The organism is Streptomyces sp. NPDC059850 (assembly GCF_042731515.1).
Classification (GTDB): Bacteria; Actinomycetota; Actinomycetes; order Streptomycetales; family Streptomycetaceae; genus Streptomyces.
This window is the reverse complement of sequence record NZ_JBHWJI010000005.1, coordinates 1-57671: the sequence shown is the minus strand read 5'-3', so window position 1 is coordinate 57671 and position 57671 is coordinate 1. Positions and strand designations below refer to the sequence as shown.

General features: G+C 71.6%; 34 protein-coding genes and 1 rRNA gene. 14 read left to right on the top strand and 21 right to left on the bottom strand.

The features are described from left to right. The first annotated feature begins 282 nt into the window (after nucleotides 1-282). The gene (locus ACFV9T_RS05640) at nucleotides 283-483 is read left to right on the top strand and encodes a hypothetical protein (protein WP_055555454.1); all 201 of its coding nucleotides are present in this window, start codon (nucleotides 283-285) and stop codon (nucleotides 481-483) included. A 119-nt stretch (nucleotides 484-602) separates the two neighbouring features. Here the strand turns inward: ACFV9T_RS05640 and ACFV9T_RS05635 are convergent, their stop codons facing one another. The 4 genes from ACFV9T_RS05635 to ACFV9T_RS05620 form a co-directional block, all read right to left on the bottom strand. Further along, nucleotides 603-1295 carry a PT domain-containing protein gene (locus ACFV9T_RS05635; protein WP_385436875.1) on the bottom strand — a complete coding sequence of 231 codons (693 nt, stop codon included), beginning with the start codon at nucleotides 1293-1295 and terminating at the stop codon, nucleotides 603-605. Between the two features lie 324 nt (nucleotides 1296-1619). Continuing rightward, nucleotides 1620-2732 carry a peptide chain release factor 2 gene (prfB, locus tag ACFV9T_RS05630; RefSeq protein WP_385436874.1) on the bottom strand — a complete coding sequence of 371 codons (1113 nt, stop codon included), beginning with the start codon at nucleotides 2730-2732 and terminating at the stop codon, nucleotides 1620-1622. A gap of 65 nt (nucleotides 2733-2797) precedes the next feature. Then, nucleotides 2798-4225: a serine/threonine-protein kinase gene (locus ACFV9T_RS05625; protein WP_385436873.1), complete on the bottom strand. Its 1428-nt coding sequence runs from the start codon at nucleotides 4223-4225 to the stop codon at nucleotides 2798-2800. Between the two features lie 175 nt (nucleotides 4226-4400). Next, a complete protein-coding gene (locus tag ACFV9T_RS05620) occupies nucleotides 4401-6116 on the bottom strand; it encodes a serine/threonine-protein kinase (protein ID WP_385436872.1) in 1716 nt (571 codons plus the stop codon). Nucleotides 6117-6613: 497 nt separating this feature from the next. Here ACFV9T_RS05620 and ACFV9T_RS05615 point away from each other — a divergent pair, with 497 nt between their 5' ends. The 6 genes from ACFV9T_RS05615 to ACFV9T_RS05590 all read left to right on the top strand — a co-directional run bounded on the left by ACFV9T_RS05615 (nucleotide 6614) and on the right by ACFV9T_RS05590 (nucleotide 18008). Further along, nucleotides 6614-11116 carry an FHA domain-containing protein gene (locus tag ACFV9T_RS05615; RefSeq protein ID WP_385436871.1) on the top strand — a complete coding sequence of 1501 codons (4503 nt, stop codon included), beginning with the start codon at nucleotides 6614-6616 and terminating at the stop codon, nucleotides 11114-11116. A 165-nt stretch (nucleotides 11117-11281) separates the two neighbouring features. Next, nucleotides 11282-12661: an ABC transporter substrate-binding protein gene (locus ACFV9T_RS05610; protein ID WP_385436869.1), complete on the top strand. Its 1380-nt coding sequence runs from the start codon at nucleotides 11282-11284 to the stop codon at nucleotides 12659-12661. Between the two features lie 23 nt (nucleotides 12662-12684). Continuing rightward, nucleotides 12685-14055 carry a carbohydrate ABC transporter permease gene (locus ACFV9T_RS05605; RefSeq protein ID WP_385436867.1) on the top strand — a complete coding sequence of 457 codons (1371 nt, stop codon included), beginning with the start codon at nucleotides 12685-12687 and terminating at the stop codon, nucleotides 14053-14055. Next, the gene (locus ACFV9T_RS05600) at nucleotides 14052-14933 is read left to right on the top strand and encodes a carbohydrate ABC transporter permease (RefSeq protein ID WP_385436865.1); all 882 of its coding nucleotides are present in this window, start codon (nucleotides 14052-14054) and stop codon (nucleotides 14931-14933) included. Before ACFV9T_RS05605 ends, ACFV9T_RS05600 begins: the two co-directional genes overlap by 4 nt. A 148-nt stretch (nucleotides 14934-15081) precedes the next feature. Beyond that, the gene (locus tag ACFV9T_RS05595) at nucleotides 15082-16971 is read left to right on the top strand and encodes a stealth family protein (protein WP_385436864.1); all 1890 of its coding nucleotides are present in this window, start codon (nucleotides 15082-15084) and stop codon (nucleotides 16969-16971) included. Continuing rightward, nucleotides 16944-18008, top strand: a complete 1065-nt coding sequence (locus tag ACFV9T_RS05590; protein WP_385436862.1) for an FkbM family methyltransferase — start codon at nucleotides 16944-16946, stop codon at nucleotides 18006-18008. Before ACFV9T_RS05595 ends, ACFV9T_RS05590 begins: the two co-directional genes overlap by 28 nt. On the opposite strand, the gene ACFV9T_RS05585 is transcribed toward ACFV9T_RS05590, so the two are convergent. The 3 genes from ACFV9T_RS05585 to ACFV9T_RS05575 form a co-directional block, all read right to left on the bottom strand. Further along, nucleotides 17992-18957 carry a serine hydrolase domain-containing protein gene (locus tag ACFV9T_RS05585; RefSeq protein ID WP_385436861.1) on the bottom strand — a complete coding sequence of 322 codons (966 nt, stop codon included), beginning with the start codon at nucleotides 18955-18957 and terminating at the stop codon, nucleotides 17992-17994. The genes ACFV9T_RS05590 and ACFV9T_RS05585 overlap by 17 nt on opposite strands. 119 nt (nucleotides 18958-19076) lie before the next feature. Further along, nucleotides 19077-20087, bottom strand: coding sequence for a hypothetical protein (locus ACFV9T_RS05580; protein WP_385436859.1), 1011 nt, complete (start codon nucleotides 20085-20087; stop codon nucleotides 19077-19079). Between the two features lie 32 nt (nucleotides 20088-20119). Beyond that, a complete protein-coding gene (locus ACFV9T_RS05575; protein ID WP_385436858.1) occupies nucleotides 20120-24883 on the bottom strand; it encodes a DUF6531 domain-containing protein in 4764 nt (1587 codons plus the stop codon). 511 nt (nucleotides 24884-25394) lie between these two features. Here ACFV9T_RS05575 and ACFV9T_RS05570 point away from each other — a divergent pair. Then, nucleotides 25395-27401 (top strand): glycosyltransferase, encoded by a 2007-nt coding sequence (locus ACFV9T_RS05570; RefSeq protein ID WP_385436857.1) that lies wholly within the window; start codon nucleotides 25395-25397, stop codon nucleotides 27399-27401. Between the two features lie 41 nt (nucleotides 27402-27442). On the opposite strand, the gene ACFV9T_RS05565 is transcribed toward ACFV9T_RS05570, so the two are convergent. Both ACFV9T_RS05565 and ACFV9T_RS05560 read right to left on the bottom strand, forming a co-directional pair. After that, nucleotides 27443-29437 (bottom strand): glycosyltransferase family 2 protein, encoded by a 1995-nt coding sequence (locus ACFV9T_RS05565; RefSeq protein ID WP_385436855.1) that lies wholly within the window; start codon nucleotides 29435-29437, stop codon nucleotides 27443-27445. Nucleotides 29438-29557: 120 nt separating this feature from the next. Further along, on the bottom strand, nucleotides 29558-31849 hold the full coding sequence (locus tag ACFV9T_RS05560) for a CDP-glycerol glycerophosphotransferase family protein (protein ID WP_385436854.1): 2292 nt from the start codon (nucleotides 31847-31849) through the stop codon (nucleotides 29558-29560). A gap of 208 nt (nucleotides 31850-32057) precedes the next feature. Between ACFV9T_RS05560 and ACFV9T_RS05555 the strand changes: the two genes are divergently transcribed. Next, nucleotides 32058-33839, top strand: coding sequence for a serine/threonine-protein kinase (locus ACFV9T_RS05555; RefSeq protein WP_385436852.1), 1782 nt, complete (start codon nucleotides 32058-32060; stop codon nucleotides 33837-33839). A 77-nt stretch (nucleotides 33840-33916) separates the two neighbouring features. Here ACFV9T_RS05555 and ACFV9T_RS05550 read toward each other — a convergent pair whose 3' ends face one another. Further along, the gene (locus tag ACFV9T_RS05550; protein ID WP_385436851.1) at nucleotides 33917-38887 is read right to left on the bottom strand and encodes an NAD-glutamate dehydrogenase; all 4971 of its coding nucleotides are present in this window, start codon (nucleotides 38885-38887) and stop codon (nucleotides 33917-33919) included. A gap of 428 nt (nucleotides 38888-39315) precedes the next feature. Here ACFV9T_RS05550 and ACFV9T_RS05545 point away from each other — a divergent pair, with 428 nt between their 5' ends. Next, nucleotides 39316-39915, top strand: coding sequence for a DJ-1/PfpI family protein (locus ACFV9T_RS05545; RefSeq protein WP_385436849.1), 600 nt, complete (start codon nucleotides 39316-39318; stop codon nucleotides 39913-39915). Nucleotides 39916-40015: 100 nt separating this feature from the next. Here ACFV9T_RS05545 and ACFV9T_RS05540 read toward each other — a convergent pair whose 3' ends face one another. Both ACFV9T_RS05540 and ACFV9T_RS05535 read right to left on the bottom strand, forming a co-directional pair. After that, a complete protein-coding gene (locus tag ACFV9T_RS05540; RefSeq protein WP_385436847.1) occupies nucleotides 40016-40684 on the bottom strand; it encodes an HAD family hydrolase in 669 nt (222 codons plus the stop codon). Nucleotides 40685-40703: 19 nt separating this feature from the next. Continuing rightward, nucleotides 40704-41210, bottom strand: coding sequence for a DUF6912 family protein (locus ACFV9T_RS05535; protein WP_385436846.1), 507 nt, complete (start codon nucleotides 41208-41210; stop codon nucleotides 40704-40706). A gap of 361 nt (nucleotides 41211-41571) precedes the next feature. Here ACFV9T_RS05535 and ACFV9T_RS05530 point away from each other — a divergent pair, with 361 nt between their 5' ends. Then, on the top strand, nucleotides 41572-42159 hold the full coding sequence (locus ACFV9T_RS05530) for an Rv3235 family protein (RefSeq protein WP_385436844.1): 588 nt from the start codon (nucleotides 41572-41574) through the stop codon (nucleotides 42157-42159). A 37-nt stretch (nucleotides 42160-42196) separates the two neighbouring features. On the opposite strand, the gene secA is transcribed toward ACFV9T_RS05530, so the two are convergent. Further along, entirely contained in the window at nucleotides 42197-45040 is a 2844-nt protein-coding gene (secA, locus tag ACFV9T_RS05525; RefSeq protein ID WP_385436842.1) for a preprotein translocase subunit SecA, read from the bottom strand. A gap of 242 nt (nucleotides 45041-45282) precedes the next feature. On the opposite strand from secA, the gene ACFV9T_RS05520 reads away from it, so the two are divergent. Further along, complete coding sequence (locus tag ACFV9T_RS05520) at nucleotides 45283-45897, top strand: GNAT family N-acetyltransferase (RefSeq protein ID WP_385436841.1); 615 nt, start codon at nucleotides 45283-45285, stop codon at nucleotides 45895-45897. Between the two features lie 51 nt (nucleotides 45898-45948). Beyond that, complete coding sequence (locus ACFV9T_RS05515) at nucleotides 45949-47133, top strand: winged helix-turn-helix domain-containing protein (RefSeq protein ID WP_385436839.1); 1185 nt, start codon at nucleotides 45949-45951, stop codon at nucleotides 47131-47133. Nucleotides 47134-47155: 22 nt separating this feature from the next. Here ACFV9T_RS05515 and ACFV9T_RS05510 read toward each other — a convergent pair whose 3' ends face one another. The 7 genes from ACFV9T_RS05510 to mtnA form a co-directional block, all read right to left on the bottom strand. After that, nucleotides 47156-47893: a response regulator gene (locus tag ACFV9T_RS05510; RefSeq protein WP_385436837.1), complete on the bottom strand. Its 738-nt coding sequence runs from the start codon at nucleotides 47891-47893 to the stop codon at nucleotides 47156-47158. A gap of 209 nt (nucleotides 47894-48102) precedes the next feature. Beyond that, nucleotides 48103-48795: a ribosome hibernation-promoting factor, HPF/YfiA family gene (hpf, locus tag ACFV9T_RS05505; RefSeq protein WP_385436836.1), complete on the bottom strand. Its 693-nt coding sequence runs from the start codon at nucleotides 48793-48795 to the stop codon at nucleotides 48103-48105. 317 nt (nucleotides 48796-49112) lie between these two features. Continuing rightward, complete coding sequence (locus ACFV9T_RS05500; protein WP_385436835.1) at nucleotides 49113-49895, bottom strand: ComF family protein; 783 nt, start codon at nucleotides 49893-49895, stop codon at nucleotides 49113-49115. Between the two features lie 129 nt (nucleotides 49896-50024). Further along, complete coding sequence (locus ACFV9T_RS05495) at nucleotides 50025-51893, bottom strand: LpqB family beta-propeller domain-containing protein (RefSeq protein WP_385436834.1); 1869 nt, start codon at nucleotides 51891-51893, stop codon at nucleotides 50025-50027. Beyond that, the gene (gene mtrB / locus ACFV9T_RS05490) at nucleotides 51883-53931 is read right to left on the bottom strand and encodes an MtrAB system histidine kinase MtrB (protein ID WP_385436832.1); all 2049 of its coding nucleotides are present in this window, start codon (nucleotides 53929-53931) and stop codon (nucleotides 51883-51885) included. Before mtrB ends, ACFV9T_RS05495 begins: the two co-directional genes overlap by 11 nt. A 1-nt stretch (nucleotide 53932) precedes the next feature. Next, nucleotides 53933-54610 (bottom strand): two-component system response regulator MtrA, encoded by a 678-nt coding sequence (gene mtrA / locus ACFV9T_RS05485; protein WP_385436830.1) that lies wholly within the window; start codon nucleotides 54608-54610, stop codon nucleotides 53933-53935. After that, nucleotides 54607-55764 (bottom strand): S-methyl-5-thioribose-1-phosphate isomerase, encoded by a 1158-nt coding sequence (mtnA, locus tag ACFV9T_RS05480; protein WP_385436829.1) that lies wholly within the window; start codon nucleotides 55762-55764, stop codon nucleotides 54607-54609. Before mtnA ends, mtrA begins: the two co-directional genes overlap by 4 nt. 149 nt (nucleotides 55765-55913) lie before the next feature. Between mtnA and ACFV9T_RS05475 the strand changes: the two genes are divergently transcribed. After that, entirely contained in the window at nucleotides 55914-57128 is a 1215-nt protein-coding gene (locus ACFV9T_RS05475; protein WP_385436827.1) for a hypothetical protein, read from the top strand. 278 nt (nucleotides 57129-57406) lie between these two features. On the opposite strand, the gene rrf is transcribed toward ACFV9T_RS05475, so the two are convergent. Continuing rightward, nucleotides 57407-57523, bottom strand: a 5S ribosomal RNA gene (gene rrf, locus ACFV9T_RS05470). Nucleotides 57524-57671 lie beyond the last annotated feature (148 nt).

Sequence of the window (57671 nt, the reverse complement as noted above, 5' to 3'; positions counted from 1 at the left end):
GCGGCTCCCGTCGGTGAGCGTGACCATACGCGAACCGCGCGCGGGTGCGCAGCGCCCATCCGGCTTGGTGCGTTTATTCACGGCACTATTGGGGGCAAACGGTTGACAAACTGGCCGTCGGACCGTCCGAAACGGCCACAGAACCGGTACGGATGCGGCACGGAATCATGCGGGGCGCGCCGAACCGGGCGGAAGCTGGCACAGTGGAAGGGGAACCAACCCATTTCCCTGAGCGTTGGCCCCATATCTACTGCGGCACCGCCGCGCGGGAGGAGAAAGCGCATGACGTACGACAGGCTCGTCTGCGCCAACTGCGCGAGCCCCGTCAGCGAGGGCCGCTGCCCGGTCTGCCGGGCCAGCAGGGAGCGCCTGCAGCAGCAGGAGGGCCCCTTCGCCGGGCTGACCCCCGCCGCGCTGATAGCGCTCCTGGTGGCGCTGATCGCGGTGGCCGTGCTCGCCCACGAGATGGCAGCCGCGGCGTAACGCAGCGTAACCGCTCTCCCGGCCGCACGTTCGGTCCAGCCGCACTTTCGATACCGACGCCCGAGGGGCCCGGAGCTCTGCAGCGCTCCGGGCCCCTCGACGTGCGTGCGGCGTATGAATCAGGCCACGTTGTTGTTGCGGTTCGCGAGCCGCGGCATGAAGCGGAAGCCGATGCCACCCGCGATCATCGTCGCGGCACCGATCAGCAGGAAGGTGGTCTCGGAGGAGGCACCGGTCTCGGCCAGCTCTTCCTTGGCCTTGCCCTGCTCGACCGGCTTGGAGCCGACGCTGTCGGTGTCCGTGTTGTCGTCGCAGTTGGTGGAGTCGAGGTCCACGGTGCAGGTCGAGTCGTCGCCGCCACCCGCGCCGCCGCCCTGGCTGGGCGAGGAGCTGGGCTGGCCGGAGGGCTCGTCCGTGGGCTCGTCGGTCGGCTGGCCCGTCGGCTCATCGGTCGGCTGACCGGTGGGCTCGTCGGTCGGCTCGTCCGTCGGCTCGTCGGTCGGCTCGTCCGTCGGGAGCGTCGGCAGCCCGGTGGGCAGGCCGGTCGGCTCGTCCGTCGGCTCGTCGGTGGGCTCATCCGTCGGCTCACCGGTGGGAATCTCGGTCGGCTCGTCGGTCGGGTCGTCGGGGTTGTGGATGCCGACACCGACATCCAGACCCTTCTTGTCCGCGTTGACCGAGGCGTCGACGCCACCGATCCCCACGTCGATCCCCACGGCCGATGCGGCACCGGCAGCGGTCAGCGACGCACCGGCGGCGATCACCGCTGCGGCCGCTACGCGCGCGACACGCAGCCGCGTCTTCTTCGTCATCTACTGCTACCCCCAGTAGCTGTGCTCTCGTCGATGGAGCAGCTATGCAGGGGCCACGGCCGTCAGGGAAAGAAACTCCGCGGGCTTTGCCTGCTCAGGCGATCCGCCGGTCCCCGTTCACACGCGCCCCAGTCATACGCATGCCGCGCGTCAGCCTTCCCAGTTTTCATGGCACCGTCAAGCGTCATTGGGGGCGAGATGTCCGCTATGAAGGCGCTTGTGTGACGCATGGGTACACGACTGTGACCAAAAAGCGTCCTTGAAAGACCACTTGACGATCAGGAAAACCGCAGCGAGTGGCGCCGACCGGGGGTCGACCGGGGCTCAGCTCTGCTGCTCGCGCTTCTTGCGCCAGCGAATTCCGGCCTCCAGGAAGCCGTCCAGCTCGCCGTCGAGCACCCCCTGCGGGTTGCCGACCTCGAACTCGGTGCGCAGGTCCTTGACCATCTGGTACGGGTGCAGGACGTACGAACGCATCTGGTTGCCCCAGGAATTGCCGCCGTCGCCCTTGAGCGCGTCCATCTTGGCCTGCTCCTCCTGGCGGCGGCGCTCAAGCAGCTTCGCCTGGAGGACGTTCATCGCGGTCGCCCGGTTCTGGATCTGCGAGCGCTCGTTCTGGCAGGAGACCACGATGCCGGTGGGGATGTGGGTCAACCGCACCGCGGAGTCGGTGGTGTTGACGCCCTGCCCGCCGGGGCCCGACGAACGGTAGACATCGACCCGCAGCTCGGACTCGTCGATCTCGATGTGGTCGGTCTGCTCGACCACCGGCAGCACCTCGACCCCCGCGAAGGAGGTCTGACGGCGGCCCTGGTTGTCGAACGGCGAGATGCGCACCAGGCGGTGGGTGCCCTGCTCGACGGAGAGCGTGCCGTACGCGTACGGCGTCTGCACGGCGAAGGTGGTCGACTTGATGCCGGCCTCCTCCGCGTACGAGGTCTCGTAGATCTCCGTCTTGTAGCCGTGCCGCTCGGCCCAGCGCAGATACATCCGCTGCAGCTGCTCGGCGAAGTCGGCGGCGTCGACGCCGCCCGCCTCGGCGCGGATGTTGACGACCGCCTCGCGGGCGTCGTACTCGCCGGACAGGAGGGTACGGACCTCCATCTCGTCGACGGCCTTGCGCACCGCGTCCAGCTCGGCCTCGGCCTCGACGCGCGCGTCGTCGTCGCCCTCGTCGGCGGCCAGCTCGAACAGCACCTCGAGGTCGTCGATCCGGCCGCGCAGCTCCTCGGCACGGCGCAGGTGCCCCTGGAGATAGGAGAGCTTGCTGGTGACCTTCTGCGCGTTCTCCGGGTCGTCCCACAGGGACGGGGCCGCCGCCTGCTCCTCGAGCACGGCGATGTCGGCCCGCATCTTGTCGAGGTCCAGGACGGCCTCGATCGACCCCATGGTCGAGGAGAGGGACTTCAGCTCTTCGGATACATCGACGACTGCCACGTGCACCAGCCTAACCGCTATAGAAGGATCTCCGGCCCGTCGGCCCTACCAGGACCGGCGGGCTCTCAGCGGGCGCCGGAGTCCTGTCCGGACCCCTGCCCGGAGTCGCGCGAGCCATGCGAATCCTGGGAGGACGAGTGTTCGCCGCCCTTGGGTGCCTCGTCCCCGTCGTCGCCGCCCGCGACCAGCCAGCCGCCGACGCCCACGACGACCAGCGCCGCCACCGTGGCCGCGGCGACCTTGAGCCGACGGCGGCGCAGCGCCCCCGAAACCGCCGGATGGCGCGCCGAGCCCGCCCGGCGCTGACCGTGTACGCGAGGGGCGCGCGCGGTGCCGTGGGCGCCGCCCGCCAGCTCGTCCGCGCTGGGCACGCGCATGCTGGTGTGCGTCTCGCGGCTGCTGTCCGGTACCGCGCCCGGGACCAGTGGGACCGCGCCGCGCCGCCGACGGGGCGTCCCGCCCTGGCCGTACCCCTGCTCGTACCCCTGGCCCTGGCCCTGACCCTGGCCCGGTCCGGCGGAGGCGGGCTGGTGCCCGCCCTCCGGACGCGCGCCCTCGCCCTCGCGCTGCTCGTGCTCTTCGTCCTCGTCCGGCTCGTCGATGTCCAGCGGCGGATATCCGGCCAGGGTGGGCAGGATCTCGCGCAGCCGCGTGGCCAGCTCCGAGGCGCGCAGCCGGGAGGCCGGGGCCTTGGCCAGGCACTGGAGCAGCAGCTGCCACAGCTCGTCGGGGATGCCGGGCAGCGGGGCGACGGTCTCCGTCACATGGCGGCGCAGGATCGCGCCGGGGTGGCCGCCGCCGAACGGGGTGAAGCCCGCCAGCAGCTCGTACAACACCGTCGCGAGGGCGTACACATCCACGCTGGCGCGCGGCGGCAGCCCCTCGATGATCTCCGGAGCGAGGTAGTCGGGGGTGCCGATGACGCTGCGCGGGTTGGGCGAGCGGCCCTGCGAGGGCTGCTGTCCTCGGGACGGCCTGCCGCCGCGGGCCCGGCCCGGTTCGTCGACCAGGCGCGCGATGCCGAAGTCGGTGAGCAGGGCGGGGTGGGAGCGGCCGGGGCCGAGCGGACCCTGCATGTCCAGCAGGACGTTCTCCGGCTTGACGTCCCGGTGGACGATCCCGGCGGCGTGCGCCGCGGCCAGCCCGTCGGCGACGTCGGCGGCGATCGCGACCGCGGCCTCCGGGGACAGCCGCCGCTCGCGGTCGAGCCGGGTACGGAGATCCGTACCGCGGATCAGGTCCATGACGAGGGCCAGGTCGTTGCCGTCGACCACGAGGTCGCGCACGCCGACCACCCGGGGGTGGTCGAGGCTGAGCAGCGCGGTGCGCTCCTGTACGAAACGGCCCACCAGCTCCTGGTCGGAGGCGAGGTCCTCGCGCAGGAGCTTGATGGCGACCGGGCCCTCGGGACCCTCGCCCAGCCACACCGTGCCGGCGCTGCCGCGTCCCAGGACCTGGTGCGCGGTGTACCGGCTGCCGATCTTCCGTGACAAGACTGCTCCGAATCCTCCGACAGGGGGCACGTTGGCGACAAAGCTACGCGGCTACTGGCGCGTTGGGGGCATCAGACAGCGCCAACTGTCACTTCTGAGCGGAAAACACCCCTTGGATGTCGACAAATCACCTGACTCGGCGCATCGGTCGGGGTACGGAGGAGTTGATCGTGGGTCAGCTCGGGCCGCCGAGTGCGGAGATCCAGTCCTTGACCTCGGTGACCCAGGACGAGACCGCGTCCCAGTAGGACTTGCCCTCGGCGATCCAGTCCTTGAGCGGGGTCAGCTCCCAGACCAGCCAGGAACCGACGACCAGGATCAGGATCACGAACAGACAGCCCTTGAGGCAGCCGAGCCCGGGGATCTTCATCTTGTTGGGGTTGGACCCGCGCTGCCGGGGCTCGCGGCGCGGCTCCGGCTGCTGCGGCGGCGCGTAACGCTGCGGCTGCGGCTCCTGGGGGCGCTGCGGGGCGTACTGCTGCGGCTGCTGCTGTTGCTGGCGGCGCTGCTGACGGCGCGACGGCGGCGGCTGCTGCGGCTGCTGGTACCCCTGCTGCTGGTACTGCTGTTGCTGATACTGCTGCTGTTGCTGCTGGTACTGCCCCGGCGGCTGCTGCGGTGCGGGGCGGTGGGGGCGGCGGCGCAGCGGGTCCTCGCTCGGGTCGAGGTACTGGACCTGCGTCTGCTCGTTGCGGTCGCGGGCCGCGCGCAACTGGTTCTGCCAGGGGTGGTTCGGATCGTCCTGGCCGGGGACGCCGCCGGGCGGTACGGGCGGCATGGCCCGGGTGGGGTCCGCCCCGGGGCCGTTCGGGCCGCCGGTGGGCATCGCCTGGGTGGGGTCGGCATTGGGGCCTGTGGTGGGGAGCACGTTGGTGGCGGCGGCCGGGTCGTACTGATTGCCCGGCGCGTTCGTCGGCAGCACCTGGGTCGCCTCGCCCGGGTCCGCCGGGGCGGTGTCCGGGACCGGGGCCGGTGCCGGGTCCGGCGCGAGCAGCGCGGCGACGCCGAGGGCGGCCTCCGCCTGCGCGGCCGAGGCGTGCACGCCGACACCGGCGGCGACCACGCGCAGCCCCCGGGCCAGGCTCTCGGCGCTCGGGCGCTCGTCCGGGTTCTTGCGCAGGCAGCGCTCTATGACCGTCCACAGCGGCTCGGGCACGGTCGTGGGGCGGCGCGGCTCCTCGCTGAGGTGGCGGTGCAGCACCTCGAGCGCGGTGTTGCCCGCGAACGGCGGACGGCCGGTGACCAGTTCGTACAGCATGATGCCCGCGCCGTAGATGTCCACCGCGGACGTCTGCGGACGGCCCTCGGCGGACTCCGGCGCCACGTAGGCGGGGGTGCCGACGAACTCCTGGGTCCGGGTCAGACCGGGCGAGTCGGCGAGCCGCGCGATGCCGAAGTCGGTCAGCATCGGGTGCATCTGCTCGCCCTCGCCGGTGCCCGCGAGGAGCACGTTGGCGGGCTTGAGGTCGCGGTGCACGATGCCGTCGGCGTGGCTGGCGGCGAGCGCGTCGGCGACCTGCGCCATGAGGAGCGCCCCGGCGACGGGGGTGAACGGGCCGTTCGCGCGCAGGTAGTTGTGGAGATCCGGACCGTTGATCAGGTCCATGACGAGGGCGAGCAGATCGCCCTCGACGACGAGATCGCGGGTGCGGACGATGTTGGGGTGGGTGAGGCGGAGCAGTACGGAACGCTCGCGGAGAAAGCGCATGACGATGTCCGCGTCGTTCGCCAGCTCCTCCTTGAGGACCTTGATCGCGACCGTCTCGCCGGGCTGCCCGGCCACGGCCGCCTCGGCGCCCGCCGTCTCCCGCTGGCTGGCCCGCCAGACGGTGCCCGTGGCTCCGCGTCCGAGCGGCTCCTCGAGCAGGTACTTGCTGCCTACCGGCCGCACGTGCGCTCCCTGGTCGTGGTCATATCGCTTGCATCGCTTGTACTACTGCTACTGCCTGCCGTGCTCGTCCGCCCACTGTAATGGGGACGGACGAGGTGCCGTACCGATCACCGCTGATCACCGCTTGAGCGCAGCACGACGGGCGTGCCGGGCCACCGCGGAACCCGGGGGAAAGACGCGTGATCCGGGGAGTCGGTTGCCCACTCCCGTCCTCTTAACACAGCCGATCCGGTCCCGCTAACGCAGCGGATCCGGTCGCAATCAGCCAGTTTCGGCCGAGTAGCCGACCAATCAAGATCATGTGCCGCCGGGCGGCGGGCGAAGTGTCAGTGGCAGGTGCGAGGATGCACGCAGCACGGAAGCGCCGAGCGGCGGGGGGCTCACGCTCCGTGATCCGTACGACCCCGTACGGACCTGTACGTGCCGAAGCGCCTGGGGCGGGACGGCGGGGTTGGCACCCCCGCCCGGCCCCCGGACAGAAGGGACCGTTGACGGCGATGCAGATTCGGCTGACCGTCCTCGGGCCGCGCAGCGCCCACCCGGGCCGTTCCGGCCATCCTGCGCCCGCGCCGCCACCGCCGCATGCCCTCGCGGGCGCGGTGGACGTGCTCGTGACCGCTCCCGTCGGCACCGCCCTCGCCTCCGTGACGAGCGGCCTCGCCGCGGCCGTCGCCGCCGCCGGGCACGACGCCGGGGGCGGCACCGGCGCGGTCGTCGTGTACGCGGGCTCGGAGCGGCTCGACCCCCAGCGCTGCGCGCTCGGCGAGCCCCCGCTGGTGGACGGCGCGGTGCTCTCCCTCCACGCCCCGGCCGACCCCGACCACTACCCCGGCTACCCGGGGTACCCGGGCCTGCCCGAGGCCGCCGTGTCCGACGCCACGGTCCACCTGGACGTGATCGCCGGGCCCGACGCGGGCGGCGTCCACCTGCTGCACGGCGGCCAGGTCCGCATCGGCCGCTCCGCCGACGCCGACGTCCCCCTGGACGACCCGGACGTCTCCCGGCTGCACTGCACCGTGACGGTCGCCGAGGACGGCCGGGTGACCATCGCCGACCTCGGCTCGACGAACGGCACCGCCGCCGACGGCGCCCCCGTCGGCCCCGACCCCGTACCGCTCGCGCCGGGCGCGCTGCTCCGGATCGGCGAATCCGCGCTGCGGCTGCGCGCCCCGGGGGAGGCCCCGTCCTCCCCCGCCCGCCTCCCCGCCCAGCCGGACGGCGAGGGCCACCTGCGGGTCACACCCCGCGCGGACGGCGTGGCCCACGCCAAGGGCCCCTGGACCGGCGCCCCCACCCCCCGCCACCCCGGCCGGGGCTGGACCCCGGTCACCCACGCCGCCCCTCAGGGCACCACCACCCACGGCACAGGCACCCAGCCGGACGCCACGGGCCAGCCGCCCGGCGGCCGCGAGGCCCAGGGCGGCAGCGCCCCGGCTCCAGGCGCCCAGGCCGCCTGGCCGAGCGATGGCCACGGCCCCACCAGCCAGCCCGGCGCAGCCGGAAGCGCGGAGGCGGCGCACGACGACCGCGGACGCCCCGCCCAGCCGAGCACGGGCGGCAACCCGCCGTACGGCGACCCGCCCGGCCGGGACCCCGGCGGACCGTCCGGCGCGACCGCAGGCACCCGCCACGGCGAGCGGGCCCCCTGGGCCGGAGGCCCCGCAGACGGCAGCGCGACGTATGGCGGACCCCACGGCGACCGCCGCCCGACCGACGAACGCGAGCGCCCCGCCCAGCCGAGCACGGGCGGCAACGCGCCCTACGGCGACCCGCCCAGCCGGGACCGCGGTGGGCGGTCCGCAGGCCCCACGCACGGAGCCCAGGAGTCGTGGCCGGACAGCGGCACACGCCCCGGAGACCGCGGAACCGCCGGACAACCGGGCTCGGCCGCAGGCCGCCGAGGCGAGCGGGCCCCCTGGGCCGAAGGCCCAGGGAGCGGCGACGCACCGTACGGCGGCCAGCCGGGGGCCCGCGAGACCCACGGGCGCGGTGGGCCGTACGCAAACCCGCCCGCGAACGCCGAGCAGGGCGGCCGGACCGCCCACGCCCCCACCGGGCAGCCGGGCGCCCCCGAACGCGGCGTACCGGAGCCCCGGACAGGAGGCCCGGGAACGGGCAACGGCACACCGCACAGCGCAACCGACCGCCGCACCGGCGCGCCGGGCAGCACCGGGCGTGGCGCGCACGACAACTGGACCGGAGACCCCGGCGCGGACAGCGGCGGGCAGCCGGGCGCGCCCGAACGCGGCGTACCGGGCCCCCGGTCCGGAGGCCGCCCGGGAACGGGCGGCAGCACGCCGCACGGCAACCCGGCCGACGACGGACCGCACGGCGCGACCGACCGGCGCACCGGCACGCAGGGCGCCTGGGCCGGGGACCCGAGGGCGGGCGGCGGAGCGCCGCACGGGAGTCCCGGCGGAACCAGCCCGCGAACCGGTGGGCAACCGGCGTACGACACCTGGGCCGCAGGCCCCGGCGCGGACAGCGGCGGGCAGCCGGGCGCCCCCGGGCGCGGCGTACCGGAGCCCCGGGCCGGAGGCCCGGGAACGGGCGGCGGCACGCCGTACGACGGACCGCACGGCGCGACCGACCGGCGCACCGGCGCGCAGGGCGCCTGGGCCGGAGGCCCGGGGGCGGGCGGCGGCGGGCAGCCGGGGGCGGCCGGTCGTCCCGCCGGGGGCGGGCGGGGGACGCCGTTGCGGGGGACCACCGTGCCGGAGGGGATCGGCGAGGCGGGGGCGTACGCCTACGACGCTCCCGGGGCGCAGGTGCGGCGGCGGGGGATAGGGGCCTGGGTGCGGCAGTTGACCGGGGGGCGGGGCGCGGACGAGCGGGGCGTGGACGAGGCGGCGGGCGCCGAGGAGCGGGCGGCGCGGGCCGCCGAGGAGGCCGCCGCGCTGCACCGGCGGTGGCCGGACCCCGCCGCCGTGCTGATGACGGCGCTGGGCCCGGGGCCTCGGCTGTGGGAGCGCGGGCCGGGCCACCCGGACGCGCTCACCGTGCGGCTCGGCTCCGCCGACCGGCTCTCCGGCGCCGGGGGGCTGCTGCCCGCCGCGCCCGTCACGGTCGATCTGCGGCAGGCGGGCTCGCTGGGGCTGGCCGGGCCGCGCGGGCGGCTGGCCGGGCTCGCCCGGTCCGTCGTGGCGCAGCTCGCGGCGCTGCACTCCCCCGGCACGCTGGAGATCGTGCTGCTCAGCACCGAGGACCGGCCCGCCGAGTGGTCGTGGCTGGGCTGGCTGCCGCAGCTGCAGCCGTTGCGCGGGCAGGACTGCCGACTGCTGCTGGCGTACGACGCGGAGCAGGTGACGGCCCGTACGGCGGAGCTGACGCGGCGGCTGGACGACACCGCCGCGGGCCCGGCCGGGCCGTACACGGTGGTGATCGTGGACGGCGATCCGGGCCCGCCCGCGCTGCGCGAGGCGCTCGGGCGGCTGGCGGTCGGCGGCCCGGGGGCCGGGATCCACCTCCTGTGCCTGTCCGAGGCCCCGGCCGCGTCGCCCGCCTCACCGCTGTCGGTGAGCTACGAGACGGCCTGCGCGGGCTCGGCGGCGTTCGCGTCGTGCGAGGTGGCGGCGCTGCTGAGCGGCGATGTGGCCACCGGTCTGCAGATCGTGCGCCGGGATGCCGCCACCGGCGGCGCGGGCGTGCCCATGTGGGTGGCCGGGGCCACCACGGCGGCCACCGTGGACGCGGTGTCGGGGGCGTGGGCCGAGCGGTTCGCGCGGGCGCTCGCACCCCTGCGCCCGGCCGCTTCCGGCCAGGGCGACGAGGGCGGCCCGGGGCGGCAGGTGGCGGCCCCGCTGCCCGACTCGGCCCGGTTGCTGGACGAGTTGGGGCTCGCGCGGGCCACCCCCGCGTCGTTGCTGGCCCGTTGGGCGGCCGCCGCGGACGAGGTCCCGGCGGGCGGCCGGGCACTCGCGGTGCTGGGCGCAGGGCCGCGCGGACCGGTCGCGGTCGATCTGGCGGCCGACGGCCCGCATCTGCTGATCGACGGCGGGGCGGGCACCGGCAAGACGGAGCTGCTGCGGTCGCTGGCCGCCTCCCTCGCGGCCGCCGAGCGACCCGACCGGCTGGAGCTGGTGCTCCTCGACGGCGCGGGAGCGAGCGGCGGGGCGGAGCGCGGCGAAGGGCTGCGGGTGTGCACCGATCTGCCGCATGTGTCGACGTATCTGGCGGCCTCCGACCCGGTGCGGATGCGGGAGTTCGCGCAGGCGCTCAGCTCGGAGCTGAAGCGCCGGGCCGAGCTGCTGGGCCGGATGGACTTCGTCTCCTGGCACGCCCGGCTCCGGGAGGGTACGTCCGGCGGCAACAGCGCCCCGCGGGTGGTCGCGCCCCGTTCCGCCGGTGACATCGATCCGGCGCCCAGTACGACGCTACGGCTGCGCCCCCAGCGCGGACCCGAGGGAAGCAAAGCCGAGGCGGCCGCCCCGTCCCCCTTCCCCCGTCTCGTCGTCCTCGTCGACGACTTCGACGCGCTGGTGGCCCCGGCCCTCGGCAGTCCGGGCCGCCCGGCGGCCGGTTCGGTGGTGCGCGCGCTGGAGGCGATCGCCCGCGACGGCGCCCATCTCGGCGTCCACCTGGTGGCGGCGTCCGGCCGCCCGGACCGTACGGCGGACACGGCGGCGGTCGAGCGGGCCGCGCTGCGGATCGTCCTGGAGCCCCGGCCGCTGGCGCCCGCCTCGTCCGAGCAGCCGGAAGGGGAGAGCTACGCGTCCGGTGAGTCCGGCGGTGAGCACGCCCCGGGCCGCGGCCGCCTGCTGGGCCCCGACGACGCTGCGACGACCCCGTTCCAGGCGGGCCGGGTGACCGGGCGGATACCGCGCACCGCGACCCAGCGGCCGACGGTCGTCCCGCTGGAGTGGGAGCGGATGGGCGATCCCCCGGCCCGCCGCCCGCTGCGCGAACTGGGCAACGGGCCGACCGATCTGGCGCTGCTCGCCAGCGCGCTCCAGCGCGCCGCGCAGTCGGCGGACGCGCCGACCGCGCCCGCGCTGATCTGACCGTCCGTTCCTCCTGCTCCGCTCCGCCGCCCGGCGATCATCACGGCACGGTCACGACCGTGAGTGAACGCCGAAAACAGTATTGCCACGTTGGGTGACCGGGCGTAGGACTGTCGCACGGGACACGACCGCGCGCGAGGCGGTCGGCATCGGAGGGAAACGGGGATGCAGAAATCGCTTCGCAGGAACGGGAGCAGGAAGCGGAAGAAGCGAGCGGTACGAGCCGCGCTCGGCACCGCGTCGGCGGGAGCGCTCATGCTCACCGCCGCGGGCTGCGGTAGCGACGACGGGGACACGGTCAGCGGCGGCCCGCCGCCGGTCACCGTGAAGCTGCCCAGCCTCAAGGGCCAGAAGCTGCAGGTCACCGCCGTCTGGACCGGCACCGAGCAGGAGAACTTCACCAAGGTGCTGAAGGAGTTCGAGAAGCGCACCGGCGCCAAGGTCACCTTCGTGCCCAGCGGTGACGACATGGCGGGCTTCGTCGGCTCGAAGATCGCGGGCGGCTCCCCGCCGGACGTGGCGATGGTCGGCCAGGTCGGCGTGATGCGCGAATTCGCGCAGAAGGGCTGGGCGAAACCGCTCGACGCCGCCGCGAAGGCGGAGGTGAACAAGAACTTCGCCAAGGGCTGGCAGGATCTCGGCTCGTACGACGGCAAGCAGTACGGGGTCTATTTCAAGGCCAGTAACAAGTCTCTGCTCTGGTACAACACCTCGGCCTTCGACTACGCGGGCGCGAAGGTGCCGAAGACCTGGAAGGAATTCCTGGCCCAGGCCCAGCTGATCTCGGATTCCGGCACCGACGCGGTCGCGGTCGGCGGCCAGGACGGCTGGACGCTCACCGACTGGTTCGAGAACGTCTACCTCTCCCAGGCGGGCGCGGAGAAGTACGACCAGCTCGCGCAGCACAAAATCAAATGGACCGACCCGTCCGTCAAGAAGGCCCTGGAGACGCTCGCCCAGCTGTGGGGCGCCAAAGGCCTGGTCGCGGGCGGCCGGAGCGGCGCGCTGCAGACCGCGTTCCCGGATTCGGTCACCAAGGCGTTCGGCAACGCCGCCGAGCCCGACGCGGGCATGGTCTTCGAGGCCGACTTCGTCGCCGCCAACGTCGCCGACGCGGGCGCGGAACTCGGCGGGGACGCGAAGGTGTTCCCCTTCCCGGCGGTGGGCGCCAAGCCACCGGTGGTGACCGGCGGCGACGTGGGCGTGGCGCTGAAGAACAGCAAAGCCGCGCAGGCGCTGCTGACCTTCCTGGCGTCGCCCGACGCCGCGACCATCTGGGCCCAGTCCGGCGGCTTCATCTCGGCGAACAAGGCCGTGAAATTCAGCGCCTATCCCAATGACCCGATGCGCGACATCGCCAAGGCGCTCATCGCGGCGGGCAATGACTTCCGGTTCGACATGTCCGACCAGGCCCCGGCCTCCTTCGGCGGAAAGCCCGCCCAGGGCGAATGGAAAGCGCTCCAGGACTTCCTCAAGAACCCGAGGAACGTGGAAGGAATCCAGCGCCAGTTGGAAGCCGATGCCGCCAAGGCGTACAAGAACTGACGACTCGACCGGGAGATCCACATATGTCGACCGCGACAGCGGGCGGCGCGGCCACACCTGGCCGGGCGTCGTCCGCCCCACCCGCCACCCCGCGCGGCACCAAGAAGAAGAGCGTCCTGGGCACCCGGCCCTGGCTGGCGGCGGTGTTCCTGCTGCCCGCCCTGCTGCTGCTCGGCGCGCTCGTCGTCTATCCGATCGGCTACTCCGTCTACCGCAGCTTCTTCGACGCGAGCGGCAACGGCTTCGTCGGGCTGGACAACTACACGGAGATGTTCTCCGACGACGCCACCAAGACGGCGATCAAGAACAACATCATCTGGCTGATCCTGGCGCCGACCATCTCCACCGCGCTCGGCCTGATCTTCGCCGTGCTCACCGAGCGGGTGCGCTGGGCCACCGCGTTCAAGCTGATCGTCTTCATGCCGATGGCGATCTCCATGCTGGCCGCGGGCATCATCTTCCGGCTGGTGTACGAACAGGACCCGGACAAGGGCGTGGCCAACGCCATGTGGGTGGGCGTGCACGACTCGTTCAGCGCCTCGCCGCCCTTCCCCGGCGCCCATCCGCGCCCGGCCGCCGGGCTGACGGAGTCGTCGAACGGCTCCTTCACCACCCAGGACGCCGTCCGGGCCGGGTCCCCCGCCTCGATCCCGCTGGTCGCCGCCAAGCGCGACGACATCAGCGGCGCGCAGGACGCCAAGGCCGCGCGGCCCGAGGCCGGGAAGGTCACCGGCACCGTCTGGTTCGACTTCACCAAGGGCGGTCTCGGCAAGCAGGGCGCCATCGACCCGGGCGAGAAGGCGATGGCCGACCTCAAGATCGAGGCGGTCAAGGACGGCAAGGTCGTCGCGAAGACGACCTCGGCGGCGGACGGTACGTACACCCTCCCCGCCAAGGCCGAGGGCGCCCAGCTGCGGCTGCCCGCCTGGAACTTCTCCGCCCCGTACAACGGCATCGACTGGCTCGGCCCGTCCCTCGTCACCCCGGCCATCATCGGCTCGTACGTCTGGATCTGGGCGGGCTTCGCCATGGTGCTCATCGCGGCGGGGCTCGCGGGCGTCCCGCGTGAGCTGATGGAGGCCGCGCGGATGGACGGCGCCAGCGAGTGGCAGGTCTTCCGGCGGGTCACCGTGCCGCTGCTGGCGCCGGTGCTCTCGGTCGTCGTCGTCACGCTGATGATCAACGTGATGAAGATCTTCGACTTGGTCTACATCATCGCCCCGGGCCCCTCGCAGGACGACGCCAACGTCCTCGCCCTCCAGCTCTTCCAGTCGTCCTTCGGGACCGACGTCAACCAGGGCCTCGGCAGCGCGATCGCCGTCCTGCTGCTGTTGCTGGTGCTGCCCGTCATGTTCGTCAACATCCGCCGGATCCGAAGGGAGAGCCGCCGATGACCAGCGCGGACACGGTCGTACGGACAAAGCGGTCCCTGATCGGACGCATCGCTGAGCGCGCCGGGGGCGGGGTGGTGCAGGTCGCCCTCGTCCTCATCGGCCTCTTCTGGCTGATGCCGACGGCGGGGCTCCTCATCTCTTCCCTGCGCGACCCTTCGCAGGTGGACATCTCGGGCTGGTGGAAGGTCTTCAGCGACCCGTCGCAGCTGACCTTCGACGCGTACGACAAGCTGCTCAGCAACCAGCTGATCACCGACTCGCTGTGGACCACCCTCGCCATCACCGTCCCGGCGACCCTCTTGGTCGTCATCATCGGCGCCCTGGCGGGCTACGCCTTCGCCTGGATGGACTTCCCCGGCCGCGACTGGTGGTTCCTGATCGTCGTCAGCCTGCTGGTCGTCCCGGTCCAGGTCGCCCTGATCCCGGTCGCCAAGCTCTTCGGCGAGATCGGCATCTTCCAGACCACCACGGGCGTGGTGCTCTTCCACACCGCCTTCGGCCTGCCCTTCGCGATCTTCCTGCTGCGGAACTTCTTCGCCGAGATCCCCCGCGAGCTGCTGGAGGCGGCCCGCCTGGACGGCGCGGGCGAGCTGCGGCTGTTCTTCCGCGTCGTCATGCCGCTGGGCGCCCCGGCGATCGCCTCGCTCGGGATCTTCCAGTTCCTGTGGGTCTGGAACGACATGCTGGTAGCCCTGATCTTCGCCGACAGCGGCAACCCCCCGATCACGGTGGCCCTGCAGCAGCAGGTCCGCCAGTTCGGCAACAACATCGACATCCTGGGCCCCGGCGCGTTCGTCTCGATGGTCATCCCCCTGGCCGTCTTCTTCGCCTTCCAGCGCCAGTTCGTGGCGGGCGTGATGGCAGGCGCGGTGAAGTAACCCGGGGGACGCTCAGCCCGCCTGCGGAGCGGCTGGGCCGAATGGGGGCAGTTTGGGGGTGTCCGCCATGGCGGCACCCCATCCCGGCGGCGTTCAGATGATGGTGTGAGGAACCACCCGTCCCGCGCCGCCCGCCCCAGGACGCACGATGCCCCTCACCGCACCGCCGCCCGCCGCCCCCCGCCCCCCGTCGTGGCTCGCCGATCCGCCCCTGGTGCGCGGCTACCGGCGTACGGTCCCGCTGCGGATCCGTCGCGCGGTCATCGCCCTGACCGGGGCCGAGCTGCGCCGCGCGGCCCTGCGCGGGCTGGGCCGGGTGTCCACCGCCTCCGGTGCGCTACGGCTGCGCTGGGCACGGCGGCGGATGGGGCGGCTGGTGCGTACGGGGCTGCTGTCCACACCCGGCCGCATGGTGATCGCCGACGACCACGGCACCCGGATCGCGACCGTCGTCCCCGCGCCCACCCCCCTGTTCGCGCGCGCCGAGAACCTGCGGCTGGTGTGCGAGGCGCTGGACCAAGCGCGGCTCGACCACTTCGTCATCCGCTGCTACAGCAACGTCGCCTCCGCCGTGGGCGTACGGGCGGATCAGCGGGCCGAGGTGGTCGCCGCCCTCCGCGCGCTGTGCGCCCGGGAGGCGGGGTACGTCTCGCCGCCCCCGCACAAGAAGAGCCGGAAGGGACCGTTGCGGCTGGGCGTGGCGGCCCGCGCCTGGCGCCCGCTGGCCGCCGAGCCCGTCGTCCGCTTCACCCGCTTCCACACCACCCCGCGCGGGGAACTCGTCCTGGGCTCGTCGCACGGCTGCGACGTCGAGTTCTGGGAGAACGGCACCGCGGCGGACGCCCCCGCCGACACCCCCGGGCCGCCCCTCCTCCACGCCCCCCGCCCCAACCGCACCACCGCCTCCGTCCCCCTCACCGGCAACGCCGTCCGCACCCCGGACCAGATGTTCACCCGCCTCACCCCGGCCACCGGCTGGGCTCCGGGCCGCCTCGTCCGTACCCGGCCCGAGTTCACCACCCGGCTCCCCGACGACGTCCGCTTCCCCATCGACGTCGTCTACACCTGGGTCGACGGCTCCGACCCGCAGTGGCAGCAGCGGCGCACCGCCGTCACCAATAAAGAGGAGACCGCGGGCTACCACGCGCAGGCCGCCAACGCCGCCCGCTACACCAACCGCGACGAGCTGCGCTACTCCCTGCGCTCACTCCACCTGTACGCCCCCTGGGTGCGCCACATCTACATCGTGACGGACCGCCAGGTCCCCGCCTGGCTCGCGCTCGACCACCCCGGCATCACCGTCGTCGACCACCGGGACATCTTCGACGACCCGAGCCTGCTGCCCACCTTCAACTCGCACGCCATCGAGACCCGCCTGCACCACATCAAGGGCCTTGCCGAGCACTTCCTCTACTTCAACGACGACGTCTTCCTCGGCTCGCCCGTCACCCCGCAGGACTTCTTCCTCGCCAACGGCGTCACCAAGTTCTTCCCCTCCCGCGCGCTGATCCCGCTGGCCCCCGCCGACCACCTCGACGTCCCCGTATCGGCGGCGGGCAAGAACAACCGGCGGCTGCTGGAGGGCCGGTTCGGGGCGACCGTCACGCAGAAGATGAAGCACACCCCGCACGCCGTCCGCACCAGCGTGCTCGCCGAGATCGAGCGGGAGTTCCCGGGCCCGATCCGCGCCACCATGGCCAACCGGGTGCGCTCCACCTCGGACATCTCCCTGCCGTCCTCGCTCCACCACTACTACGCGTTCCTCACCGGCCGCGCGATCCCGGCCCAGCTGCGCTACGACTACGTCGACCTCGCCCGGCCCGCCATCCACAACCGGCTGGCGCGACTGCTGCGGACGCGCCACTGCCAGGCGTTCTGCCTCAACGACACGGTCTCCTCCGAGCACGACCTGGCCGGTCAGCTGGCCCTGCTCCGCCCCTTCCTCGACGCCTACTTCCCCGTACCCAGCCCGCTGGAGCGGGCCGTCACCCGACAGGAGGCGCGGCAGCCATGCCCCTCGCCATCACCCTCCCGCTGAACCCGGACGTCCTGGCCGCCAGCGGCCCGTACCCCCGCGCGCTCAATGTGCTCAGCCGCAAACAGACCGCGGTGCAGCGGCAGTTGCGCCGCTCGGGCCTCGCGGGCTACGAACCCACCACCCAGGCCACCCTGCTGGCCCTCGCCGGACAGGCCCCGGCGGGCAGCGCGGTGTACGACATCGGGGCGCACATCGGGCTGTACTCGGCGCTGGTCGACGCGGTCTACGGAAGCGGCGGCGCACGCACCGGGAGCCCGCGCACCGGCGGCGCACACCCCACCGGCCCCCACACCATCGCCTTCGAGCCCACCCCGCAGACCGCCGCCCTCTGCCGCCGTATCCGCCACTGCAACCACCTCGACTACGAGGTGCAGCAGACCGCGCTCTCCTCCGAACCCGGCACCGCCGAGCTGTACTTCTCCCACAAATCGGAGTCGTCCAACTCCCTCAACCCGGCCCACCGCAAACACTCCGAATCGGTGACCGTCCCGGTCACGACGGTGGACGCCTTCACCGAGGACCGAGGCCTCGTCCCCCACCTCATCAAGATCGACGTCGAGACCTACGAGGCGGCCGTCCTCACCGGCGCCCTCGCCACCATCCGCCGCCACCGCCCGTGGATCATCTGCGAACTCCTCCCCAGCGCCGACCACGGCACCCTCCGCACCGCCCTGGCCCCGCTCACCGCCATGGACTACGGCCTGCACCCGATCACCCCGGAGTCCCCCTGGCAGCGCTACGACGAGACGACGTACCAGCTGGCGGTCAGCCCCCAGTCCCGCGACTGGCTCCTGGCCCCACGCCCGCTCACCCCGGCCTTCCACCGCGCCATGCGCCGCTGGCTGATCGCCATCCTGGCCTGCGACGAGACGACGAACCTCCTCACCCCCGACAAGGCGTCCTTCCCGTACGCGTGGAACGCCCCCTACCGCCCGCGCACCCTGACCCCGGCCCTGACCCGCCTGTCCGCCGCCGCGGCCCGCGCCCGCCGTTTCGCCTTCCCCGCCCCCACTCCGCCGGTCACCACGCCGCGCTGAGCGCCCCCGGTTCGACGGCCTCCGACACCGCGCCGAGCAGCCGCTCCACCTCCGCACCCCACCGGGAGGTGACCACCAGATCGCGAGCGGGATCGACCCACAGCAGATGGCCGCCGCCGTTGCCCCGGGCGCAGCGCCCGGTGGCCGGGGCGGTCGGCCATACGGTGCGGTGGTCGTTGAGCCACCACGACAGCCCGTAGTTCGGCTTGACCGGGCACGGCGTCCACATCTGCTCGATCCAGCGGGCGGAGACGACCCGGGCCCGCCCCCAACGGCCACCGCGCAGACACAGCTGCCCGACGCGGGCCAGATCAAGCGCGTTGATCCACAAGCCCCCACCCCAGTGGGCGCCCCCGGAGACCACCGGCACCCGCGCACCGTCAACGTCCACCACCGCGTTCGCATAGCCATGCCAGGACCACGACGACGACGCCCCGATCGGCGCCATGACGCGCTCCCGCAGCACGTCCGGCAGCGCGCGCCGGAACAGAACCGTGAGCGCCAGGGCGGCCAGATTCACCCGCACGTCGTTGTACGCCCACCCCTCACCGGGCGGCCCACCGGCCGACTCGGTGCCCTCCCGCGTGCTCTGCGCGTCGACCGACGTCGGCTTCCCCCACAACTCGCCCTCCCACTGGCTCGTCTGATCCAGCAGATGCCGCCAGGTGACCGCCCGCCCATGCGCCCCGTCGAACTCCGGAAGCCCAACCCGCCTACGGACCGGCTCATCCAGGACCAACAACCCGTCGTCATAGGCAACGCCCGCCACCAACGCCAGCACGCTCTTCGTCGCGCTGTACGCCATCTCCACCCGCGCCGGATCCCCCCACGCCCCGATCACCACCCCCCGCCGCACCACGACCCCACTCGCACCCCCGCCATCCAGCAGCGGCCCGATGACCTCCCGATGCGAGTCATCGGCCACCTGCTGGGCGAGATACGAAGCCATATCCCCCACCCCAGGAACCGACCGCTCCCCCTGCCCCCGAACAGCCCGAGCCACACCCCCGGCGTCCACGCCGTCCCACGGATCCCCGGCCCCGGCCATCTCGTCCAAGTTCATCATCATCACTGGAAGTTGAGCCGGTGAGGGTGCGTGGGGTCAACAGGGCACGTGAAGATGCGCATCTGACCGCGCCCGACGTATACGCCGGTGGGGTCGCTCGCCCCCATCGCGTCCATGACCTCCCGGTCCTCCAGAGGCACCCACGTGAGTGAACCCCAGTCCCATTCCTCGTCGCTGACGGTCAGCAGAGGACGCATGGACGCGCCGCAGGAGCAGTCGATGCGGGCCGGGCCGGTGAGCCCCCACCTGGCGAAGCCGCCGACCTTCCAGCCCGGCGCGATGGACAGGTCACCCGTATAGGAGAGTTCGTACTCCTCCCCTTCCGCGACCGCGTCCATGAGGTCTTCCTCCCAGGCGCCGATTCTCTCCTGAATGTCCTCACTCAGCAGCTCGATCCACTCATGCTCGACGACCTCTTCCGGATGGAGCACACAGGGGTTCGGGACGCATTCCGCCCGGCCCACGACGATCGGCTCCGGAATCTCCGTGAGGACGTCCGCCACCTCCCGCGCCCGCCGCCATTTCAGCACCACATCCATGGTCTGGTCCGGCCCGTGGGCCTCGAACGGGCACCAGAAGACCTGGAGCAGATCGCACCCTTCAGGGCCGGTCAGCCCCGGAACATCCCGTGTGAACAGCTGGGCCCCGGCGAGCATGGGAATCGGATCGGTGTCCCGCAACTCCGGTGCGTGCAAACCGGTCTCAAGCCCCGCGAGCGTCTCACGCTCCTCGTCCGAGGGCCCCCGATGCGGATCCCTCCGCCATGCCTCGTCAAGAATCCTGCGCTCCAGCCGCACGTCAGCCAGCCGATCCCCGCGGCCCTTTTCGTGGACAGCGTGACACATGGGCCACGGCTCGTCGGCGGGCCAGAGGAAAGGCCCCGCCACCGAACTTTCCTGCGGCTTCGGGGTGCCCGGCCGAGGGTGCAGTCGGGTGCTCGTTCTGCGGTATTCCGCCAGCTCCGGGAACATCGCTTCGATATCGACCGGCCGCTCGGGCGTCGTGCGCGTCATGGAATTCCTCCCTTGAGTATCCGACGCGAATGCTAAAGCTTGGGCGTTCTGACGCCAGCGGCCGGGTTCTCCAGACTGTGAGGGTTGTTGGGGAGGGTGAAACCACGATTACCGAATGCCGTGTATTCGAGCCGGATGGGAATCGGGTTGGTCCCCTCATAGATGGGTTTGATGGTGTACTGCACGATCTCCCCTCTCTTCACCGCCTTGAAAACCTCGTTCTCGACCTGATCCCGCTGATGGGGGGAGTTGGTGGGGTTGTTGGTCTGCGTCACAAGGTTGTGATAGGCCAGGTCTCCCTTGCCGTGCCCACCCAATCGGTTGCCGAGCAGATGGCCACGGGCCTCATTGAAGAGCTTGCCGTTGCCGCGCCACCCCGGAGGCCAGAGGTCCCCGGCAGGCGTCCCTTTGCGCAGCATCTCGGGGCGCAGACACGCGGACACACCGGTCGGACGCCCGAGGTGGTCCAGCCTCCCGTAACGAATGCTGCCGTCCCAGTCGTAGGCGTCCTGCTTGCACGCCTTGGGAGCCAGCCCGAGCGGATCAGCCCATGCCCAGGGGTTGATCACATACGTCGTGGGGTTCGGAGCGGGAGCCAGGCCCAAGGGGTCGGGGCTGGTGTAGCGGGCGGTCGCCGGATCGTAGTGACGGAAGTGGTTGTAATGCAGTCCCGTTTCCGGATCCGCGTACTGCCCGGGGAAGCGTAAGGGCGTGTAGGCAGTGGCGTCGATGTGCCAAGCCGTGCTGCCCCAGCAGGCGGAGCGGGACCGCCAGGCTGTGCCTCCCGTCTCGTCCACCAGCTCGGTAGGTGTGCCGACCAGGTCGGTGACGATGGCGAAGAACCGGGCGTCGGTCTCGTCCGCGCCCAGCGGCTTGCGTTCGTACTGGGAAAGCGGGCGGTGGCCCTCGTACTCCCAGGTGAGGACGGCGCCGGTTGCAGAGTCGGACTGCTCCGCGAGGCAGTCACCGTCCCAGGTGAAGTGAATCGCCTCGAGGACCGTCTGCCTGTCCGCCGCCATGCGGTGCTTCGCCGTACGGCGCCCCAACGGGTCATAGGAGTAACGCCACAGCGTGCCATCGGGAGTCGTGCAGGAGGCCAGGTGATCCTCGGAGTCGTACGTGTAGGTCCAGGTCTCGGGCTTCCGTGAGGGCCTGGTGCGGCGGCGACGCACCACCCGGCCGGCGGCGTCGTATTCGTAACGCACGGATCCCGCGGAGACGAGTCGTCCGCCGTCGTACGTGCGCGGCCCCCGGGCGGCGGTGCGGCCGCTCGCTCCCGGCCAGTACCCCGAGGTCTGGTTGCCCGCCGCGTCGTACGCGTAACTCTCCACCCAGCCCGGGGCCTCGACAGTCAGAGGGCGGCCGAGCGGGTCCAGTGAGATGCGCTTCTCGTGGCGGGTGCCGGCGGTCGCCTCGCCCATGGACACGGGGTAGCCATCGGCCCGGTAGCCATAGTCCCGTGCCCGCAGCATGGTGCCGTCGGTGGTCAGTGACTGGACCGCGGGACGGCCGAGAGCATCCCAGTTCGTCGCGAGAGCCACGGACGTGCCACCGGCACCCCAGGCCCGGGACACCTCGCGCCCGAGGATGTCGTGAGCGAAGGTGAGGGCATGGCCGTCGGTGGTCACGGACACCCGCTCACCCGCAGTGCTGTACTCCAGTCGGCTGACCACGCCGGTCGGGGTGGTGCGCGAGACGCGGCGGCCCAAGAGGTCGTACGTGTAACGGCTGGTGCGGCCATCGACGGTCTCCGCCACCGGTCGGCCGAGTACGTCCCGTTCCATGGTCAGCGTGGAGGTGGGGGAGACAGCGCTCAGCAGCAAGCCGCCCGGGCTGTAGGTGTACCGGGTGACGGCCCCGTCCGTGTCCTGGGCCACCAGTCGGTCCGTGGCGTCCCAGGTGTAGGCGACGTTCCGGCTCATCGGGTTGGTACGCGTGACCAGGCGCCCTGCGGCGTCGTAGGCATAGCGGGTCGGGCGGCCGTCGAAGTCGGTCTCGGCGGTGAGCCAACCCGCACGGTCATAGGTGTAGTCCCAGGTCTGACCAAGGGGGTTGGTCACCTGTATCAGACGGAGTTCGGTGTCGTAGCGCATCTCATAGCGGGCTCCGTCAGGACCGGTGCGCGCGATCGGCTTGTCAAAGGGGCCGTAGTCGGTGGTCGTTACACCACCATGAGGGTCGGTGTACGAGAGGCAGTTCCCCTCGCCGTCCCACTCCCAGGACTCCCGGCTGCCGTCGGCAGCCGTCCGCTCCAGTAGTTGGTCGACGTCCCACTCGAAGCGCTCGACGCTACCCGCTGCGTCGCGAATGAGTGTGGGACGGCCTTGATAGTCGCGCTCCACAGACGTGACACCGGACCCTGCGTTGGTGATCTCTACCGGAAGCCCCGCCCGGTCGGCGCGGATCCCGGTGATGGAGCCGAGCGCATCGGTGATGCTTGCGACGGCCCCCGTCCGGTCATGAGTGAAGCAGGTGACGGCGCCGTCGGGAGATCGGAGACTCGTGCAGTTACCCAACTCGTCGAACGTCTGCTGCCACACGTTGCCGTCGGCGTCCGTGATCTCGACCGGCAGGTCGAGTTCGTTGTAATGGGCGGTGGCGATGGCACCGTCGGGATGCCGGACCGCGATGAGGTTGCCCCTGTCATCCCACGTCAGCTCGGTGACGTGACCGAGGGGATCGGTACGGGTCAGCGGACGGTCGTGGGCATCCCAGCCGTGGAACGTGGTGTTGCCCAACGGATTCGTCTCCGCGACGACTTGGAGATGGTCGTTGAGATGGAGCGTGGTCGTGGCGCCGGTGGAATCGGTGTAGTGGGTGATGGGCTGCCCGGTCTCGGGGTGGACGTCATACCTGAAGGTGGACGACAGAAAGCCGTCAGGGCCGATGGTTCGTACGACGCGACCAGCACTGTCGTAGACATACTGGAACGTCGACAGATTGCGGTCGGTCCAGGAGGTTATGCGGCCATCGGCGTCATAGGTGAAGCGCATCGGGAGCCCGGTGGCGCTGATGACATCGGTGAGGTCGCCGACCGTGTCGTAACCGTACGTGAGGTGAGTGACCGGACTTTCGGAATCACGAAGGGCCAATGCGGTGATCCGGGAGACGTCGGCATCGAGCTGGACCGTGTACCCGCCGCTGTGCGTCACCGTGGTCGGTGCACCGTCGGAACGACGGACGAAGGTGACGCTGTTGTCGTTCCGGTCACTCACCTCGGTAAGCCAGAAGGCGGGCGAGGTGCGGTACGGACTTCCGGTGAACTCTCGCGTGAGCCCACGGTGCGGATCATGGACAACGTAGGTGGTTTCCTCCCCGTTCTCCCCACCGTGGACGAGCGGGAGACGGTCGCCCTCAAGAGGCAGGACCGCGTCTCCGCCCCGGTGCGGCAGCCGGGGGTAGACCAGCACCGAACCGTCCTCGCGGGCCCAGACCGCGCCGCCACCGACACGGTCGAGTTCGATGCGTTCATCGATGGTTGAAGCCCAACTACGGCCGAACCACCGGCCGTAGCGGTACCCCGACAGATGCGTGCGCTTGAGGACAAGGGGCAGGACACCGGGCAGGGAAAGGTCTGTCTGCGGCAGCAGCATCTCCCCCGTGGCGACATCCACCGGGTCGTTCTTGCACACCGTTTTCTCGAGAGAAACTCCGTTGCGCCGAGCGTCGTTCTTCGCGTCCTGCAAGGAGTCCGGCTTGGTGCGGTTGTCCTGCTCCGTGCGCCGCTTGGACCGATCTCCGGCCTTGCCTCCCCCGTCGTCGTTCTTGTTGTTCTTGGCGAACCAGGAGCGGATGTCCTGATCGGTGTTCTTGTGGTCGGTGGAGATCTGCTTGACGGCCTTCGGCAGCTTGGTGCTGACGTGGTCGCCCATTGTCTTCAGCGCCTTCTCCAGCGCGTCCACGGCCTTGTCGGCGACCGGATCGATGGCCTGAGCGATGCTGTCCCGGCCACGGGTGCGGCTGTGATGTGACTTCGCGGTGGACAGCTTTCCGGCAGTCTTGGTCTGGAAGTTGACGCTGAGGCCGCTGAGCTGGGTCGAGGCGTGGTCGTGCTCGCTGTGCTCGATGTGGAATCCCTTGCCCGCTGCGCCCCGGCCACTGCCTCTCCCCACGCCGTCCGCTGAGGCCAGATGCATGCCCTCCTTCGCGCCCTGCACCCCGTCCTTGAAACCGTCCTTGCCCGCCTGCTGGGCCTGGCCGACATCCACCCCGTCCTGCAACCCCATGGCCGTGGCGCCGACCTGCACCACGAGGTCGGCGGCCAAGTTCTCCAGGGCGGCGACCGCCGGTTCGGTCAGCGCCGCGACGATGTAGCCGACCGCCTCCTCCATACACTCCTTGACCAGCCGCCGGACCGCCTCCTGCGTCGCCCGTATCGCCCCCGCGCCCAGCAGCGCCGAAAGACCGCCCGTCACCGGGATCAGCGATAACGCGATGCCCGCCTCACTCGCCAGATAGCCCAGCTGGACCAGCGCGGCACCCTTCATCCCCTCGACCGCGGTTGCCGCCGTCTCGAGCCCCCCGGCGATGGTCCGCGCGGCCGACGCGATGTCCTTGATATGGGTGCCCTTGACCCTGCCCCAGTGGAGATTGAGCGCGTCCATCGCCTCGCCGTACCCCGACGACAGCAATCGCTCCACGTGCCCGTTGGCGAGCTGTCCATCGTCCTCCAGGTCATCAGCGAATTCCCGCAGGGACTTCGCCATGTCCCGATAGGCGTCTTCATCCACGTTCGGCCAGGACACCCCGATGATGTCCAGCAGAGTGTCTGCCCAGTCCGGCACCGTGACTGCCATGCGCGCCATCTCCCCAGTAGTGCACAAGCGTTCACAGAATATTTATGCGAAATAGTCCTTTCACGCGAGCACCGCCACGCCGCCCGGCAGAGCGAGCGCACAGACGTGAGCCCCGAAAGCCCGCATACCCTTTCTGATCACGCCAAAAGGCACATACACGGCGAGTCGCCTAGGGTTCCGTTCAGGACGATGTATCCGCCGCGAAGGGCATGTGCCATGGATCGCCTCGGTGTTCGGACTCCCCGCGGGCTCGTGCCGCTGGGCGCGGAGTGAACGGGTCCGGCGTGTCGTGCGTCGAAGGGGGCGCCCCGGACGCTGGTCCGTCATCCGCCGGCCGTGCGTCCCACACCCGTCCCTCACCCCCGGCCCCGACCATGAGCAGCCACCAGGAGTCACCAGCGATCATGGGAACGCAGCACGTCATGGCCGCCGACCGCAGCCGCGTCAGCCGCCGCGCCCCCGCACACCCCGGCGACGCCGCCTGAGCCCCACCTCACCCACCGGAGTCCGCATGTTGCCGCGCACCCCACGCCCCGGCCCGCGCCCCCGCGTCAGCGTGATCGTCCCCGCCCGCAACGCCATGCCCGCGCTGACCCGCGCCCTCACCTCCGCCATGGACCAGACGATAGGCATCGCCCGGCTGGAGATCATCGCGATCGACGCCGGGTCGACCGACGGCACCGGCGCGGAGCTGGAGCGGCTGGCCGCCGACTGCCCCGCCCTCAAGGTCGTCCGCGAGGAGCCCGGCGGTGGGCCGGGCAGGCCGCGCAACACCGGTCTCGACCTCGCCCGTGGCGACTACGTGTTCTTCCTCGACGCCGACGGCTACCTGGGCCCCGACGCGCTGCGCCGCATGGTCGCCATGGCCGACCAGAACGGCACCGATGTCGTCGTCGGCAAGATGGCCTCCCCCACCGGGCGCGGCGTGCCCCGGGCGGTGTTCCGCCACAACCAGCTGCGCACCGACGTCCTCGACTCGCACGCCTACTCCACCCTCGGCCCCTGGAAGCTGTTCCGCCGCGACCTCATCGAACGGTTCCAGCTGCGGTTCCCGGAGGAGTGCCGTACCGGCGAGGACCAGCCCTTCACGGCGGCCGCGTTTCTCAACGCCTCCGCCATCTCCGTCGTCGCCGACTACGACTGCTACCACCTCACCACCCGTCACGAGGCCGGGCCGCACCCCGCCCGCACCGGGCTCACCGACCGCATCGACGCCATCCGGCTGCTGTTCCAGACCGCCGCCCGCTACACCCAGCCCGGTCCACGGCGCGACCATGTGATGCGGCGGCATATCCGCCGGGAGCTGTGCGGCGCGCTGCGCGCCCTGCCCCGCGAGGACGAGGCGGAGGCGCGGGCCCGGTTCCTGCCCGAGCTGCGCCGCTGGGCGACCGACCACTGCTCGGACACGCTCTTCCGCACCCTCACCGCGCCCGAACGGCTGATGGTGCATCTGCTGCGCAGCGGCCGCTTCGACGATCTGCTGACCGTCATCCGCACCGCCAAGCAGGACGCGGGCCGCGGCCGCCTGGTCGAGAAGGGGCGCGTGTACTGGCTGCACCCCTTCTTCCGCGACCCGGCGGCCGACGTCCCGGACGACTGCTTCGACGTCACCGACCGGCTGCCGGTCCGTCACCACCTCACCGGCGCGGCCTGGCACGGCGGCTCCACGCTGCGGGTCCGTGGCCGGGCCGAGGTCAAGGGCCTGGACGCCGGTCCCGAGGACCGCACCGAGCTGATATTGCGCCGCCGCGAGGCCCCGGACGAACTGTGCGTGCCGGTCACGGCCGCAGAGGGCGAGACGGAGGACGGGGACTTCGCGGCGGACATCGACATCGCCACCGCCGACGACGGAGCCCCGCTGCGCCCGGGCGTCTGGGATGTCTTCCTCGACGTACGCGCCCAGGGCGTCAGCCGCACCATACGCTTCGGCAACCGCCACCCCGAGGGGCTCGACATCGGCACCGCGCGCCGGGTGGTGCGCGCGGGCCCCGGGCTGCGCGCCCGCGTGACGCCGTACTTCACCACCCCGTACGGCAATCTCTCCCTCGACATCGGCCCGGCCCCGCGCGGCGCGCCCTGCGAGGTGACCGAGGCGCTGTGGCATCCGTCCGACAAGGGCACGCTGGTCGTCGCCGGGCGGCTGCTGCCGCCGGGCTCGCCGCCCCGCGACCGGGTGCTGCGGCTGCGCGCCGAGCACACCGACGGCCGCGTCCTGGACCACCCCGTGCGGTACGCGGCGGGCCACCCGGCGGGCGCGTTCACCGCCCGGCTGCCGGTGCGCGACCTGAGCCGCGGCCGCTGGACGGTCACGCTCGCCCTGGTCGGCCACGGCGACGGCCCGCCGCGCGCCGCCCCCGTACCGCCGCCCGAGCGACTGCCCGGCACCCGCTGGCTGCGCCGAGGCCGTCCGTACTACGCCAAGCCGCTCACCGGGCACGGCGAGGCGACCCTGGAGCTGCGCATCGCGCCCGTACGCCTCCTCGCCGCCGCCCGGAACCGCCTGGGCGGCCGTTTCTGACTGGATCTCTGACTGGGGTTCTGACTGGGGTTTCTGACGACCTACCTGCCCATACGAGCCCGAGCACGGGCCCGGGCCCGCCGCATCCGCCGCCGCACTCCCGCGGCGACCCTCACCGGCGCCACCTCCAGCGCGAGTGCCGGGGCCGAGCGCCGGGTGAGCGGTTTGGCGTAGTACGGACGGCCGAAGCGGAACCAGCGCGTCCCGGCCAGCCGCCCCAGGCAGGGCACGACGACGCTGCGGCCCTCCACGATCAGCGTCAGCGTCCAGCGGCCCGCCGTCAGCCGTCCGACGGGCAGCCGGGCCGTGAAGTCCCCGGAGGCGCCCGGCTCGAACCGCGCCGCGACCTCGCGCACCGCACCCGCTCCGCTCTCGGCGCGCAGCCGCAGCCCGGTCCCGGCCCCGGCCCCCGTCCGGGGGAATCCGCCGGTCAGCCGCCCGCCGACGATCAGGACGCTCTTCCTGGCGCCGTGCCAGGCGGTCCGGGTCACCAGGCACGGGGCCTCGCGCGCGTCGCGGGCGGCGTGGGCGACCTCGCCGACGTCGAGCGAGAGATTGCCGTACGGGGTGAAGTACGGGACCACCACCACGGGTTCGCCGCGCGGCGTCGTGACGGCGCGCCGGGGCGGCCGGGTGGCCGCACCGCCCTCGCGGCTGCCGCCGAACCGCACGGTGCGGGTGACGCCCTGGGCGCGAACGTCCAGGTAGAGGTTCCACAGGCCGCGTTCCAGCGGTACGCCGCCGTCCACGGTGGCCGGGTCGATCTCGACGGTGAAGCCCGACGTCACGTCAGGGCGCGGCACGGCGGGCACCCGGATCTCGGGGCGGTCGGCCTCGTACTTGCGCAGGACGAGTTCGGTGCCGGGCTCGGTCGCGTCGACCGCGTCGATGCCCTCGATGGCGGCGCGGCCGGTCAGCCGCAGCACTCCGCCGCGCCACCGCGCCGTATCGAGGTGGTGGTGGACCGGCAGCCGGTCCGTGATGTCGAAACAGGCGTCGGGGACGTCGGCGGTGTGGTCGCGGAAGAAGGGGTGGAGCCAGTAGACGCGGCCCTTGTCGACGAGGTGGCCTCGGCCCGCGTCCTCCTTGGCGCCGCGCGCGACGGTCAGGACGTCCTCGAAGCGGTCGGCCCGCAGCAGATGGACGAGCAGCCGGTCCGGGGCGTCGATCCGTTCGACGATGGGGTCGGTCACCCAGGTCCGCGCCAGGTCCCGGAACACGGGGAAGAAGCGTTCCCGCGCGTCCCGCTCGCTCTCCCGGGGCAGCAGACCGCGCAGCGGACCGCACAGCTCCCACTCGACGTGACGGCGCATGATCTGGTCCCGGCGGGGGCCCGGTTCGAGATAGCGGGCCACCGTCTCGAAGCACAGCCGGATGCCGTCCACGCGGTGGGCGAGACCGGACGCGGTGAGGGTGAGGTTGCCGCGGTTCTCGCGGTAGCGGACGTAGTAGCAGTCGTAGTCGGCGACCACGGAGACGCCGGAGGCGTTGAGGTAGGCGGCCGCGGTGAACGGCTTGTCCTCGCAGTTGCGGTACGGCGGGAAGCGCAGCCGCAGCCGCTCGATGAGCGAGCGCCGGAAGAGCTTCCAGGGACCCAGGGTCAGATAGGCGTGGGAGGAGAAGATGTCGGTGCGCGGCTGGTTGTGCGAGAAGACGGCCCGGGGAACGGCACGTCCGCCGACCGAGGCGATCCGGCCGAGGACGACGTCGGTGCCGTTCTCGTCGGCCATGGCGACCATGCGGCGCAGCGCGTCGGGCCCCAGGTAGTCGTCGGAGTCGAGGAAGAAGACGTAGTCGCCGCGCGCCCGGTCCAGGCCGGTGTTGCGGGGGCCGCCCGCGCAGCCGGAGTTCTCCTGGTGGACGACGTGCAGGGCGGGGCACGTGCGGGCGAGCCGTTCCAGCTCGTCACCGGTGCCGTCGGTGGAGCCGTCGTCCACCGCGATGATCTCGATCAGGTCCGGGCCGAGGGTCTGCTCCATCGCGGAGGTGACGGACCGGGTCAGCTCCGGCATGGCGTTGTAGGCGGGAATGATCACGCTGACGCGGGGAGGGGAAGGGGACACTGCGGGCACTGCGGGCATGGCGACCTCCGGACTCCGGCTCAGGGCGGACTACGGGATCAGTCGCGGTCGACTACAGGATCAGTGGCGGTCGGATCAGTCGCGGTCGGGAAAGGCGCGGGTGGGCTGCGCGGCATGCGGGGGCAGAGTGCCGCCGTGCGCCCGTACCCCCTGGAGTGACGGCACCGTACGGCTCTCCGGCCGCTGCGCGAGGGGCGGCTGCGCCGTGACGTCCTCGCCCAGCATGAGCGTCCGTACGACGCGCTCGGCCGCGTGGCCGTCGTCGTACGGGCAGAAGCGGTCCCGGAACGCGGCGCGCAGCGCGGCCGCTTCGGCGTCGCACCAGCGGCCGTCGCGGAAGACGGCGATCAGCTCGTCCAGGGTGCGGGCCACCGGGCCCGGGGTGTCGCCGGGGCGGCCGGACAGCAGGTCGAAGTAGACGCCGCGGGCGGCCCGGTAGGCGTCCCAGTCGTCCGCGTAGATCACGATGGGCCGGTCCAGCACGGCGTAGTCGAACATGATCGACGAATAGTCGGTGATCAGCGCGTCGGCGGCCAGGCACAGCTCCTCGACCCGCGGATGGCTCGACACGTCCCGCACCAGCCCCGCCTCGTCGAGTTCGCGCAGCGCCGCCGACGGCCGGTACGAGTAGTGCGCCCGCACCAGGAGCGTCGTACCGGGGCCCAGGGCGCGGCTGACCCGCTCCAGATCCAGCCGGGGCGTGAACCCCTTCTGGTAGTCGCGGATCGTGGGCGTGTAGAGGACGGCGGTGTGGCCGTCCGGGACGCCGAGCGCGGCGCGGGCGCGCCGTACGTCGTCGGCGGTGGCCGAGACCAGCACGTCGTTGCGCGGATATCCGCATTCCAGGAGCCGGTAGGAGGCGGGGTAGACCCGCTCCCACACCTCGCTGGAATGCGGATTGGAGGAGAGCGCGAAGTCCCAGCGGTCGATGCGCTTGAGGAGATTCCCGAAGCTCATTCCCGCCGCCGCGGCGGGATAGCGCTGCTGGTCCAGGCCCATGCATTTGAGCGGGGTGCCATGAAAGGTCTGCAGATGCACCGTGCCGGGCCGCTTGACGACGTCGTTGGGGAAATTGACGTTGTTGATGAGATACGTGGCGCGGGCCACCGTCCGGTAGAAGTCCCGGGTGCCCGCGATGACGTAATCGACGCCTTCCGGAAGCGAGCCGATCTCCGACTTCTTCACCACCCACACCCCGTGGATGTGCGGGGCCAGTTCCCGGGCCTTGTAGTAGATCGCCGCCGGATTGCACAGCACCCCCCGCCCCCAGTACGCGCTGTAGACGGCCAGGTTGGGGTCGGCGGGCCGCCGCCGGTGGGCCCGGTAGAGGGCCCGTTTGCCCCGTACGGCCAGCGCCGCCCGGGCCATCCGCTTGGCCTTGCGGGCCCCGGCGACGGCCCGCGTCGCCCGCTCGTGCTCCCGGTAGCGGGCGAACGAGCCACGGGCCAGCGCCGCGAAGCGCCACTCGGCTCCGGCGGGCGGCGTGAATCCGTCCGGGAGGTGGATCCGGTACCAGGAAGCCGCCCGGCGGAAGAAGCGCGGCCGGTCGCCCGGCGCCACCCGGGAGCGGCGGTCGAGGCAGAACAGGAAATGGGAGACGGCCCGTTCGAAGAGCAGACACCGCACCGGATTGAGATGCGGATGTTCGTCGAGGAAGGCGAAGAGCCGGGCGTACTGGTCGAATATGACGAAGTGTTTCTCGCCGGGGCTTCCCGTACTGGCCCCGACCCGGCGCTGACGGTATTCCAGGCCGACCAGATCCACACAGGCGATGCGCCGCGCCGTCAGCATCGTCAGATACGACAGCAGCGCGTCCTCGTAGATTCCCTCGCTGAACGAGAAACCGTGCTCGGTGTAGAAGGCGCGGCGGTAGACCCGGTTGGACGACATCGCGAAGATGCGCAGGAATTCGGGGCGCTCCAGGACGGAGAAGACGTCGGTGCCCGCCGAGTTCAGCAGCTCCCCGAAGACGCTGGGGGTGCTGCGCCCCGACCAGTACGTGCGTACATGGTTGAAGTAGAGGATGTCCGGGTCCTCGTTGAGCGCGAGCCGTTCGGCCAGGCCCTCCAGGGTGCCGGGCGCGAGGGTGTCGTCGCCGTCGAGAAAGAGCAGATAGTCGCCGGAGGCCCGCTCGACACCGGCGTTACGGGCCCGGCCGGGGCCGGAGTTGACGGGCAGGTGCACCGGCACCACCCGGCTGTCGCGGGCCGCGCAGGCGTCGATGATGGCGCCGCAGTGGTCCGGCGAGCGGTCGTCCACGGCCACCACCTCCACGTCGTGGAACGACTGGGTCAGCACGGAGTCCAGGCAGGCCTGCAGATAGCCCTGCACCCGGTAGGCGGCGATGACGATGCTGAAGCGGGGCATGCGGGGCTCCTCGGGACGCGACGGCGGGTCCAGGCGCTGGCGGCAGCGGTTCGAAGCGCTCACTGACTCACCACCGTAGGGTTGTACGCCCCGATATGCCCGATAAGCCCATGGGCGGACGGCCGACCGGGTGAAACCGGGGAATCGCCGCGAGGTCATGAACACGGCATCTGTACGATCTTCGAGTCACGAGATCTTCGGGGGAACCATGACCAGTACCGACCACGCCGTGCTGAGCCCACTGGGGCCGGACGATCCACGGGAAGTCGCCGGATACCAGCTGCTCGCCAGGGTCGGCGAGGGCGGTATGGGCTCGGTGTACCTGTCCCGCACCCGCGGCAACCAGCCGGTCGCGCTCAAGGTGATCCGGCGTGAGTTCGCGCAGAACCAGGACTTCCGCCGCCGCTTCGAACAGGAAGTCACCGCCGCCCGCCGGGTGCAGGGCTACCACATCGTGCCGGTCGTGGACCACGACACCAGCGGTGACCTGCCCTGGCTCGCCACCTCCTACGTCCCCGGGCTCGCGCTCGACGACGCGCTCGGCCGCTTCGGCCCGCTGCCGATGCCCGCGGCGTTCCAGCTCATCGGCTGTACGGCACAGGCGCTGCACGCGGTGCACGCCGCGTCCGTCATCCACCGGGACCTCAAGCCCAGCAACATCCTGCTCAGCTCGAACGGCCCGTTCGTGATCGACTTCGGCATCGCGCGGGCGGCCGACGCCACCCAGCTCACCCGCAGCGGCGGGTTCATCGGCACACCGCAGTACATGTCGCCGGAGCACGCCTTCGGTAAGCCGGTCACCGCCGCCACCGACATCTTCGCGCTCGGCCTGATCGCGGCGGTCGTGGCCACCGGCCGCCACCCGTACGGGGACGGCGCGGGGATCTCGATCGCCGCGCAGATCGCCAACACCGCCCAGCAGCCGCCGGACCTGAGCGGCTACCCGGACGAGCTGCGGCCGCTGCTGGAGCGCTGCCTGACCGCGGAGCCCGAGCGGCGGCCCACGCCCGCGGAGCTGGCCGACCTGTGCCACCAGGCCGCGGGCCGTGAGCTGCGCGACTTCGCGGGCTGGCTGCCCGAGCCGCTGACGGCGGAGATCGAGCGGCGGGAGCGGATGGCGCAGCAGCCGCCGACGCCCGCGCAGCCGCCGATGCCCACCCACACCCCGACGCAGACGCCCACGTACGCCCCCACCTACGCCCCCGCGCAGGCGCCCACGCAGGCGCCCACGCAAGCGCCCGCGCACCACCCCGTCGCGTCCGCCCCGACACAGGCCGCCGCCGCGTACCCGGCCCCGCCGACGCCGGGCGACAGCGGCCGCGACGGAGGACGGGGCCGGGGCCGGATGCTGGCGGTCGGCGGCGGCGCGCTGGCGCTGATCATGGTCGCGGTGGTGGCGTATGTGTTCACCCAGGGGGACGACACCAAGGGCGCGGAGCAGAACAAGGCCGACGGCAAGCACACGGCCCAGCCGCACCAGTCGGCGAAGGGGTCGGCCTCCCCGAGCCCCGAGGACACGGAGGACAGCGGGGACACCGAGAACGCCGAGGACACCGACTCGCCCAAGGCCGCCTACACCCCGATCTACGAGAACAAGACGCTGCAGCTGCGGGCACCCGACGAGTTCGGCCCGACCACCGACTTCGACCTCGACCTGCCCAAGGTGGACACCACCGGGAGCATCGCCTCCGGTGCGCAGGACTTCACCCTGCGGGACACCGCGCTCCGCGCGGGCCCGGTGATGGCCAAGAGCCCCGGCACCACCCCGAAGGAGTGCGAGGAGGCGGTGACGACGGACCCGCTGGACACCACGCTGGACGCGGATGATCTGAACGAGGACCAGCTCATCGCCAAGGGCGACCGGCTGTGCATGATCACGACCAAGGGCAATCTCGCGATGATGAAGATCACCGCCGTCTCCCCGTCCGACGTGGACTACAAGATCCCCAGCTACACCGCTCAGGTCACGCTCTGGAAGCGCGCCTCGTAGCCTCGTAAGCCAACGCACCGCACGCCGAAGGGGCGGTCAGCGGCCACATCGGCCACCGACCGCCCCTTCGCGGTGCCTCAGTGCGTACGCAGCAGCGTCCGCATGGTGCGCATCGCCACCGACAGGTTCGCCAGGTCGAACGTCTCCGACGACTGGATCTCATCGAGGGTGGTCCGCGCGCGGGAGAGAATCGCGGCGTTCTTCTGCTCCCAGGCCTTGAACCGCTGCTCGGGCGTGGAGCCGCCGTTACCGACCGACAGGACGTCGGAGGTGAGGGCGGCCTGGGCCGCGTACAGGTCCTCGCGGATGGAGACGCGGGCCATGGACTGCCAGCGGTCGGCCCGAGGCAGCTCGATGACGCGGTCCATCAGCTGGCTGATCGACAGCCGGTCCGCCAGGTCGTAGTAGACCTCGGCGACCGCGAGGGGGTCCTTGCCGGTGCGGTCCGCGATGGCGACGATGTCCAGCGTCGGGAAGGCGGACGAGAAGCCCGCCACCCGGGTCGCCAGCTCGTCCGGGACACCGGCGGCGGTCAGCTCGTCGTGGATGCCCTGGTACCACTCGATGTCGCTGCCGCGCAGCAGCTTGGGCAGCTGCGCCCGCACGGCGGCGACCCGCTCGGCGAAGAACTCGATCGTCCCGGCCAGCTCCAGCGGCTGCGGCCGGTTGTTGAGCAGCCAGCGGGTGCCGCGCTCGACGAGCCGCCGCGAGTGCAGCCGCATCCGGGTCTGGACTTCGGCGCTGACGACCGTGTCCAGGGCCTCGACCTCGTCCCAGATCGCCCCCAGCTCGAAGATGGCCCGAGCGGCGGTCTGGGCGCGCACGACCTCCTCGGTGGAGGCCCCGCTCTCCTCCCGCATGCGGTGCAGGAAGGTCGTACCGGCGGTGTTGAGCGTGTCGTTGACCAGCACCGTGGTGATGATCTCGCGGCGCAGCGCGTGCCCGTCGACGTACTCGGGGAAGTTCTGGCGCAGCGCCTGCGGGAAGTAGGCGTGCAGCAGCCGCTGGAGGTACGGGTCGTCGGGGAGCCCGGTGCCGATCAGCTCGTCCGCCACCGTGATCTTGACGTAGGCGAGCAGCACGGCCAGCTCGGGCTGGGTCAGCCCGCGCCCGGCGGACAGCCGCTCGCGGATGACCCGGTCGTTGGGCAGGAACTCCAGCCCGCGGTCCAGCCGCCCCTCGCGCGACAGCCGGCGCATCAGCCGCTGGTGGGCGTGGAGCAGGCTGGGGGCCTGGGCGGCGGAGATGGCGAGGGCCACGTTCTGCGCGTAGTTGTTGCGCAGCACCAGCGCGCCGACCTCGTCGGTCATCTCGGCCAGCAGCTTGTTGCGCTGCTTGACCGTCATGTCCCCCTCGGTGACCAGCGCGTTGAGCAGGATCTTGATGTTCACCTCGTGGTCGGAGGTGTCCACCCCGGCGCTGTTGTCGATCGCGTCGGTGTTGATCCCGCCGCCGCCCCCGGCGAACTCGATGCGGCCGAGCTGGGTCAGGCCCAGGTTGCCGCCCTCGCCGACGACCTTGACCCGCAGGTCCTGGCCGTCCACCCGGATCGCGTCGTTGGCCTTGTCGCCGACATCGGCGTGCGACTCGGTGGACGCCTTGACGTACGTACCGATGCCGCCGTTCCACAGCAGGTCGACCGGGGCCTTGAGGATGGCCTTCATCAGGTCGGCCGGGGTCATCTTGGCGACCTTGGTCTCGATGCCGAGCGCGGCCCGCACCTGCGGGGTGATCGGGATGGCCTTGGCCGTCCGGGGGTGGATGCCGCCACCCGCCGAGATCAGCTCGGTGTCGTAGTCCTCCCAGGACGAGCGCGACAGCTCGAAGAGGCGGCGCCGCTCGGCGTACGAGGTGGCCGCGTCCGGGTTGGGGTCGATGAAGATGTGCCGGTGGTCGAAGGCGGCGACGAGCCGGATGTGCTCGCTCAGCAGCATGCCGTTGCCGAACACGTCACCGGACATGTCACCGACGCCGACGACCGTGAAGTCCTGGCTCTGGGTGTCGTGGTCCAGCTCGCGGAAGTGCCGCTTGACGGACTCCCAGGCGCCGCGCGCGGTGATGCCCATGCCCTTGTGGTCGTAACCCGCCGAACCGCCGGACGCGAACGCGTCGCCGAGCCAGAAGCCGTACGACTGGGCGACCTCGTTGGCGATGTCGGAGAACGTCGCGGTGCCCTTGTCGGCGGCGACGACCAGGTAGGTGTCCTCCCCGTCGTGCCGCACGACGTCCTTCGGCGGCTCGACCTGGCCGCCGACCAGGTTGTCGGTGATGTCGAGCAGACCGGAGATGAAGGTCTTGTAGCAGCCGATGCCCTCAGCCATCCACGCGTCCCGGTCCACCGACGGGTCCGGCAGCCGCTTGCCGACGAAACCGCCCTTGGCGCCGACCGGCACGATGACCGTGTTCTTCACCATCTGCGCCTTGACCAGGCCCAGGATCTCGGTACGGAAGTCCTCACGCCGGTCGGACCAGCGCAGGCCACCGCGCGCGACCTTGCCGAAGCGCAGGTGCACGCCCTCGACGCGCGGCGAGTACACCCAGATCTCGTACGCCGGGCGCGGCGCGGGCAGATCGGGCACGGCCTGCGGGTCGAGCTTGACCGACAGGTAGTCGTGCGGGGCGCCGTGCGCGTTCTTCTGGAAGTGATTCGTCCGCAGGGTGGCCTTGATGAGGGTGAGGAACGAGCGCAGGATGCGGTCCTCGTCGAGCGAGGCCACCTGGTCCAGCGCCGCGTCCAGCTCCTCCATCAGGGCGTCGGTCAGCTCCAGACCCGCCCGCTGCCGCTCGGGCGACATCCGGGCCTCGAAGAGGGAGACCAGCAGCCGGGTGGTGTGCACGTTGTTACGGAGGGTGTCCTCCATGTACGACTGGCTGAAGGTGGAACCGGCCTGCCGCAGGTACTTGGCGTACGCGCGCAGCACCATGGCCTGCCGCCAGTCGAGACCGGCGCCCAGCACCAGCTGGTTGAAGTTGTCGCTCTCGGCCTGGCCGGTCCACACGGCGGCGAACGCGTTCTGGAAGCGCTCGCGGGCGTCGTCGGCGAGGGCCTCGCCCTCGCGCAGCGGCAGCCGCAGCCCGAAGTCGTAGATCCAGGCCGTGGTCTTGTCCGCGCAGCGCAGCTCGTACGGGCGCTCGTCGACCACCTCGACGCCGAGCGTGTTGAGCACCGGCAGCACGGCCGACAGCGACACCTGGCCGCCCGCCCGGTAGATCTTGAAGCGGCGCTCGGCGTGGGCCGCGCCGACCGGCTCGTACAGGCTCAGCGCGAAGTCCTGCGGGCTGTCCTCGGCGGTCAGCCGCTCCACGTGCTGGAGGTCGGCGACGGCGCCGCGCGGCGTGTGGTCGGCCTTGTAGCCCTCGGGGAAGGCGTGCTGGTAGCGGCGCAGCAGCTCGGCGGCGCGCTCCTCGCCGACCTCGGAGACCAGGGCCTCGGAGAAGCCGTCGGCCCACGAGCGGGCGGCGTCGACCAGCCGGTTCTCGATGCGCTCGACATCGGCGTCGGTCAGGTCGGGCAGCTCCGTACCGGGCTGGACGCGCACCACGAAGTGCAGCCGGGACAGCACCGACTCGGTGTGGAGGGCGGTGAAGTCGACCGGCGTGCGGCCACTCAGCTCCTCCAGCAGGATGTCGGTCAGCCGCAGCCGCACATCGGTGGTGAAGCGGTCGCGGGGCAGGTAGACCAGCGCGGAGTAGTAGCGCCCGTACTCGTCCTGCCGCAGGAACATCCGCAGCCGGCGGCGCTCCTGGAGGTAGAGCACGCTGGTGACGATCGAGCGGAGCTGGTCGACCGGGGTCTGGAACAGCTCGTCGCGCGGGTACGTCTCCAGGATCTGCAGCAGGTCCCGGCCGTCGTGGCTGTTGGCCCCGAACCCGGCGCCCGCCAGCACCTCGGCCACCTTGCGGCGGATGACCGGGACCCGGCGCACCGACTCGGTGTACGCGGCGGACGAGAACAGCCCCAGGAAGCGGCGCTCGCCGATCACATTGCCCTCGGCGTCGAACTTCTTCACGCCGATGTAGTCGAGGTAGGACGGCCGGTGCACGGTGGCGCGGCTGTTGGCCTTGGTGAGGACGAGCAGCTTGTGCTCGCGGGCCTTCGCGCGGGCGTCGGCGGGCAGCCGGTTGAACGACGGGGACCCCGGGGCGGCCCCGGTGTGGGCGCTCTCGTCGGCGTCCTGGTGGGCCGGGTCGGAGCGCAGGATGCCGAGGCCGGTGCCGGGCACCGCGCTCAGCACGTCCTCCTCGCCACCGGCCTCGGTGGGCGCCTGGGTCAGCTCGTACTCGCGGTAGCCGATGAAGGTGAAGTGGTCGTCCGCGAGCCAGCGCAGCAGCTCCCGGGCCTCCTCGACCTCCTGGTCGCGCACCTCGGAGGCCTTGGGCTCCTCCGGCAGCACCTCGGCCAGCCGCAGCGCCGACTGGCGCATCTTGTCCCAGTCCTCGACGGCCTCGCGGACGTCGGACAGGACGCGCAGCAGGTCGGCGGTGATCTGCTTGAGGTCGCCGCGGTCGGTCTCCCGGTCGATCTCTACGTGGATCCAGGACTCGACGACGGCGTCGTGCGGCAGGTCCTCGCGGGCCTTGCGGTCGTACGAGGCGTCCAGCAGCTCGATCAGCTTGCCGGTGATGTCACGGCGCACGACCACCTGCGGGTGGATCACCACATGGATGCCGCGGCCCTGGCGGGTCAGCTCATTGGTCACCGAGTCGACCAGGAACGGCATGTCGTCGGTGACGACCTCGACGACCGAATGGCTGCACGTCCAGCCGTGCTCCTCGACGGTCGGAGTGTGCACCCGTACGTTCGCCGTGCCCTGGGGGCGCGCCTCGGCAAGCCGGTAGTGGGAGAGCGCCGCGCCGAAGACGTCGACCGGGTCGCGGTCCGCGAGATCCTCGGGTGGCGTGTGCAGGTAGTAGTGCTGGAGGTATGCGGTCAGGGTCTCCGGGCCCGGGCCCTGTACCGGTGGTTGCCCCCCGGCAGGACTGTTCTCAGCGACCCGGGCGGCCCGTGCGAGCAGCTCGGCCTTGGCTTCGTCCAGCTTGGTCTGCATGTCCTCTGGCTCCTGTCGCGCGCCGTTGCGTGACATAGGTGGCGGTGGCATGACGCCGCGACTCGGGAAATCCGGTCACGTACGACGGTATGCCGGATCGGGAGATGGCCGCGGCGTACTCGGCCGTAAGTGACCAAGACCCCACGCGGCGTCGACCAGCGGCAGCGGCTCCGGCCCGGAGGCGCCCCGGGCTGGGAGCGAGGGCCTCCTTGCCCCCGTGGACTATCGCGCTGATCACGCAGTAAGGCTATCGCCCCACCCCAGGGCCACGTCATGAGCCGTTCGTGTACAAAACTCGGCCCGGATGTTTGACGGAATGGACAGAGAGGGGAGGGCGCCCGCGATCGTCATGCGCTCTTGGCAAACCATTCGTGCGGATGCAGGGTGACATCGACGGTGGTAAGCGTGGAAACGTGGAGGTGGGCGGCATGAGCGGCAGCGGCACGGCTGTGACTGCGACTGCGACTGCGAAGGTCCTGCTGGTGACCGGGGACGCGGCCGAGTCCCTGGAAGTGCTCTACCCGTACCAACGGCTGCGCGAGGAGGGCTACGACGTCCACATCGCGGCCCCGTCCCGCAAGACCCTGCGCTTCGTGGTGCACGACTTCGAGAACGGCTACGACACCTACACCGAGAAGCCCGGCTACAGCTTCCCCGCCGACCTCGCCTTCTCCGAAGTCGACCCGGGGCAGTACGCCGCCCTGGTGATCCCGGGCGGCCGGGCCCCGGAATACCTGCGCAACGACCCGGAGCTGCGGAAGATCTGCAAGGCGTTCTTCGACGCCGACAAGCCGGTGGCGCAGATCTGCCACGGCCCGCTGCTGACGGCGGCGGTCGGCGGGCTGACCGGGCGCCGGGTGACCTGCTATCCGGCGCTGGAGCTGGACATGCAGGCGGCGGGGGCGACGTTCCAGGACGCGGAGGTCGTGGTGGACGGCTCGCTGGTGTCGTCGCGGGCCTGGCCGGACCATCCGGTGTGGATGCGGGAGTTCCTGGCGGTGCTGCGGACGAAGGCGCCGATCAGCTGACAGACTCCGTCATCTGTCAGCTGTCATCTGATACCTGAAAGCTGCCAGCTGAAGTCTACTCTCTGCCATCTGATAGCTGACATCTGCTACCCGCTGGCTGTCAGCTGTCAGCCAGCGCCTCGGCCTCCCGTACGGCCTCCGCCAGGGTGTCGACCACCGGCACCCCGGCGGCCAGCAGGCTGGTCCGGCTGTGCGAGCCGCCCGTGTACAGCACCGCCCGCGCCCCCACATGCTCCGCCGCCACCGCGTCGTCGACCGCGTCCCCGATCACCACGATCCGCTGCGGCGGCACCCGCTCCAGCGCGGCGAGATGGCGCACCATCTGCTCGGCCTTGCCGGTGGTGCTCTGCCCGGTGCGGCCGTCCACCCGGACGAAGTGGCGCTCGATGCCGTGCGTACGCACCAGGGGCAGCAGATTCTCGTGCGGCGCGAGCGAGCACAGCGACTGGGTGAGCCCCGCCTCCTGCCACTCCGTGAGCAGCTCCCGGGCGCCGAGCGCCAGCCCCGCGCTCTCGGCCAGCGCCCAGTAGTGCCGGTGGAAGGCCTCGTCCATGACCTCCCACTCCTCATCGGTGGGCAGCCGCCCCATCAGCCGCTCGTAGAAGAGCGGGACCGGGACGCAGTACAGCTCCCGGTAGCGCTCCAGCGTGATCGGCGGCAGGCCGATCTCCCCGAACGAGGCGTTCGTCGCCAGGATCACGGCGTCGATGTCGTGAAAGAGCGTGCCGTTCCAGTCCCACACGATGTGCGTTACACGGTTCTTCCCCATCCTTCGACGGTACCCGGGCTCACTCGATGAGATTCGGGATCTCCTGGGTGGCGTACCACAGCAGCTCGTGGTCCTCCGCGCCGTCCACCGTGAACTGCGCGTCGTCGTCCCCGAGGTCCGCCGCACCCAGCGCGTCGGCCGCCGCGGCGACGTCCCGCTCGGCGTCCCCGGCGTCCAGGTGCACCGCCGCGGCCACGGAGAGCCGTACGGCGGCGGCGATCCGCACCTCCCCCAGCGCGGACTGGTCCAGCCCCCGGTCCGGATCGGCGACCGCCTGCCCGTCGGGCACGTCCAGGGCCACCACCACGCGCCGCCGCGGCACCTGCGGGTCCACGGCGAGCAGCCGCAGGGACGCCTGCGCGGCCCGGCTGAGCGCGGCGTACTCCAGCTCCTCGATGTCGTCCGACACGTACCACTCGCGCAGCGCGGGCGTCACGGCATAGGCGGTCAGCGGCCCCGGCCCCAGCTCCCCCGCCTTGTGCGCCTCGGCGAGACCGGAGAGGGTCAGGGGGACGTAGACACGCATGGGGCCGCCGCTTTCACGAGACATCAGGTCCCGCCAGCATACGTTCGCCCACCCCGCCAAGCGCCCCCTTCTCCCCCACCCCACCGAGACCCGCACGGCGAGGGCGCTGCGAGGGCCCGCTGCGGCGCGGGGGCAGGGCTACCGGTCCCCGTTCGGGGGATTTCCGGGAGCTGTGGGCTCCGGACTGTTCTGGCGCTGACTGGGCCGTCACCAGGCGTTTCACCGGATGGGTTCCCCCGGATAGGTGAACCCATCGGCCGGGCCCAAGGGCGTTGCGGGTGGCGGAAACGCGTCGGTAGAAGTCTCCCCGACGGAAGCTACTGCCCGGTATCGCCCGGGCCCGGCAGAGACGGCGGAGCGCATGCACGACGAGATCACCACCCGGACGACGTCGACCACAGGCACCGCCGCGCGGCGCCGCGGCGGGCCGCCCGGGCGGCGGGACTCCCGGCGGCCGGGCGGCGCCCCCGTACGGCGGCCGGACAGCGCCCCCGGCGGCGCGACCGCCGTACGGCCGGGCCCCCGCACCACACCGGCCCACCGCACCGCCGCCGTCTCGCGTACGGCCGCGCTCGCCGCCGTACAGCGGGAGCGGGACCGGCTGCCCCGCTACTGGTTCGCGCACCGGCTGCTGCTCACCCTCAGCGGCCAGCGGCCCGTCCACACCCTGCTCGGACACGCCCTCCCGGACGCCTACGACCAACTGGTCGCCCTCGCGCCCCGCGCGCCGCTGCGCCCCGCCGCCGGACGCGCCGCGCCCCTCGTACGGCGCTGCGGGGAGTACCGGCCGCGGCACGGGGTGATCGAGGCGTACGCCCTGATCGCCTCCGGCGACCGGCTCAGCGCGCTCGCGTTCCGGCTGGAGCTGGGCGCCGACGCCCGCTGGCGCTGCGCCGCCGTCGACGTCGGCCCGCTGGCGCACGAGAAGGCCGGGGCACCGTGCGGTTAGCACAGTGCCCCGGCCTTCTCGCGTCGGTCCGCGCGCGCTACTTCTTACGGCGGCGGCTGCCCTTGGCCGCCTTGCGCCGCTCCGCGCGGGTCAGCCCGTCGGACTCGGAGCGCGGCGCGGGCGGGGTCTCACCGTTGGTGAAGTCGCCTTCCACGATGCCGCCCTCGCCGTCCACCGTCGGGGCCGAGAAGTGCAGCCGGTCCGGCCGCTGCGGGGCCTCCAGGCCCTTGGCGTGGATCTCGGGACGACCCGTCGACGACGCGCCCGCGCCCGCCGGGACCGCGTCCTGCACGTCCTTGTCCAGCGAGGTCTTCGCCTCCGCGTCCTCGACCGGGACCTCCTCGACCTGCTGCTCGACCTGGACCTCCAGGTTGAACAGGTAGCCGACCGACTCCTCCTTGATCCCCTCCATCATGGCCTGGAACATGTCGAAGCCCTCGCGCTGGTACTCGACCAGCGGGTCCTTCTGGGCCATCGCGCGCAGCCCGATGCCCTCCTGGAGGTAGTCCATCTCGTACAGGTGCTCGCGCCACTTGCGGTCCAGCACGGACAGCACGACGCGCCGCTCCAGCTCGCGCATGATCTCGGAGCCGAGCTGCTCCTCACGGGTCTCGTACTGCTGGTGGATGTCGTCCTTGATGGCGTCACCGATGAACTCGGCGGTGATCCCGGCGCGGTCGCCGGTCTCCTCCTCCAGCTCGTCGACGGTCACCTTGACCGGGTAGAGCTGCTTGAACGCGCCCCACAGCCGGTCCAGGTCCCACTCCTCCGCGAAGCCCTCGACGGTCTCCGCCTGGATGTACGCGTCGATCGTGTCGTTCATGAAGTGGACGACCTGCTCCTGCAGATCCTCGCCCTCCAGGACGCGGCGGCGCTCGCCGTAGATGACCTCACGCTGCCGGTTGAGGACCTCGTCGTACTTCAGGACGTTCTTACGGGTCTCGAAGTTCTGCTGCTCGACCTGCGACTGGGCGGAGGCGATGGCGCGGGTGACCATCTTGTTCTCGATCGGTACGTCGTCGGGAACGTTGGCCATCGCCATCACACGCTCGACCATCTGCGCCTTGAACAGCCGCATCAGGTCGTCGCCGAGCGAGAGGTAGAAGCGGGACTCGCCGGGGTCGCCCTGACGGCCGGAACGACCGCGCAGCTGGTTGTCGATACGGCGCGACTCATGGCGCTCGGTGCCCAGCACATACAGCCCGCCGAGATCCTTGACCTCCTCGAACTCGGCCTTGACCGCGGCCTCGGCCTTCTCCAGGGCGGCGGGCAGCGCGGCCGCCCACTCCTCGGAGTGCTCCAGCGGGTCGAGACCGCGCTGGCGCAGCTCGGCCTCGGCGAGGTCGTCGGGGTTGCCGCCGAGCTTGATGTCCGTACCACGGCCGGCCATGTTCGTCGCGACCGTGACGGCGCCCCTGCGGCCCGCCTGGGCGACGATCGTCGCCTCCCGGTCGTGCTGCTTCGCGTTCAGCACCTCGTGCGGCACACCGCGCTTGGCGAGCTGCTGCGACAGATACTCGGACTTCTCCACGGAGGTCGTGCCGACCAGGACCGGCTGGCCCTTCTCGTGCTTCTCGACGATGTCATCGACGACCGCGTCGAACTTGGCGACCTCGGTGCGGTAGATCAGGTCGGACTGGTCGACGCGGGCGAGGGGCCGGTGGGTCGGGATCGGGACGACGCCCAGCTTGTAGATCTGGTGGAACTCGGCGGCCTCGGTCATCGCCGTACCGGTCATGCCGGAGAGCTTGTCGTAGAGGCGGAAGAAGTTCTGCAGGGTGATCGTGGCGAGAGTCTGGTTCTCGTCCTTGATCTCCACCGCTTCCTTCGCCTCGATCGCCTGGTGCATGCCCTCGTTGTAGCGGCGACCGGCGAGGATACGGCCGGTGTGCTCGTCGACGATCATGACTTCGCCGTCGATGACGACGTAGTCCTTGTCCTTCTTGAACAGCTCCTTGGCCTTGATGGCGTTGTTCAGATAGCCGACCAGCGGAGTGTTGACGGACTCGTACAGATTGTCGATGCCCAGCCAGTCCTCGACCTTGGTCACACCGGACTCGTGGATGCCGACGGTGCGCTTCTTCTCGTCGACCTCGTAGTCGCCGGTCTCCTCCTGGCCCCGCTGGAGGTTGGCCGCCTCGCCCCGGGTCAGCCGGAGGACGAGCTTGGCGAAGTCGCCGTACCACTTGGTGGCCTGGTCGGCCGGGCCGGAGATGATCAGCGGCGTACGGGCCTCGTCCACCAGGATCGAGTCGACCTCGTCGACGATCGCGAAGTTGTGGCCGCGCTGCACCAGCTCGTCCTGCGACCACGCCATGTTGTCGCGCAGATAGTCGAAGCCGAACTCGTTGTTCGTGCCGTAGGTGATGTCGCACGCGTACTGCTCGCGGCGCTGCGCCGGGGTCATGTTGGCGAGGATGCAGCCGACCTCGAGGCCGAGGAACTTGTGCACCCGGCCCATCCATTCGGAGTCACGCTCGGCCAGATAGTCGTTCACCGTGATCAGGTGGACGCCCTTGTCGGACAGCGCGTTCAGATAGGCGGGCAGGGTACCCACCAGGGTCTTGCCCTCACCGGTCTTCATCTCGGCGACGTACCCGAGGTGCAGCGCGGCGCCGCCCATGAGCTGGACGTCGTAGTGACGCTGGCCAAGCACTCGCTTGGCCGCCTCGCGCACCGTCGCGAACGCCTCCGGCATCAGGTCGTCGAGGCTTTCGCCGTCGGCGTACCGCTCCTTGTACTCGTCGGTGAGGGCACGCAGCTCGGCGTCGGAGAGCGACAGGAAGTCCTCTTCGATGGAATTTACCTGGTCCGCGATGCGGTGCAGCTTGCGCAGGATCTTTCCTTCGCCTGCACGCATGAGCTTGTTGAAGACGGACACGTAGGCTGGCTCCTTGCCGGTCGGGCCTGGCACGGTTGTGGGGTGCGCTGGCGCGGCATTGTCAAGGGGCACAAGCCCCGCCGCAACGGCCATCGTAAGACAGACCCCGCCTGGCCGGGAGGTCCGTCACCACGCGGGCCGGGTGTCACCACACCGTGTCAACGCGTGAGAGGTCGCCGGGGTGCCCCCGAATTCCCCAAAACCACTCGCGGCCCCGCGCGGCAGCGGACCAGACTCGGCCCATGGAGCCCGTCACCCTCACCACCGAGCGACTCGTGCTGCGCCCCTTCCGGCCGTCCGACGCTCCGGCGGTCCACGCCGCCTGTCAGGACCCGGACATCCTGCGCTGGACCCACGTGCCCGCTCCGTACGCCCGCGCGCACGCCGAGGACTTCGTACGGCGGACCTGCCCGGAGGGCTGGCGGGACGACCGCACCTATAACTTCGCGCTGGTCACCAGGGGCGAGGGCGCCGGGGACTCCGAGGGATCCGAGGGGGAACTCGTCGGGGCCATGGGCCTGATACGGCTGGCCCGGCTGCACAGCCCCGAGCGCCAGGCCGAGCTGGGCTACTGGACGGCACGGCAGCACCGGCGGCGCGGCTACACGGGCGAGGCGGCCCGGGCGGTGGCCGAGTGGGCCTTCACCGCGCTGGGCGTGGAGCGGCTGGAGTGGTCCACGGAGGCCGGGAACGAGGCGTCGCGCGCGGTCGCGCTCGCCGTGGGCTTCCGGATGGAGGGGACGGACCGGGCGGGCATCGTCCGCGAGGGCACCCGGCGGGACGCCTGGCGGGGCGCGCTGCTGCCCTCCGACTGGGGCCTGCCCACGGCCACTCCGTATCTCCCCGCGCCGGTCTGAGGTGGCTCTCGGGACGGGGCGTTGTCAGTGCTCCCCACTACGGTGGCGCGCATGACGAATCCCACCGCCGGGGCCATCGCGAACCGCAAGCCCGAGGTCAGCTTGTCCGCCGACGAGGCGCGCCGGATCGCGCTGCGCGCCCAGGGGTTCCTGGGCGCGCCCGACCGGCGCGGTGGGGTGCGCGGCGTGCTGCGCCATCTGGGCGCGGTGCAGCTGGACACGATCTCGGTGCTGGCCCGCTCGCACGAGCTGATTCCGTACGCGCGGCTGGGCGCGGTCGGCCGCCCGGCGGTCGAGTCGGCGTACTGGACCGGCACCCACGCCTTCGAGTACTGGTCGCACGCGGCCTGTGTGCTGCCCATCGAGGAGTGGCCGCACTTCGCCTTCCGCCGCCGCGCCTACCGCGCCCGCCCGCACTGGCACCACGAGCTGCCGGACGGGGTGTACGAGAAGGTGGTGGCGCAGCTCCGGGCCGAGGGCCCGCTGACCGCGACCGAGCTGGGCGGCGCCAAGAACGGCGGCCCGTGGTGGGACTGGTCGGCGGCGAAGGTCGGCGTCGAGCGCGCGCTCACGTACGGCGAGGTGGTGTGCGTGGAGCGGCGCGGCTGGAAGCGGGTGTACGACCTGGCGGAGCGCGCCGTGCCGGACGCGCTGCTCCATGACGACCTGGACGACGCGGAGTGTCTGCGGCGGCTGGTGCGGCTCGCGGGCCAGTCCCTCGGCGTGGGCACCCGGGCGGACCTCGCGGACTACCACCGGCTCAAGGCGGAGCAGGTCGACGCGGTGATCGCGGACTCGGGGCTGGTGCCGGTGTCGGTCGCGGGCTGGGAGAAGGCGGCCTGGGCGGACCCCGAGGCGCTGGCCACCACCCCGCGCGGACGGCACCGCACGACCCTGCTGTCGCCCTTCGACTCGCTGATATGGGACCGGGCGCGCACCGAGCGGATCTTCGGCTTCACCCATCGGCTGGAGGCGTATGTGCCCCGCCCCAAGCGGGTGTACGGCTACTTCGCCATGCCGCTGCTGTCGGGTGGGCGGCTGCTCGGCCGGGTCGATCCGGCCCGTGAGGGGACCACGCTGGTGGCACGGCAGGTGTCGCTGGACACGCCGAAGGCCGTGGCACCGATGGCGGAGGCGCTGCGCGAGGCGGCGGGCTGGGTGGGCTGCGACGCGGTGCGGATCGAGCGCGTCAACCGCCCGGAGCTGGCCGCCCCGCTGGCGGCCGCGGTCACGTGACCGCGGCCGGTTCCGTCCCCGCTCACCTGATCTCGAGGATCTTCTCCCGCATCGCGTAGACCACGGCCTCCATCCGGGAGTGCAGCTGCAGCTTCTCCAGGATGTTCCGGACGTGGTTCTTCACGGTGTTCTCGCTGATGAACAGTTCCTTGGCGATGTCGCGGTTGTTCATGCCGGTGGCCACCAGCTTCAGCACCTCCAGCTCACGGTCGGTGAGCCGGGGCGCCGGCACCAGCCGCCGCTCGTCGGTGCGCTGGATCATCGACTTGAACTCGGTGAGGAGCTTGGCCGCCATCGACGGGCTGATCTGCGACTGACCGTCGGCCACCGCCCGGATCGCGGTCGACACCTCGTCGGTCGAGATCTCCTTGAGCAGATAGCCGGTGGCGCCCGCCTTGATCGCGTCGTAGAGGTCGGCCTCCTCATCGCTGATCGTCAGCATGATGATCTTGGCGCTGGGTGCCACTTCCTTGATCGACGTGCAGGCCTCGATCCCCCCGCGCTTGGGCATGCGCACATCCATCAGGACGATGTCCGGCAGCAGATCCGCCGCCTTGTCCACGGCCTCGGCGCCGTCCCCGGCCTCGCCGACGACCTGAATGTCCTCCTCCTGGGCCAGGACGATCTCCAACCCACGCCGGAAGAGTGCGTGGTCGTCCACTACGAGGACCCGAATCGGCTCCTTGCGCGACTCGCCCCTGTCCGGCCCCAGGCGTTGGTCATCGCCATCGTCGGACACGGGCCCGAAGCTGTCCGCCATCGTTCCTCCCCCTGAAGGCCATGGCCCTTGCGGTTGCACTCTGCGGTGCACGGTGCGGTACGGCATCAACCAGTCGTTTCCCCATGCCGGTTGGCCGTCGAGCCATGATTTCATGCCCGGACCGGCCACGGGACCGCGCGGCGCATCCACCGCGCGATCCCGCTCACTCTCTGTGCACCCGCCCAGAAGCGGTCGGGCTTTAGTGGGCCTCAGGCGCCGAGCGCGCCGCCCGCGCCACCGGGCTCCTCCCCGGCGAACGCCTCCGGCTGAAGATGAATGACCCCGTAGTCATAGCCATGCCGCCGGTAGACGACGCTGGGATGGCTGGTGTCGGAGTCGACGAACAGATAGAAATCGTGCCCGACCAGCTCCATCTCGTAGAGAGCCTGGTCGAGCGTCATCGGGACCGCGGCATGGGTCTTCTCACGGACCACGAGGGGGCCTTCGCCCTGGACTTCCAGGGGTCCCATCCGGGTGGTCGGCACCGTGTCGGACGGGGTGCGCTGGGCGGCGATGTCGCCATGCCCGTTGATACGTGCCGCGTTGGGCACCGTGATGGCCACGTCGCTGGCCGGAATGCGACCGTTACCGCGCCGGGTGTGGCGCTTGTCGTGCTGCTTGCGCATCCGCGCTTCCAGCTTGCCGGCCGCCAGGTCCAGCGCTGCGTACGGATCGGCCGCCGCGGCCTCCGCCCGGATGACCGGGCCACGGGAGCGAAGGGTGATCTCCACTCGGTCCGACCGGTCGGCCTGACGCGGGTTGTGCTCCTTGGACACCTCGACGTCGAGGCTGATCACCTTGCCGTCGAGCTTCTGGATCTTATCCAGCTTCAGCTTCTCGGCCACGTGCTTCCGGAACCGCTCGGGCACATCTGTTTTACGGCCCTTGACGACGATGTCCACGCAGAACTCCGTTCCCGGGTCGCTCCGGATCATCCACCGGAGCTCATCCCTTGTGCACTAGGCTCCGGCGTCTTCCGGAGCCACCGGCTTGGCGGCTTTCACCTCTCCTTCCCACGGGGAACAAGTCCACCCCGTATCGGTTAACGGCTCACAAGAAAGCACCCAAAGCACGCCAAGCGGATTTGCGAGTCATAGCACCTGCCACTCCTCACAACCGAACATAGCTCGCCCGGGCGGATGTCGGCACCCCCTACCGGGCCGTACCTCCGATCAGGTGCTTTGGCATCCTTACAGCCTGCAACGACGCGGCTTCGTATTCAGTTCCGCTTATCGCTCGCGAAGGGTCTGAGACGCCCGGAAGACACCGAAGGCGCGAGGACCGGCGGGGTGGCGATCCCCGGCGCGGGGGCCTGTGGCGCGGCCACCACCGCACCGCCCACGACCTGTCCGCCCGCCTCCGTCACCGCCCGTGCCGCCTCCGCGAGCGAGGCCCCCGTCGTCATCAGATCGTCCACCAGCACCACCGGACCCGCCACCAGGAGCCGCCCGCCACCCGGCACGGCCTCCAGCGCCCCCGTCACGTTCGCCCGGCGCTGACGGGCGCCAAGACCCGACTGGTCGGTCACCCGGCGCCGCTGCCGCAGCACCGCGGGCACCCGCACGGGACACCCCTCGCGGCGCAGCACGCCCGCCGCCGCGCACGCGATACGCCGGGCCGGATCATGGCCCCGCGCCCCCACCGCACGCCGCGCCGAGGGCACCGGCACCAGCAGCAGCGGTGGCCTTCCCGGGGCCCGGGGCACAGCCCCGCAGGCCGCCGCCCGCACCGCACCGGCCAGCGCCTCGCCCAGCGGCCCCGCCAGCCGCAGCGCTCCCCGCTCCTTGTGCGCGAGCAGCACCGCGCGGGCCTCGTCCACGTAATCCACGGCCGCGTGGACCATCGGCAGCCCCGGCGGCACCGGGCTCGGCAGCACCCGACGCGCCCCGGGCCCACGCAGCGCCCCATGACACCCGTCGCACAGCGGGCCACCCGGCCGACCGCATCCCGCGCAGTCGGCCGGCAGCACCAGATCGGCGATCTCCTGCCACCAGCCCCGCATGGCCCCACTGTCCCGTCACACCGCCCGGGCCGCCACCCCCTGTGGAAAACCACGCGCATGTGGACAACCGGCCGCCCCCGCGCCGGCGCAGGCCGTTAGAAGGCCGCTTCTGCCTCCCCCGCCATACGGCTATCCGGGGTACACCGGCCCTGAACCGTCCTCGTCGACGGTCTTCCAGTCCGTGTTCGGCAGCAGCCGGACGATGCCGTTCTCCCTGGTCTCGGCGATCAGCGGCCGGGTCTGGTCCTCCGAGGCGGCGACCGTCTCCACCCCGTTCGGCCCCGGGACCTCCGGCAGGTCCGCCGGGGAGCCGTCCGTCTCCACGTACTGCAGCTGCTGCACACCGTCCGACTCACGGCCCGCGACCACCAGGCGGCTGTCCCCCGCCCAGGACGCGGTGTCGACGTCCTGCAGCTTCGGCGCGATCGCGTGCAGCGCCCGCACCGACAGCTTCGGATCGTCCGCCGTGCCGCGCCGCTCGATCCGGCCCAGCCGCAGCGTCGTATGCCCGTCCCGCTTGACCAGCATCGCGATCCTCGTGCCGTCCGCGGACACCCGCAGCGCCGTGATCCGGCCACCGTCGAGCGCGGGCAGCTCGACCTCGTCCGCCTGGCCGGTACCGCCGCGCAGCCGCAGCAGCCGCGGCCGCTGCGGGTCCCGGTCGGCCACCCACAGCCCGCCCAGCCCGTCCCAGCTGGGCGCCGTCAGCCCGTGCTCGGGGCTGCCGCCCTGGCTGTGCACCCGCACCCGGCCCCGCTCGGCACCCGACGACAGCTCCGTCACATACAGCGACCGGCCGTCCTCGCTGACCGCCGCCGCGTCCCGCTCGTCGCGCGAGACCGCCACGGTGCCAAGACCCGCGCCATCCGCGCCGAACGGCCCTGGAACCGGCCGTGGCTTGTCCTCGTCGTCGGACAGCCGGACCATCCGGTGCTGCGCGTCCACGAAGTACTGGTGCTGGGGCCGCCCGATGACATGGTCCGGGGCGTACGCGCGCGCCGCGTCACTCGACTGGGCGCACAGCTCGGAACCGCTCTGCCGCTCCAGCCGCACCCCGCTGACCTCGTCCGACCCCTCCCAGAGGTCCTGCACCGTGAACAGCGTCTGCGCCGCCATCCGGGCACAGCGGCCCGGGCTGATCTGCGCCGCCTGGTCGCTCAGCCGGACCTTCAGCACGTTCGAATCGTCCAGCGACAGCTTGTCGGTGTGGCGGCCGAGCCCCGTACCGGCCGGGAAGGCCGTGCTGACCACCGGATCCAGCCAGTCCGTCGGGCCGTCCAGCAGCGCCTTCACGGTCGCGGTGACCGGATTGATGCGCCGCCGCAGATAGACCGGATCGGCGACCAGGACCTCGTCCCCCACCCGGGAGTCCTCGGCGTCCGGGCCCAGCTTCGCGAAGTAGTACTTGTTGACCGAGTGGTAGATGCGCTGGAAGTCGGACTCGCCGAGCACCAGCCCCGGCGGCGGCCCGTCGATCCGCCACTCCGACCCGCGCAGGGTGAGGTGGATGCGCTCCTCGTACCTCTGCTCATCGGGCCGGTAGGCGTGGGTCGCGTCCACCGTGGCGATCCGCTCGCCGGACAGCACGACCGTCTTGCTGTTGCCGTCCCGGTCGCCGGGATCGGTCTCCACCCGCACATCCGGCGCCTGCTCCAACACCGTGGTCCGCGCGAACGGATCCCAGTCCTTGGACGCGCCCCGGGTCAGATACTCCTTCGCGGTGGCGAAGTTCTCCTCGTCGCTCGTCGTGGCCTCCAGGAAGCCGGAGACCAGCTCCGCGGGCTGCTCGCCCTTGCCCGGGCTCACCCCATACACCCGGACCTGCGAATCCACATCGGAGCGCGGCGAGGAGTCGACCCTGCGCACATCCCCGCTGTCGGGCATCGAGGCACAGCCGGTGAGCAGCAGCACACCACACGCGAGCAGCGTGCCCGTGCCCCGCGCACGGCGGTACGCGCCGGAGCGGGAACGGTGGCGGTCGGCACGGTCAGCGCCCACGGGGGCGGCCCTCCCCTTCGTTCGGTGTCGTTCGCTCGCGGCGCTCCCGGGGCTCCCTGGCCTCCCCGTACGACGGCTCCGCGGCTCCGCGCACGACCCGCGCCCCGTTCCCCGGCAGCGCCGTGGGGTCGGCCGAGGGCATCGGGGCGTCGGCGGGCGGCAGCGCGGAGCGGGGCTGCGCGGGCACCGAGGCCAGCCGCTCCGCCGCCGGCTGCGCCTGCCCGTTGTCGGCCGGCTGCCGGTTGCGCCGGGAGTCGTCGGGCTCCAGCGGGATCGGCGAACCGCGCAGCACATCGCCCGCCGCGCGCGGCAGCGTCAGCCGGAACTGCGACCCGCCACCGGGCTCGCCCCACGCCTGGAGCCAGCCACCGTGCAGCCGCGCGTCCTCCACCGCGATCGACAGCCCGAGACCGGTGCCGCCGGTCGTCCGGGCGCGCGCCGGATCGGCCCGCCAGAAGCGGTTGAACACCCGCGTCGCCTCGCCGGGCTTCAGCCCCACCCCGTAGTCCCGCACGGCCACGGCGACCGCGCCGCCCGCCGCCGCGAGCCGCACCACCACGTCCCGGCCCTCGCCGTGCTCCACGGCGTTGACCACCAGATTGCGCAGCACCCGCTCCACCCGGCGGGCGTCCGCCTCCGCCACCACCGGCGCCTCGGCACCGCGCACCACGATCCGGGTGCCCTTGGCGTCGGCCAGCGGCTCGGCCCCGTCGACCACCCGGTTCACCACATCGCGCAGATCGATCTGGTCGGCCTCCAGGGCGGCCGCGCCCGCGTCGAACCGGCTGATCTCCAGCAGATCGGAGAGCAGCGACTCGAAGCGGTCGACCTGGCCCCACAGCAGTTCGGCGGAGCGCGCCGTGATCGGATCGAAGTCCTCGCGCCCCTCGTAGATGACGTCCGCCGCCATCCGCACGGTCGTCAGCGGTGTGCGCAGCTCATGCGAGACGTCCGAGACGAACCGCCGCTGCATCCGGGACAGCTCCTCCAGCTGCTGGATCTTGAGCTGAAGGTTCTGGGCCATCTTGTTGAACGCCTCGCCGAGGCGGGCGATGTCGTCCTCCCCGGTGACCTTCATCCGCTCCTGCAGCAGACCTGCCGCCAGCCGCTCGGAGATCCCGGCCGCCATCCGCACCGGCGTGACGACCTGCCGCACCACCACCCACGCGATGGCGCCGAGCAGCACCACCACGAACACCCCGGCCGTGGCCAGCGTGCCCTTCACCAGGCTCAGCGACTTCTCCTCCTGGGTGAAGGGGAAGAGGTAGTACAGCTGATAGGCGTCGCCGTGGTTGTCGTCCAGCCGCTTGCCGATGATCAGCGCGGCCTCGCTGTCGCCGGAGCCGAGGTGCTCGATCCGCCCGTACTGCTCGTACGGCGCGGTCCGGCCCTCGTCCACCCGCTGCCGCAGGTCGGCGGGCACGCTGTCCGCCTTGACGTCACCGGAGGCCCGGGGGCCGCGGCTGGCCACATAGGGCGTCTCACCGGAGTCGGAGCTGAGCGCGACCACCGAATACGCGCCCTTGCCACCACTGGCCAACTGCTCCACCAGTGCGTTCAGCCAGGCCCCGGCGTCCTGGGCGCCGCGGCTGCCGGGGCCCGCGCCGTCCTGGCCGCCGGAATCGCTCTTACGGTCGGCCATCTGCTCGGCCACCTCGAACCCGCCCACGGCCTGGCCCTGCGCGGCGTGCCGCTTGGCGTCGAGCAGCCCGTTGCGCACCTGGCCGATGACGACCAAGCCCAGCAGGATCACCACGCCGAGCGACATCAGCAGCGTGGTGGCCACCACCCGCAGCTGGATGTTCCGCCGCCACAGCCGGGCAGCGGGCAGCAGCGGACGGCGCACCCACCGCCCGAACAGCCGGATCAAGGGATGGGCCGGTCCGCCGGAGGCCCCGTCGGGCAGCAGATGCCCCCCGCTCCACAGCCTCCGGAGCAACGGAATGTCACCCGCCGGATCGGGTCGCCCCGCCCGGCCGCTCTCCGGCGCCCCGCCTCCCGAACCCTGGGGCCGCGGAGCCGTGCCGCCACCCGTCATCTCAGCTGGGCCCGGCCTTGTAGCCGACGCCGCGCACGGTCACCACGATCTCCGGCCGCTCCGGGTCCTTCTCGACCTTGGAGCGCAGCCGCTGCACATGGACATTGACCAGCCGGGTATCGGCCGCGTGCCGATAGCCCCAGACCTGCTCCAGCAGCACCTCGCGGGTGAACACCTGCCACGGCTTACGGGCCAGGGCCACCAGCAGATCGAACTCCAGCGGGGTCAGTGCTATCGACTGCCCCTCCCGCTTCACCGAGTGCCCGGCGACGTCGATCACCAGATCGCCGATCGCCAGCTGCTCCGGCGTCGGGTCCTCGGACCGCCGCAGCCGCGCCCGGATGCGGGCCACCAGCTCCTTCGGCTTGAACGGCTTGACGATGTAGTCATCGGCACCGGACTCCAGCCCGACCACCACGTCGACCGTGTCGCTCTTGGCGGTGAGCATGACGATCGGCACCCCGGACTCGGCCCGGATCAGCCGGCACACCTCGATTCCGTCCCGTCCGGGCAGCATGAGGTCGAGCAGCACCAGATCCGGCTTGGCCTCGCGGAAGGCGGCAAGAGCCTTGTCTCCGTCCGAGACGAACGACGGTTCAAAGCCTTCGCCGCGCAGCACGATGCCGAGCATCTCTGCCAGTGCGGTGTCGTCGTCGACGACAAGGACGCGTCCCTTCATGAGGCCATCATCCCATTACCTGATCGTGACCTGGCGCACAGCTCTGCGATACCTCCCTCGGTGACCGGAGCGACGACACCACGCTCGGTGACGATCGCGGTCACCAGCTCCGGCGGGGTGACGTCAAAGGCCGGGTTGAACGCCTGCGTGCCCAGTGGGGCCAACGGAACTCCCATCGCCGTCTCGGCACCGGGACCCGGAACATGCGGCACTATGACGTCCGTCACCTCATGCCCGGGCCGCTGCTCGACCTCGATCGCCGCCCCGTCCGGGGTCTCCGGATCCACCGTGGTGGTCGGAGCCACCACGATGAACGGCACATGGTGGTAGCGGGCCAGCACCGCGAGCGGATAGCTGCCGACCTTGTTGGCCACCGAGCCGTCGGCGGCTATCCGGTCCGCGCCTATCAGCACCGCGTCCACTTCCCCGGCCGCGAACAGCGACCCCGCCGCGTTGTCGGTGAGCAGCGTGTAGGCCATGCCCTCCCGCGCCGCCTCGTACGCCGTCAAGCGGGATCCCTGGAACAGCGGACGGGTCTCGTCCACCCAGAGCCGCCGCAGCTGCCCGGCCCGGTGCACCGCCTTGACCACGGCCAGGGCGGTGCCCTCACCGCCGGAGACCAGCCCACCGGTGTTGCAGTGGGTGAGGATGCGGTAGCGCCCGGCGGGCAGCAGCTCGCCGAGGAGCGCCTGGCCGTGCCCGACCATCCGCTCGCTGGCCTCGGCGTCCTCACGGTGCAGGGTGCGGGCCTCGGCGAGCGCGGCAGCGGCGGCCCGGTCGGGACTCGCCCCGTCTCGGATTGCCGCGTGGTACGCGGCGGCGGCCCGGCGCACGCCGTAGCCGAGGTTGACGGCGGTGGGGCGGGCATGGGCGAGCGACTCGGCGGCCTCGTCCACATCGAAGCCACGCGCCGCGGCGAGGGCGACCCCATAGGCCCCGGCGATGCCGAGCAGCGGGGCGCCTCGTACGGCCAGTGAGCGGATCGCCTCCACCAGCATCGGCACATCGGTGCACACCAGCTCGACCTCCTCGGCGGGAAGCCGGGTCTGGTCGAGGAGCACCACGACGGGCCCCTCCGGTGGTTCCTCCCAGCGCAGTGCGAAAGCAGTGGGCGCCGCGGCGCCTTCCGGGGAGACCCGGTGCTGATCAGCCATCCGCCCAGTCTGCCCCCTGCGGCACCCTCTGATGAAGTGGTCAGCCAGCCCCGGCGACCGGTACGCACCACAACCCACCGTGGCACGATGGCTACGAAGCGGCCGTCGCCGCATGGGCGACCGGCCAACGAACGACCTACGGAGCGACGATGAACGACTCTCCGGGCTGGGCTCCGCCCGGATCGTCCCCTTCCGACGAGCCCGACCACGGCAGTCAGCAGCCGAACGAGCCCGTCGACCACCCCGCGCCGGAGCGGCCTGCGCGGGGCGCCACCTGGGCCAAGCGGCAGCCGCCCGCCGGACGCTGGTCGGCCCCGGGCGGCGGCATCTCCACCCCGCCGCCCCCGCAACCTGCCGGACCGGCGAACGGCCCCGGCTGGGGCACTGGCTGGCGACAGCCACCACCCGTACCCCGCCCCGGCGTCGTCCCGCTGCGGCCGCTCGGTGTGAGCGAGATCCTCGATGGCGCGATCGCCACCATGCGTGCCCACTGGCGCACGGTCCTCGGCATCTCGCTGGCCGTCTCGGTCGTGACCCAGGGACTGATCACCGTCGTCACCGGCCTGTGGTTCCGCACGACCTCCGGCACCGGCACGGTCGACAAGCCGGACCCCACGCTCGGCGAGGCCCTGGAGGCCGTGCGCGGCGCTCTGGGCAGCAGCTCGGTGACCCTGCTCGTCGGCGTGCTGGGCACCATCGTCACCACCGCCCTGCTGACCATGGTCACCGCCCGGGCGGTCTTGGGCCGCCCAGTGTCCACCGGGGAGGCCTGGGGCGGTGCCCGGCCGCGGCTGCTTCAGCTGTGCGGTCTGCTCCTGCTCATCCCGGCCATCACTGCGGGCGTCATCGGCCTGGGCATGGCTCCGGGGATGCTCCTCGTGGCGGCCGGCGTGGGCAGCGAGGGCGCCGCGCTCGCCTCGCTCGGAGCCCTCGCGGGAACGGGCGTCGCCATCTGGCTGTGGGTCCGCTTCAGCCTCGCAGCCCCGGCGTTGATGCTGGAGAAGCAGGGCATCATCTCCGCGCTGCGCCGCTCGGCCAAGCTCGTACGCGGAGCGTGGTGGCGCGTCTTCGGCATCCAGCTGCTCTCCATCGTGCTGGTCTTCCTCGTGGCCGCCATCGTCGAGGTACCGACCAGCGCCGTCGCGATGGTGCTCGGCGGGGACAGCGCCATCGACTACCTGTCCGGCGAGTCCGTCTCCGTCGGCTGGGCCTTCCTGATCGTCGTCGGCATCGGCGGGGTGATCAGCTCGTCCATCACCTTTCCGATCAGCGCCGGTGTGACCGCTCTCCTCTACATGGACCAGCGCATCCGGCGCGAGGCACTCGACCTCGAACTCGCCCGCGCCGCGGGCTACGGCAACTGATGTGGTGACGGTGGCAGGTGATGGCGTCAGAGCCGACCCCATAACGGGCCCTGACGCCACCTCCACCGCCCTCCCGACCTGCATCACCCTCATAGGGCACCCCCGCTTCTCCTCACCCCTCCTGCTGGCGATTCTGAGCGGTCCCCCACACGCCGCGCCAGGGCCACAGCCCCGTTTCACTCGATCCGGTGATACAACAGTTCGACTGGGAACCTGGTGCTGAACGCAAAAATGCCTCGGTCCCGAGCATGAAATGCTCGGGACCGAGGCTAAAGATTGTTCGGCGGCGTCCTACTCTCCCACAGGGTCCCCCCTGCAGTACCATCGGCGCTGAAAGGCTTAGCTTCCGGGTTCGGAATGTAACCGGGCGTTTCCCTAACGCTTTGACCACCGAAACACTATGAAACAAACAAACCGGATGATGACACAGTTCGTTATTTCAGAACCAACACAGTGGACGCGAGCAACTGAGGACAAGCCCTCGGCCTATTAGTACCAGTCAACTCCACCGGTTACCCGGCTTCCATATCTGGCCTATCAACC

Excerpts from the sequence above, each read along its gene's own strand:
- ACFV9T_RS05640 (WP_055555454.1), top strand. The coding sequence starts at position 283 with ATGACGTACGACAGGCTCGTCTGCGCCAACTGCGCGAGCCCCGTCAGC.
- ACFV9T_RS05635 (WP_385436875.1), bottom strand. The coding sequence starts at position 1,295 with ATGACGAAGAAGACGCGGCTGCGTGTCGCGCGCGTAGCGGCCGCAGCG.
- ACFV9T_RS05615 (WP_385436871.1), top strand. The coding sequence starts at position 6,614 with ATGCAGATTCGGCTGACCGTCCTCGGGCCGCGCAGCGCCCACCCGGGC.
- ACFV9T_RS05610 (WP_385436869.1), top strand. The coding sequence starts at position 11,282 with ATGCAGAAATCGCTTCGCAGGAACGGGAGCAGGAAGCGGAAGAAGCGA.
- ACFV9T_RS05605 (WP_385436867.1), top strand. The coding sequence starts at position 12,685 with ATGTCGACCGCGACAGCGGGCGGCGCGGCCACACCTGGCCGGGCGTCG.
- ACFV9T_RS05600 (WP_385436865.1), top strand. The coding sequence starts at position 14,052 with ATGACCAGCGCGGACACGGTCGTACGGACAAAGCGGTCCCTGATCGGA.
- ACFV9T_RS05595 (WP_385436864.1), top strand. The coding sequence starts at position 15,082 with ATGCCCCTCACCGCACCGCCGCCCGCCGCCCCCCGCCCCCCGTCGTGG.
- ACFV9T_RS05590 (WP_385436862.1), top strand. The coding sequence starts at position 16,944 with ATGCCCCTCGCCATCACCCTCCCGCTGAACCCGGACGTCCTGGCCGCC.
- ACFV9T_RS05585 (WP_385436861.1), bottom strand. The coding sequence starts at position 18,957 with ATGGCTTCGTATCTCGCCCAGCAGGTGGCCGATGACTCGCATCGGGAG.
- ACFV9T_RS05580 (WP_385436859.1), bottom strand. The coding sequence starts at position 20,087 with ATGACGCGCACGACGCCCGAGCGGCCGGTCGATATCGAAGCGATGTTC.
- ACFV9T_RS05575 (WP_385436858.1), bottom strand. The coding sequence starts at position 24,883 with ATGGCAGTCACGGTGCCGGACTGGGCAGACACTCTGCTGGACATCATC.
- ACFV9T_RS05570 (WP_385436857.1), top strand. The coding sequence starts at position 25,395 with ATGTTGCCGCGCACCCCACGCCCCGGCCCGCGCCCCCGCGTCAGCGTG.
- ACFV9T_RS05560 (WP_385436854.1), bottom strand. The coding sequence starts at position 31,849 with ATGCCCCGCTTCAGCATCGTCATCGCCGCCTACCGGGTGCAGGGCTAT.
- ACFV9T_RS05555 (WP_385436852.1), top strand. The coding sequence starts at position 32,058 with ATGACCAGTACCGACCACGCCGTGCTGAGCCCACTGGGGCCGGACGAT.
- ACFV9T_RS05550 (WP_385436851.1), bottom strand. The coding sequence starts at position 38,887 with ATGCAGACCAAGCTGGACGAAGCCAAGGCCGAGCTGCTCGCACGGGCC.
- ACFV9T_RS05545 (WP_385436849.1), top strand. The coding sequence starts at position 39,316 with ATGAGCGGCAGCGGCACGGCTGTGACTGCGACTGCGACTGCGAAGGTC.
- ACFV9T_RS05540 (WP_385436847.1), bottom strand. The coding sequence starts at position 40,684 with ATGGGGAAGAACCGTGTAACGCACATCGTGTGGGACTGGAACGGCACG.
- ACFV9T_RS05535 (WP_385436846.1), bottom strand. The coding sequence starts at position 41,210 with ATGCGTGTCTACGTCCCCCTGACCCTCTCCGGTCTCGCCGAGGCGCAC.
- ACFV9T_RS05530 (WP_385436844.1), top strand. The coding sequence starts at position 41,572 with ATGCACGACGAGATCACCACCCGGACGACGTCGACCACAGGCACCGCC.
- ACFV9T_RS05520 (WP_385436841.1), top strand. The coding sequence starts at position 45,283 with ATGGAGCCCGTCACCCTCACCACCGAGCGACTCGTGCTGCGCCCCTTC.
- ACFV9T_RS05515 (WP_385436839.1), top strand. The coding sequence starts at position 45,949 with ATGACGAATCCCACCGCCGGGGCCATCGCGAACCGCAAGCCCGAGGTC.
- ACFV9T_RS05510 (WP_385436837.1), bottom strand. The coding sequence starts at position 47,893 with ATGGCGGACAGCTTCGGGCCCGTGTCCGACGATGGCGATGACCAACGC.
- ACFV9T_RS05500 (WP_385436835.1), bottom strand. The coding sequence starts at position 49,895 with ATGCGGGGCTGGTGGCAGGAGATCGCCGATCTGGTGCTGCCGGCCGAC.
- mtrB (WP_385436832.1), bottom strand. The coding sequence starts at position 53,931 with ATGACGGGTGGCGGCACGGCTCCGCGGCCCCAGGGTTCGGGAGGCGGG.
- mtrA (WP_385436830.1), bottom strand. The coding sequence starts at position 54,610 with ATGAAGGGACGCGTCCTTGTCGTCGACGACGACACCGCACTGGCAGAG.
- mtnA (WP_385436829.1), bottom strand. The coding sequence starts at position 55,764 with ATGGCTGATCAGCACCGGGTCTCCCCGGAAGGCGCCGCGGCGCCCACT.
- ACFV9T_RS05475 (WP_385436827.1), top strand. The coding sequence starts at position 55,914 with ATGAACGACTCTCCGGGCTGGGCTCCGCCCGGATCGTCCCCTTCCGAC.